Source organism: Streptomyces sp. NPDC029296 (genome assembly GCF_055569255.1).
Map to the genome: position 1 here is coordinate 1 of NZ_JBVHXT010000052.1, position 56759 is coordinate 56759.

The 56759-nt window shown below is 71.6% G+C and carries 48 protein-coding genes, 2 pseudogenes and 1 riboswitch; of the genes and pseudogenes, 21 read left to right on the top strand and 29 right to left on the bottom strand.

The features are described from left to right. Positions 1-233: 233 nt before the first annotated feature. The 5 genes from ACZ4W9_RS34535 to ACZ4W9_RS34555 all read right to left on the bottom strand — a co-directional run bounded on the left by ACZ4W9_RS34535 (position 234) and on the right by ACZ4W9_RS34555 (position 5716). A complete protein-coding gene (locus ACZ4W9_RS34535) occupies positions 234-1379 on the bottom strand; it encodes a hypothetical protein (RefSeq protein ID WP_467942426.1) in 1146 nt (381 codons plus the stop codon). After that, complete coding sequence (locus tag ACZ4W9_RS34540) at positions 1379-2041, bottom strand: RNA polymerase sigma factor (RefSeq protein WP_467942427.1); 663 nt, start codon at positions 2039-2041, stop codon at positions 1379-1381. The genes ACZ4W9_RS34535 and ACZ4W9_RS34540 overlap by 1 nt, the downstream gene beginning before the upstream one ends. Positions 2042-2411: 370 nt before the next feature. After that, on the bottom strand, positions 2412-3047 hold the full coding sequence (locus tag ACZ4W9_RS34545; protein WP_467942429.1) for an RNA polymerase sigma factor: 636 nt from the start codon (positions 3045-3047) through the stop codon (positions 2412-2414). A 150-nt stretch (positions 3048-3197) separates the two neighbouring features. Continuing rightward, positions 3198-3509 carry a hypothetical protein gene (locus tag ACZ4W9_RS34550; RefSeq protein WP_467942430.1) on the bottom strand — a complete coding sequence of 104 codons (312 nt, stop codon included), beginning with the start codon at positions 3507-3509 and terminating at the stop codon, positions 3198-3200. Between the two features lie 566 nt (positions 3510-4075). Next, positions 4076-5716 carry a beta-N-acetylhexosaminidase gene (locus ACZ4W9_RS34555; protein WP_467942431.1) on the bottom strand — a complete coding sequence of 547 codons (1641 nt, stop codon included), beginning with the start codon at positions 5714-5716 and terminating at the stop codon, positions 4076-4078. A gap of 200 nt (positions 5717-5916) precedes the next feature. Between ACZ4W9_RS34555 and ACZ4W9_RS34560 the strand changes: the two genes are divergently transcribed. From ACZ4W9_RS34560 to ACZ4W9_RS34585, 6 genes and pseudogenes are all read left to right on the top strand, one after another. Continuing rightward, positions 5917-6465, top strand: coding sequence for a 2-oxo-4-hydroxy-4-carboxy-5-ureidoimidazoline decarboxylase (locus ACZ4W9_RS34560; RefSeq protein WP_467942433.1), 549 nt, complete (start codon positions 5917-5919; stop codon positions 6463-6465). Positions 6466-6680: 215 nt separating this feature from the next. Beyond that, on the top strand, positions 6681-7061 hold the full coding sequence (sdhC, locus tag ACZ4W9_RS34565; RefSeq protein WP_467942434.1) for a succinate dehydrogenase, cytochrome b556 subunit: 381 nt from the start codon (positions 6681-6683) through the stop codon (positions 7059-7061). A 5-nt stretch (positions 7062-7066) separates the two neighbouring features. Continuing rightward, complete coding sequence (locus ACZ4W9_RS34570; RefSeq protein WP_467942435.1) at positions 7067-7549, top strand: succinate dehydrogenase hydrophobic membrane anchor subunit; 483 nt, start codon at positions 7067-7069, stop codon at positions 7547-7549. A 19-nt stretch (positions 7550-7568) separates the two neighbouring features. Beyond that, positions 7569-9323, top strand: a complete 1755-nt coding sequence (gene sdhA, locus ACZ4W9_RS34575; RefSeq protein ID WP_467942437.1) for a succinate dehydrogenase flavoprotein subunit — start codon at positions 7569-7571, stop codon at positions 9321-9323. Beyond that, positions 9323-10102 (top strand): succinate dehydrogenase iron-sulfur subunit, encoded by a 780-nt coding sequence (locus tag ACZ4W9_RS34580; protein ID WP_467942438.1) that lies wholly within the window; start codon positions 9323-9325, stop codon positions 10100-10102. The genes sdhA and ACZ4W9_RS34580 overlap by 1 nt, the downstream gene beginning before the upstream one ends. Positions 10103-10857: 755 nt before the next feature. Then, a pseudogene (locus tag ACZ4W9_RS34585) lies at positions 10858-11009 on the top strand (tyrosine-type recombinase/integrase); the annotation flags it as partial. A 103-nt stretch (positions 11010-11112) separates the two neighbouring features. Here ACZ4W9_RS34585 and ACZ4W9_RS34590 read toward each other — a convergent pair. From ACZ4W9_RS34590 to ACZ4W9_RS34600, 3 genes are all read right to left on the bottom strand, one after another. Beyond that, positions 11113-11541, bottom strand: a complete 429-nt coding sequence (locus tag ACZ4W9_RS34590) for a DUF4259 domain-containing protein (RefSeq protein WP_467942439.1) — start codon at positions 11539-11541, stop codon at positions 11113-11115. A 9-nt stretch (positions 11542-11550) separates the two neighbouring features. Then, positions 11551-18012, bottom strand: coding sequence for a polymorphic toxin-type HINT domain-containing protein (locus tag ACZ4W9_RS34595; protein WP_467942441.1), 6462 nt, complete (start codon positions 18010-18012; stop codon positions 11551-11553). A gap of 94 nt (positions 18013-18106) precedes the next feature. Further along, positions 18107-18751: a hypothetical protein gene (locus ACZ4W9_RS34600; protein ID WP_467942442.1), complete on the bottom strand. Its 645-nt coding sequence runs from the start codon at positions 18749-18751 to the stop codon at positions 18107-18109. 482 nt (positions 18752-19233) lie between these two features. Here ACZ4W9_RS34600 and ACZ4W9_RS34605 point away from each other — a divergent pair, with 482 nt between their 5' ends. From ACZ4W9_RS34605 to ACZ4W9_RS34625, 5 genes are all read left to right on the top strand, one after another. After that, the gene (locus ACZ4W9_RS34605; protein ID WP_467942443.1) at positions 19234-22707 is read left to right on the top strand and encodes a DNRLRE domain-containing protein; all 3474 of its coding nucleotides are present in this window, start codon (positions 19234-19236) and stop codon (positions 22705-22707) included. A 380-nt stretch (positions 22708-23087) separates the two neighbouring features. Further along, on the top strand, positions 23088-23498 hold the full coding sequence (locus tag ACZ4W9_RS34610; protein ID WP_467942445.1) for a VOC family protein: 411 nt from the start codon (positions 23088-23090) through the stop codon (positions 23496-23498). An 87-nt stretch (positions 23499-23585) separates the two neighbouring features. Further along, a complete protein-coding gene (locus tag ACZ4W9_RS34615) occupies positions 23586-23993 on the top strand; it encodes a hypothetical protein (RefSeq protein WP_467942446.1) in 408 nt (135 codons plus the stop codon). Then, on the top strand, positions 23990-24493 hold the full coding sequence (locus ACZ4W9_RS34620) for a thiol-disulfide oxidoreductase DCC family protein (RefSeq protein ID WP_467942447.1): 504 nt from the start codon (positions 23990-23992) through the stop codon (positions 24491-24493). The genes ACZ4W9_RS34615 and ACZ4W9_RS34620 overlap by 4 nt, the downstream gene beginning before the upstream one ends. Before the next feature lie 10 nt (positions 24494-24503). Then, a complete protein-coding gene (locus tag ACZ4W9_RS34625) occupies positions 24504-25250 on the top strand; it encodes a TetR/AcrR family transcriptional regulator (protein WP_467942449.1) in 747 nt (248 codons plus the stop codon). A gap of 142 nt (positions 25251-25392) precedes the next feature. Here the strand turns inward: ACZ4W9_RS34625 and ACZ4W9_RS34630 are convergent, their stop codons facing one another. After that, positions 25393-25632 (bottom strand): SCO4848 family membrane protein, encoded by a 240-nt coding sequence (locus ACZ4W9_RS34630; protein WP_030600834.1) that lies wholly within the window; start codon positions 25630-25632, stop codon positions 25393-25395. Between ACZ4W9_RS34630 and ACZ4W9_RS34635 the strand changes: the two genes are divergently transcribed. Next, a complete protein-coding gene (locus ACZ4W9_RS34635) occupies positions 25631-26905 on the top strand; it encodes a D-alanyl-D-alanine carboxypeptidase family protein (protein ID WP_467942450.1) in 1275 nt (424 codons plus the stop codon). The two genes, ACZ4W9_RS34630 and ACZ4W9_RS34635, sit on opposite strands and share 2 nt — an antisense overlap. On the opposite strand, the gene ACZ4W9_RS34640 is transcribed toward ACZ4W9_RS34635, so the two are convergent. Next, positions 26853-27770 (bottom strand): YihY/virulence factor BrkB family protein, encoded by a 918-nt coding sequence (locus tag ACZ4W9_RS34640; RefSeq protein WP_467942451.1) that lies wholly within the window; start codon positions 27768-27770, stop codon positions 26853-26855. The genes ACZ4W9_RS34635 and ACZ4W9_RS34640 overlap by 53 nt on opposite strands. Before the next feature lie 85 nt (positions 27771-27855). Between ACZ4W9_RS34640 and ACZ4W9_RS34645 the strand changes: the two genes are divergently transcribed. Beyond that, complete coding sequence (locus tag ACZ4W9_RS34645) at positions 27856-28611, top strand: SDR family NAD(P)-dependent oxidoreductase (RefSeq protein ID WP_467942453.1); 756 nt, start codon at positions 27856-27858, stop codon at positions 28609-28611. Positions 28612-28628: 17 nt separating this feature from the next. Here ACZ4W9_RS34645 and ACZ4W9_RS34650 read toward each other — a convergent pair whose 3' ends face one another. The 3 genes from ACZ4W9_RS34650 to ACZ4W9_RS34660 form a co-directional block, all read right to left on the bottom strand. Then, complete coding sequence (locus tag ACZ4W9_RS34650) at positions 28629-29210, bottom strand: 2'-5' RNA ligase family protein (protein ID WP_467942454.1); 582 nt, start codon at positions 29208-29210, stop codon at positions 28629-28631. Positions 29211-29358: 148 nt separating this feature from the next. Next, positions 29359-30369 carry a tryptophan--tRNA ligase gene (trpS, locus tag ACZ4W9_RS34655; protein WP_467942455.1) on the bottom strand — a complete coding sequence of 337 codons (1011 nt, stop codon included), beginning with the start codon at positions 30367-30369 and terminating at the stop codon, positions 29359-29361. Between the two features lie 125 nt (positions 30370-30494). Then, positions 30495-31949, bottom strand: a complete 1455-nt coding sequence (locus tag ACZ4W9_RS34660; protein WP_467942457.1) for a glycine hydroxymethyltransferase — start codon at positions 31947-31949, stop codon at positions 30495-30497. Between the two features lie 33 nt (positions 31950-31982). Beyond that, positions 31983-32071, bottom strand: a riboswitch (ZMP/ZTP riboswitch). 102 nt (positions 32072-32173) lie between these two features. On the opposite strand from ACZ4W9_RS34660, the gene rocD reads away from it, so the two are divergent. Continuing rightward, entirely contained in the window at positions 32174-33385 is a 1212-nt protein-coding gene (gene rocD, locus ACZ4W9_RS34665) for an ornithine--oxo-acid transaminase (protein WP_467942458.1), read from the top strand. Here the strand turns inward: rocD and ACZ4W9_RS34670 are convergent, their stop codons facing one another. Further along, on the bottom strand, positions 33386-33847 hold the full coding sequence (locus ACZ4W9_RS34670) for a nuclear transport factor 2 family protein (RefSeq protein WP_467942460.1): 462 nt from the start codon (positions 33845-33847) through the stop codon (positions 33386-33388). Between the two features lie 97 nt (positions 33848-33944). Here ACZ4W9_RS34670 and ACZ4W9_RS34675 point away from each other — a divergent pair, with 97 nt between their 5' ends. Further along, entirely contained in the window at positions 33945-34517 is a 573-nt protein-coding gene (locus tag ACZ4W9_RS34675; protein ID WP_467942461.1) for a TetR/AcrR family transcriptional regulator, read from the top strand. Here the strand turns inward: ACZ4W9_RS34675 and ACZ4W9_RS34680 are convergent. The 3 genes from ACZ4W9_RS34680 to pdxR all read right to left on the bottom strand — a co-directional run bounded on the left by ACZ4W9_RS34680 (position 34514) and on the right by pdxR (position 37642). Continuing rightward, positions 34514-35698 (bottom strand): glutathionylspermidine synthase family protein, encoded by a 1185-nt coding sequence (locus ACZ4W9_RS34680; RefSeq protein ID WP_467942462.1) that lies wholly within the window; start codon positions 35696-35698, stop codon positions 34514-34516. The two genes, ACZ4W9_RS34675 and ACZ4W9_RS34680, sit on opposite strands and share 4 nt — an antisense overlap. Positions 35699-35712: 14 nt before the next feature. Next, entirely contained in the window at positions 35713-36150 is a 438-nt protein-coding gene (locus ACZ4W9_RS34685; protein ID WP_467942463.1) for a hypothetical protein, read from the bottom strand. Positions 36151-36250: 100 nt separating this feature from the next. After that, positions 36251-37642, bottom strand: coding sequence for a MocR-like pyridoxine biosynthesis transcription factor PdxR (pdxR, locus tag ACZ4W9_RS34690; RefSeq protein WP_467942465.1), 1392 nt, complete (start codon positions 37640-37642; stop codon positions 36251-36253). Between the two features lie 47 nt (positions 37643-37689). Between pdxR and ACZ4W9_RS34695 the strand changes: the two genes are divergently transcribed. From ACZ4W9_RS34695 to ACZ4W9_RS34705, 3 genes are read left to right on the top strand one after another with little or no spacing between them, the layout of a single operon-like run. Continuing rightward, positions 37690-38190 carry a carboxymuconolactone decarboxylase family protein gene (locus ACZ4W9_RS34695; RefSeq protein WP_467942466.1) on the top strand — a complete coding sequence of 167 codons (501 nt, stop codon included), beginning with the start codon at positions 37690-37692 and terminating at the stop codon, positions 38188-38190. Beyond that, a complete protein-coding gene (locus ACZ4W9_RS34700) occupies positions 38187-38657 on the top strand; it encodes a carboxymuconolactone decarboxylase family protein (RefSeq protein WP_467942468.1) in 471 nt (156 codons plus the stop codon). The genes ACZ4W9_RS34695 and ACZ4W9_RS34700 overlap by 4 nt, the downstream gene beginning before the upstream one ends. Further along, positions 38654-39376, top strand: coding sequence for an isocitrate lyase/PEP mutase family protein (locus ACZ4W9_RS34705; protein WP_467942469.1), 723 nt, complete (start codon positions 38654-38656; stop codon positions 39374-39376). Before ACZ4W9_RS34700 ends, ACZ4W9_RS34705 begins: the two co-directional genes overlap by 4 nt. A gap of 15 nt (positions 39377-39391) precedes the next feature. Here ACZ4W9_RS34705 and ACZ4W9_RS34710 read toward each other — a convergent pair whose 3' ends face one another. The 6 genes and pseudogenes from ACZ4W9_RS34710 to ACZ4W9_RS34735 form a co-directional block, all read right to left on the bottom strand. Continuing rightward, a complete protein-coding gene (locus tag ACZ4W9_RS34710) occupies positions 39392-40342 on the bottom strand; it encodes an ABC transporter substrate-binding protein (RefSeq protein WP_467942470.1) in 951 nt (316 codons plus the stop codon). A gap of 1 nt (position 40343) precedes the next feature. Continuing rightward, complete coding sequence (locus ACZ4W9_RS34715) at positions 40344-42296, bottom strand: ABC transporter permease (protein WP_467942471.1); 1953 nt, start codon at positions 42294-42296, stop codon at positions 40344-40346. Beyond that, positions 42296-43453, bottom strand: a complete 1158-nt coding sequence (locus ACZ4W9_RS34720; protein ID WP_467942472.1) for a quaternary amine ABC transporter ATP-binding protein — start codon at positions 43451-43453, stop codon at positions 42296-42298. Before ACZ4W9_RS34720 ends, ACZ4W9_RS34715 begins: the two co-directional genes overlap by 1 nt. Continuing rightward, positions 43450-44985 (bottom strand): GMC family oxidoreductase, encoded by a 1536-nt coding sequence (locus tag ACZ4W9_RS34725; protein ID WP_467942473.1) that lies wholly within the window; start codon positions 44983-44985, stop codon positions 43450-43452. Before ACZ4W9_RS34725 ends, ACZ4W9_RS34720 begins: the two co-directional genes overlap by 4 nt. Positions 44986-45103: 118 nt before the next feature. Next, the gene (locus ACZ4W9_RS34730) at positions 45104-46624 is read right to left on the bottom strand and encodes an aldehyde dehydrogenase family protein (protein WP_467942475.1); all 1521 of its coding nucleotides are present in this window, start codon (positions 46622-46624) and stop codon (positions 45104-45106) included. 175 nt (positions 46625-46799) lie between these two features. After that, positions 46800-47198 (bottom strand): annotated as a pseudogene (locus ACZ4W9_RS34735) (LysR substrate-binding domain-containing protein); the annotation flags it as partial. 68 nt (positions 47199-47266) lie between these two features. Between ACZ4W9_RS34735 and ACZ4W9_RS34740 the strand changes: the two are divergent. Both ACZ4W9_RS34740 and ACZ4W9_RS34745 read left to right on the top strand, forming a co-directional pair. After that, entirely contained in the window at positions 47267-47560 is a 294-nt protein-coding gene (locus ACZ4W9_RS34740; protein ID WP_467942476.1) for a hypothetical protein, read from the top strand. 102 nt (positions 47561-47662) lie between these two features. After that, positions 47663-48484, top strand: coding sequence for a serine hydrolase domain-containing protein (locus ACZ4W9_RS34745; protein WP_467942477.1), 822 nt, complete (start codon positions 47663-47665; stop codon positions 48482-48484). 206 nt (positions 48485-48690) lie between these two features. On the opposite strand, the gene ACZ4W9_RS34750 is transcribed toward ACZ4W9_RS34745, so the two are convergent. The 4 genes from ACZ4W9_RS34750 to ACZ4W9_RS34765 all read right to left on the bottom strand — a co-directional run bounded on the left by ACZ4W9_RS34750 (position 48691) and on the right by ACZ4W9_RS34765 (position 53437). Beyond that, positions 48691-49680, bottom strand: a complete 990-nt coding sequence (locus ACZ4W9_RS34750; protein WP_467942479.1) for a malate dehydrogenase — start codon at positions 49678-49680, stop codon at positions 48691-48693. A gap of 323 nt (positions 49681-50003) precedes the next feature. Then, positions 50004-51917, bottom strand: a complete 1914-nt coding sequence (locus ACZ4W9_RS34755; RefSeq protein ID WP_467942481.1) for a helix-turn-helix domain-containing protein — start codon at positions 51915-51917, stop codon at positions 50004-50006. 202 nt (positions 51918-52119) lie between these two features. Further along, positions 52120-52593, bottom strand: a complete 474-nt coding sequence (locus tag ACZ4W9_RS34760; protein WP_467942482.1) for a DUF3017 domain-containing protein — start codon at positions 52591-52593, stop codon at positions 52120-52122. Then, entirely contained in the window at positions 52583-53437 is an 855-nt protein-coding gene (locus tag ACZ4W9_RS34765; RefSeq protein WP_467942483.1) for a bifunctional methylenetetrahydrofolate dehydrogenase/methenyltetrahydrofolate cyclohydrolase, read from the bottom strand. Before ACZ4W9_RS34765 ends, ACZ4W9_RS34760 begins: the two co-directional genes overlap by 11 nt. Positions 53438-53667: 230 nt before the next feature. Between ACZ4W9_RS34765 and ACZ4W9_RS34770 the strand changes: the two genes are divergently transcribed. Beyond that, the gene (locus tag ACZ4W9_RS34770; RefSeq protein ID WP_467942485.1) at positions 53668-54321 is read left to right on the top strand and encodes an RDD family protein; all 654 of its coding nucleotides are present in this window, start codon (positions 53668-53670) and stop codon (positions 54319-54321) included. 103 nt (positions 54322-54424) lie between these two features. Here the strand turns inward: ACZ4W9_RS34770 and purH are convergent, their stop codons facing one another. Beyond that, a complete protein-coding gene (gene purH / locus ACZ4W9_RS34775; RefSeq protein ID WP_467942486.1) occupies positions 54425-55987 on the bottom strand; it encodes a bifunctional phosphoribosylaminoimidazolecarboxamide formyltransferase/IMP cyclohydrolase in 1563 nt (520 codons plus the stop codon). Continuing rightward, positions 55984-56622: a phosphoribosylglycinamide formyltransferase gene (purN, locus tag ACZ4W9_RS34780; RefSeq protein WP_467942487.1), complete on the bottom strand. Its 639-nt coding sequence runs from the start codon at positions 56620-56622 to the stop codon at positions 55984-55986. Before purN ends, purH begins: the two co-directional genes overlap by 4 nt. Between the last annotated feature and the right edge of the window lie 137 nt (positions 56623-56759).

Below are 56759 nucleotides of genomic sequence, written 5' to 3' on the forward strand. Positions count from 1 at the left end.
TGGGCACGGGGGTCCGCCGGCGCTTTTTCCGTTCTTGTGTGTCGGCCCGCCCCCCCCCCCCCCCCCCCCCCCCCCCCCCCCCCCCCCCGCCAGGTGCACGAGCCTTGGGTACGGGGGGAACCCCGGCTCCGTGCGACGGCCGATGACCAGTCGGCTCACTCAGTACTGCGTCACGGACCGCGAAAACGTCACACCTGACGCGGAGATTTTTCCACGGCCCGCGAAACCGCAGGTCAGGATCGTGCGAACGGGGCCGTTCGGGACGCGGTGCCGGCCGGGCCCGGCGCGGTGCCCGGCTGCTTCCCGCGCGGTGCGCCGGGGCCCGGGGCGAAGGCGGAGGGACGGGGGGCGGGTACGGCGCCGCCGCGGTGCCGTCCGCCGTGGCCGGGACCGGAACCGGGACGGGCGGAGGCGTCGTCGCCACCCCGGCCGCTGTCCCGGCCGCCGCCCTTGCCGCCTTGGCCGCCGCCCTTGTCCTTCTTCTCCTTCTCCTGCTCCTGCTTGTCCTTGCCGGCGTCCTCGCTCCGGCCGTTCGCGGTGCCGGGCGCGTGGCCGCCGTCGGCCAGCAGGACCGCGCAGTAGCGGGTCGTCCGGCCGGGGCCGCCCGCCAGGTGCTCCAGGGCGCGTCGGCGTCCGGCGTCCAGGCCCTTGCCGTCCCGCAGCGCACGGCAGGCGTCGGCGGGGCGGAGCCATTCGGTGCCGGGGTGCGCGGAGGGGGCGCCGGAGCCGGGCGCGGTGCTCCGGCCGGGGTCGTCGTCCGGCCGGCCGGTCCCGCCGGAACCGGTACCGCCGCTCTCCTCGGGCCGTGCGCCCGGAGTGCCCGCGACACCCGGGGCGCCGGGGTCGGGCGCGGCCGGCGGGGACGCGGAGGCGAGCGGCTGTCCGGTCGTCGTACCGGTGGTGGCGGAGACGGCGGGGCGGGGCGCGGCATCGCCGAACGGCGTGGGCAGTACTCCGCTGCCCGCGGCCACGGCGACCCCGCCGAGGGTGCCGACGGCCAGCGCGGCGGCGAGCGCCAGGCGCGCCGGGCGGACCCGGCGGGGGCGCCGGGCCGGGATTCCGGTACGGGCCGGGCCGGTGACGCGGATCAGGCCGGTGTCGGCGCCGGACGCCGGCGCGCGGGCGGCGGAGGGGGCGTGCGCGGCGGCGGTGCGCTCCGCCTCGGCGGCCTCGCGGACCTTGCGGAACGCGGCCAGGGCGGCCTGCTCGCCGGGGAGTTCACCGGTGGCCGGGGCCGCCCCGGCGGACAGCGCGCCGAGCGCCCGGGAGAGGCGTTCGGCCTGGTCACGGGCAGAGGGGTCGACGGCTTCCGGTGACTCGCCGCGCAGCAGACGTTCCGCCGTCCCACGGTCCAGCCACTTGTCCTGCTCGTCGGCCATCACATGTCCTTCTGCGTCCGCGCACGCGTATGCGTCACAGTTGCGGACGTCACCGCGCCACGGCGCGGTTCTCGCTGCGGCGGGAGGGCGTCGAGGCCGCCCGCCGATTCCGGATCCGCGCCGATCAGTTCGGCGAGCCGTTTCAGCCCGCGGTGCGCCGCGGTACGGACGGCACCCGCGCGTTTGCCGAGCGTCTCGGCGGCGGTCTTGGCGTCCAGGCCGACGACCACGCGCAGGACGACCGCCTCGGCCTGGTCCTGCGGGAGCCGGGCGATCAGGGACAGGGTGCTGTCGGTGGACAGGGCCTCGATGGCCTCCCCGGCCGTGTCGGACTCCGCGGGCCGGCCGGTCAGCTCGGTCTCGTCGCCGCCTATGGCGGGGCGCCGGCCGCGCATGCGGATGTGGTCCAGGGCGCGGTTGCGGGCGATCCGGGCGGCCCAGCCGCGGAACCGGTCGGCGTCGCCGCTGAAGCGGTCCAGGTCGCGGGCGATCTGGAGCCAGGCCTCGGAGGCGACGTCCTCGGCGTCCGGGTCGCCGACGAGGGTGCGGACGTACCCCAGCAGCCGGGGATGCACCGCGCGGTACATCGTGCGGAACGCGGTCTCGTCCCCGCCCTGTGCCGCGCGCACCGCGGCGGTCAGCTCCGCGTCGTCCCCCAGCACCGTACTCCCTTTACGCCTGTCTTCGGTCGGCGCGAAAGGCACGTTACGGCGTGAAAGGGCTGCTCGTCCATGACCATGGAAGATGCAACTGACTCGTGACCGGGGGACCGTGTGCGCACGGTGAGGACGTGTTGTGGCCGGGTGTGACAGAAACGGCACGCACGGCGCTGAAGGAAGTACGGGCCGTGCTCGGCCCGTCCGCGCGACGGCCGGGGCCTCTCCTGTGGGGGGTGGCGGCCCCGGCCGTTCGCCTTCGCGGCCACGGCGGTGCGCCCGGCCTCCGGGCCGACGCCCTCACTCGTGGTACGGCGGCGAACCGCCTCTCCGGCGCGAGGACACGTACGCGCGCCCACGGCCGCCGCGTCGCCGTTCAGCCCTGCTCGTCCCCGTCCCGGACCTGGAACCCGCGTCCGGGACCGGCCTCCCGCGTGCCGTCGGCGGCCAGCCGGCGGGCCAGGCGGCGCAGGCCCCGGTAGGCGGCCGTGCGCACGGCGCCGGGGCGTTTGCCGAGGACACGGGCGGCGGCCGGACCGTCGAGGCCGACGACCACCCGCAGCAGCACGGCCTCGGCCTGGTCCCGGGGCAGCGCGCGCACCAGCTCCAGCGCCCGTGCGGTGGACAGCGCCTCCAGGGCCTGGTCGTGGGTGCTGTGCCGGCCGGGCAGGTCCAGGGCGTCCTGCTCCAGCGGCGCGGACCGGGGCCGGACCCGTTGCCGGCGCAGGTGGTCCAGGGCGCGGTGGCGGGCGATGGTCGCGGTCCAGCCGCGGAAGCCGGCCCCGTCGCCCCGGAACCGGCCGAGGTCCCGGGCGATCTCCAGCCAGGCCTCGGAGGCGACGTCCTCCGCCTCCTCGCCGACCAGGCCCCGCAGATAGCCCAGCAGCCCGGGGTGCACGATCCGGTAGGCCACCGCGAAGGCGGTCTCGTCGCCGTCCTGGGCCCGCGCGACGGCCGCGCCCAGCTCCTCGTCCCGCGGCTGCGGGCGGCGGGGTACCCCTCCCTGGCCCAAGACCGTCCTCGTTCGTGCCGAGTTCCTGGCCACTGCGTGGCGCCTGCCTCACGGCGCGACACGCTCCGGCCGTGTCGGTCGCCCTTCACGATCATCAGCGCCGGTCCCGACGGAAGTGTCACAGCCGGACGGCGTCCGGCCCGGCCGGTCTCAGGGGGGTGTGGTCGCGTCCCGGCACAGCAGCCGGAGCGAGCCGTGGCCGCCGTAGCAGCGGCGGGCCTCGTCGATGGGGTCCCACAGCCGGCCGTCCGGGGTGCGTACCCAGTGTTCGCCGCCCGTCGCCCACCACTCGGCGCCGGTCCGGCGGACGACGACCTCGCCGGCGTAGGCGCCGAAGCCGCGCAGGACGCCGCGGACGGCGGCGTACGGCGGTCGCTCCCGGCGTATCTCCTCGATCATCCGGTCCACCCGCCACAGACTCCGCGCCGAGTAGTCGAGCCACACCCGGGCGCCCTCGCGCATCGTCGCCACCGCATCCGCCGCCCACCGCGCGGGTCTCGCCGCGGCCTGCGGCCTGGTCTCCTGCCGTACCGTTTCGTACCGGGCCGTCGGATGAACTGTCGCACCGGCCGTCGCACGGCCTGTCGCGGCGGCTGTCACTTGGGCTGTCACGTGGGCTGTCACATAGGGAAGAGCGAGCGGGGGCGGGGTCGCGTCACCGGGTTCCGGCCCGTTTCGCCAAACGTTTCGCCAACCGCCGCAGGACCACCCCACCTCCACCGCACGAAGGTCACAGGCCCGCACCCGCCCGGCCGCGCGCCCGGCGCGAGACCACCGCGCGCGGCAAAGCCGCGGGGCGGTGCGGTTCGGGGTGCGTGCCGTGGTGGGCCCCACCCCGGCGCACGCGTCAGTCCCCGTCGCCGTCGGCGGCCCTCCGCCGACACCTCCAGCGCCCGGCGCAGTCCCTGCGCGCCGTACCCGGTAAGGAGTTCCAGAGCGAGCGCCGTCGGTGGCACCGGCGCATGCGTTCCTGACGTGCGCGCGGCCACCGGAACACGGGCGGACGCCGCCGGGCGTCCACCCGTATCTCAGCCGAGCCGGTCCGACAGTTCGCGGAACTCCGTCCAGGACAGCGCGGGGCTGCCCGGGTCCCACAGCTTCTGCACGGTGGCCCGCAGCGGCATCCGGATCCCGGCGGCGACCTGGGCCTCGGTCTGCGCGTGCGGGAAGTCGCACCACACCGCGAACGACCCGCCGAGGATCCGCCCGTCGTAGCGGGCGGGCACGGCGGTCGTGCCGCGCAGCACCCGCGGGGTCCACTGCTCGTAGATCCGCCGCCCGGTCGGGTAGACGAAGGTCTGCGGCTGGCCGAGGACGTAGTAGAGGAACTCGTCGTTGTAGTTGAGCACCTGGCGGCCGGCACCCAGGTACTCGGCCGGGGGCCGGGCGCCGATCTCCTTGCCGGTCCAGTAGGCGACCTGGAGCTTCGGGTCGGGCCGTACGGAGGTGTTCCGGAAGAAGCCGTCGTTCCAGGCCCGTACGGTCCTGCCGTGGGCGCGGACGGTGGCGGCGCGGTCGTCGAGCCAGCCGGTGGTGAGGTCGGCGACGGTCCCGCCGGGCCCGTACGCGCGCCGCGCGGCCGCGGCCAGCCGCGGGTACGTGGCCTGCGGGTCCCGTACGGTCAGCGCCTGGTACTCGTCCCCGCCCAGGTGCCACCGGCCGCCGGTGAACAGGCCGGCGTACTCGTTCAGCAGGTCGTCGACGAGCCGGGCCGAGGCGGGGTTGGAGATGTCGATCGCGCCGCGTGTCACCACCCCGCTCGCGTTGCGCAGCATCAGGTCGGGGTGGGCGGCGAGGGCCGCGCCGAGGTGTCCCGGGGAGTCGATCTCGGGGACGACGGTGATGTGCCGGCTGTCCGCGAGCGCCACGATCTTCTTGACCTGCGCCTTCGTCAGGTGGACGGCGGAGACGATCTCGGGGTGGCTGTCGGATGCGATCCGGAAGGCCTGGTCGTCGGAGAAGTGCAGGCCCAGCTCGTTGAACTTCAGGTCCCCCAGCTCGCGTATCCGGTCCTCGATCCAGGAGGCGGAGAACGGTTTGCGCGCGATGTCCAGCATGAATCCGCGCACCGGCTTGGCCGGCTGGTCGCGCACGACGCCCTCCGGTGCCGTGCCGCCGCCGTGGACCGCCTGCTTGAGGGTGCGGGTGCCGTAGAAGACACCGGCCTCGCCGGGCCCGCTGATGTCGACCCGGCCGTCGCGGACGGTCAGGGTGTACGACTCCTGGTTCCCGCCTCCGCCGCCGAGCGCGAGCCGGACGTCGCCCGCCCGGGCGTCGTTCCTCTCCCCCGCGTACACCAGCCCCAGCTCCCCGGCCGTCAGCCGTCCCTCGTCGGCGAGCGCCGGGTCGGCCACCACCACCCGCGCCCCGGGCCGGGGCCGCCAGCCGGGGCCGCGCGCCGGGGTGTGGGAGCGGACCGCGGGAATCGTGCGCGGCGCCCGGGAGAGGGGGTACGACCGGCTCGGACTCGGACTCGGGCTCGGTGCCGCCGAGGGGCTGTCCGGGGCCGTGGGGTCGGCCTGCGGGGCGGCCACCCTGCCGGACGAGGGCTGCCGGGCGGTGTGCGCCGCGGGCCCGCCGCCGTCGGCCGAGGCCCACACGCCGAAGCCCGCGCCGAGAGCGACCGTCCCGGCGAAGGCGACGGCCGTCACCGCCCGCTTCCGTGTCACCTGTCGCACCTGGTCCCGGCGCCTGTGCCTGTGCTGGGTCACCCTGACAACGTACGACCGTTCCCCGGTTCAGCGGTCAGCCGGACGACGCGAAACTCTGCCGTTCGAGTGAAATTCGGTTATCGCTCGGACGCCGTATGACCACTCTCGATAACCTGACGACACTCACATCCTTCACACAAACCCCTTCCGCACCCCCTGTGACGCGAGGACCCACGCTGCCCGGCCATTCCCTGCCTTCCCTCCCCAAGCCGCTCGACGCCTTCAACACCGCCGCCGCCGGCGAGGCGCGCACCCTGCTCCTGCACTGCCTGCGCAGCCCGCGCTGGTCGGACCGGCTCGCCGCGCACCGCCCCTATCCCGACCTGGACGCCCTGCTGGCCGCGGCCGACGAGGCGGCGTACGACCTCTCCCCGGCCGACCTGTCCCAGGCCCTGGCCGGCGAGTCCCTGCCCGAGCTGCCGGAGGACATCTACTCGGCCGCCCACATGGCCTGGAGCGCGGCCCACGCGGCCTACGAAGCCCGGTTCGGGCACGCGTTCGTCATCTACCTGGGCGACGTGCCCCCGGACGAGGGGCTCGACCGCATCCTCGAAGCGATCCGGTCACGATTGGCGAACGATCCCGAGGAGGAACGGGTGACGGCGGCGGAGGAGCTCCGGCGCCTGGCGCGGGGACGGCTGCGGCTCCTGCTCGGCGGCACGGGGGCCCGTACGACCAGCACAAACGCGCCCTCACCCGGCAAATGAACACATTCACACCCGGCCCACGGCGGACGGCGGCGACCCGGCGCCCGCCCCCGCTAGCCCAACCGCGTGCCAAATTGATCACACAAGGTAGGCCCCCTGTAAGCGGCACGGCGGCACGTGGATACCATGCAGAGGGCCGGTGGACCGTACCCGGCCGGGCCCGACCGACAGTGAAGCCGGCGCGGCCCTAGTCCCCGCTCCCGGAGGGTTCTTCCGTGCCGGCTGGAACGCTGTACCGCGGCCGGGAAGGAATGTGGTCCTGGGTGGCTCACCGAGTCACCGGCGTCCTCATTTTCTTCTTCCTGTTCGTTCATGTGCTGGACACCGCTCTCGTGCGTGTCTCCCCCGAGGACTACGACAAGGTCGTAGCCACGTACAAGACGCCGATCGTCGCGCTGCTGGAGTACGGCCTCGTCGCCGCCATCCTCTTCCACGCGCTCAACGGCCTGCGTGTCATCGCCGTCGACTTCTGGTCGAAGGGCCCGCGCTACCAGAAGCAGATGTTCTGGACCGTGATGGGTGTCTGGATCATCCTGATGATCGGGGCGATCTACCCGGTCCTCGGCCACGCGTACCGCGCACTCTTTGGGAGCTGACGCCGATGTCCACGACTGAAACCACGGCCTCCGGAGTGGGCCCCGTCGAGGGCGCCCCCGTCTACACCGTCGATCATCCGGCCCCGCTGATCGAGGCCCCGCGCAAGCGCACCAAGAAGTCCCCGAAGTCGACCCGGGGCAACTTCGAGCTGGCGGCGTGGCTGTTCATGCGCCTGTCCGGCATCGTGCTGGTGGTCCTCGTCCTCGGCCACCTGCTGATCCAGCTGGTGCTGGACGGCGGCGTCTCCAAGATCGGCTTCGCCTTCGTGGCCGGCCGCTGGGCGTCCCCGTTCTGGCAGGTCTGGGACCTGGTCATGCTGTGGCTGGCCATGCTGCACGGCGCCAACGGCCTGCGCACGGTCATCAACGACTACGCGGAGCGGCCGGCCGGCCGGCTGTGGCTGAAGGCTCTGCTCTACACCGCCACGGTGTTCACCATCCTGCTGGGCACGCTGGTGATCTTCACCTTCGACCCGAACATCCGCTAGGCACGGGGCTGCGAGAATCATGAAGATCCACAAGTACGACACCGTCATCGTCGGCGCCGGCGGCGCGGGCATGCGCGCCGCCATCGAGGCGACGAAGCGCAGCCGCACCGCGGTCCTGACCAAGCTCTACCCCACCCGCTCCCACACGGGCGCCGCGCAGGGCGGCATGGCCGCCGCGCTCGCCAACGTGGAGGAGGACAACTGGGAGTGGCACACCTTCGACACGGTCAAGGGCGGTGACTACCTGGTCGACCAGGACGCCGCCGAGATCCTGGCGAAGGAGGCCATCGACGCCGTCCTCGACCTGGAGAAGATGGGCCTGCCGTTCAACCGGACCCCGAACGGCACCATCGACCAGCGCCGCTTCGGCGGCCACTCCCGCAACCACGGCGAGGCCCCGGTCCGCCGGTCCTGCTACGCCGCGGACCGCACCGGCCACATGATCCTCCAGACGCTGTACCAGAACTGCGTCAAGGAGGGCGTGGAGTTCTTCAACGAGTTCTACGTCCTGGACCAGCTGATCACCGAGGTCGACGGCGTCAAGCGCTCCGCCGGTGTCGTCGCCTACGAGCTGGCGACCGGCGAGATCCACGTCTTCCAGGCGAAGTCCGTGATCTACGCCTCCGGCGGCACCGGCAAGTTCTTCAAGGTGACGTCGAACGCCCACACCCTGACCGGCGACGGCCAGGCGGCGGTCTACCGGCGCGGCCTGCCGCTGGAGGACATGGAGTTCTTCCAGTTCCACCCGACCGGCATCTGGCGCATGGGCATCCTGCTCACCGAGGGCGCCCGCGGCGAGGGCGGCATCCTGCGCAACAAGGACGGCGAGCGCTTCATGGAGAAGTACGCTCCCGTCATGAAGGACCTGGCGTCCCGTGACGTCGTGTCCCGCTCCATCTACACGGAGATCCGCGAGGGCCGCGGCTGCGGTCCCGAGGGTGACCACGTGTACCTGGACCTGACCCACCTGCCGCCAGAGCAGCTGGACGCCAAGCTCCCGGACATCACCGAGTTCGCGCGGACCTACCTCGGCATCGAGCCGTACACGGACCCGATCCCGATCCAGCCGACCGCGCACTACGCGATGGGCGGCATCCCGACGAACGTCGAGGGCGAGGTCCTGGCGGACAACACCACGGTCGTCCCGGGCCTGTACGCGGCCGGCGAGGTCGCCTGTGTCTCCGTGCACGGCGCCAACCGCCTCGGCACCAACTCGCTGCTGGACATCAACGTCTTCGGCCGCCGCGCCGGCATCGCCGCCGCCGAGTACGCGGCCAAGGCCGACTACGTCGAGCTGCCCGAGGCCCCGGAGTCCTTCGTCGTCGAGCAGATCGAGCGGCTGCGCGCCTCCACCGGCAACGAGCGGGTGGCGACCCTGCGCCGCGAGCTGCAGGAGACCATGGACGCCAACGTCATGGTGTTCCGCACCGAGCAGACGATCAAGACGGCGGTCGAGAAGATCGCCGAGCTCAAGGAGCGCTACAAGAACGTGGCGGTCCAGGACAAGGGCAAGCGTTTCAACACGGACCTCCTTGAGGCGATCGAGCTGGGCAACCTGCTCGACCTGGCCGAGGTCATGGCCGTCTCGGCCCTCGCCCGCAAGGAGTCCCGCGGTGGTCACTACCGCGAGGACTACCCGAACCGCGACGACGTCAACTTCATGCGCCACACCATGGCGTACCGCGAGGTCGGCGCCGACGGCTCGGAAACCGTCCGTCTCGACTACAAGCCGGTCGTCCAGACCCGCTACCAGCCGATGGAGCGTAAGTACTGATGGCTACCCCTGTTCTGGACAAGGCGGACGCGGCCGGCCGGCCCGAGCCCGGCTTCGCCGACTCCCCCTACATCACGGTCACCTTCCGCGTCCGCCGGTTCAACCCGGAGGTCTCGGCGGAGGCCACCTGGGAAGACTTCCAGCTGGAGATCGACCCCAAGGAGCGGGTCCTCGACGGTCTGCACAAGATCAAGTGGGACATCGACGGCACCCTCACCTTCCGCCGGTCGTGCGCGCACGGCATCTGCGGCTCGGACGCGATGCGGATCAACGGCAAGAACCGCCTTGCCTGCAAGACGCTGATCAAGGACATCAACCCCGAGAAGCCGATCACGGTCGAGCCCATCAAGGGCCTGACGGTCCTGAAGGACCTGGTCGTGGACATGGAGCCGTTCTTCCAGGCGTACCGGGACGTCATGCCGTTCCTGGTCACCAAGGACACGAACGAGCCGACCCGTGAGCGGCTGCAGTCCGCCGAGGACCGCGAGCGCTTCGACGACACCACGAAGTGCATCCTCTGCGCGGCCTGCACCTCCTCCTGCCCGGTGTTCTGGAACGACGGCCAGTACTTCGGTCCGGCCGCCATCGTGAACGCCCACCGCTTCATCTTCGACAGCCGTGACGAGGCGGGCGAGCAGCGCCTGGAGATCCTGAACGACCGCGACGGCGTGTGGCGCTGCCGCACGACCTTCAACTGCACGGACGCCTGCCCGCGCGGCATCGAGGTCACGAAGGCCATCCAGGAAGTGAAGCGCGCCCTGATCACGCGCCGCTACTGACCCGCGAAGGCACCCCCGAGGGCCCCGCTCCGACCAGGAGCGGGGCCCTCGTCATGTGCGGCGCCTTTTGCCGTAACAAGCACTCCACCTCCAGCGCGACGCCACCGATGCCCGGGGCCAGGACCCACCTACCGCCGGCATTCCTCGCACCGCCGAGCAAGTAATTGACGCAGGTGCAGTAGTCATTCGCACGAATTCGAGAATGGATCGATGCGCCAGTCGGGTTCACCGACGCAGAGCCTCGCGGCAAGAAGGCACCATTACTCGCGTCGTTGATGTCGCTTCCACACTTGGCAGGTTCCTGCCGCGCCGCTGCGGCCTTGGCAGGCACTAGCCACGATATGGTGCGCCGCGGTATCCGCGGGTCGAGTAATCCCGGCGGCCACGAGATTATCGCCGAGATTTCTGGCACGCGGGCGAGGGGTTCGGATACTTGTCCCGACTGGCGGACAACATGGAGGCCGCCCAGATCGGTCTGGCCGGTGAACTCCTTTAGGAAGCAAGACATGTCCCGGCCGGACATCTGTCGCGCCCTAGCCGGAGCGGATCACGCTCTATGAGTCCCGGAGGCTGCGGCCATTCCGGGGGTTTACGATAATTCAGGGAGCGTACCTCAGCCGTTGTGGCACGCTTGGCCGCCGTGTTCCAGGCGTTCGACGCGCTCTTCCCTTCTTCGTAGGTCTGCATGAACTGGCTCTGAGTCGGCAGCAGTTGGCCCGGACGCAATTCGCCGTCCCGGATCTGCTGACGCAGGTCTCGTGATCAAGGAGCTGTTGGGTCACGCCCCCATCGGCGTCTACGCCCATGTACGACTCCGACTCCAACGCCAAGCCATAGACACCCTCGGCAACACGGCCCGACCGACGACGAACCTGACGCCCAGCCGACTGTAGCCGTGGTCCGCTGACGCTGCTCAGACGCGCCAGAAGCCCCACCGGATTCTCCTATGGGGCTTCTGAGTTTCTACGCCAATCATGATGATATGAGGCAGTAGAAAGACCCATACGACGTCAGCCTGATGCGCCTTGGGCAACCTCCCTGGCTTCATTCAGGAGGCGTTCCACTTCAGCTTTCCACTCATCTCCGCGGCCTTCATCGACCCACAGGCCATAAGCCTCGGAATCCTCTTGCAGAACCCTGGAAAGAGCCGAAACGACCAGCGAGAAGAAGGGGGACGGAATGTCGGGAACCGAATCCAACAGCTCTACCGACTCGAGGACACTGTCCCTTCCTTTGACCTTCGCCAAAGCAACAGCCGAAGCAGCTACCGCCGGCTCACCCAAGTCGCGATCAAGGTAGTCTCCGGGCTCGACCTCAGTCGCGGACGACAACGCCTCACGCAGCGCGTCGATCACCTCGCCCCCATCAAGTCCTCGCAGCTCATCGAGCAGATCCATCGCCGAGTCGTTCTCGAATGGCCCTACACCTGAAGCGCTCATACCGTCCACTCACCTCCATTCATCCAGAAAATCACGTGCGGCTTGCAGGTATTGTTGGCGTCGCGGATTGCTGAGTCGGATCGCCCTTTGATTGGCCAAGATTGGCGTGTACCAGTTTTCGGCCATCTCCTCCAGCCCTCGCCTCGCAGCCCGATTATCTGTCCTGTAGAGAACCACGCCCGTCAGACCGGGATAGTCCCGTCGGTGCGTGGCAAGACGGGACTGCAGGTCCGTGGCCATCCCCGTTCGCATCACCGTTCCGTTCTTCGACACCAATGCGTAGATGCCACCCCTGGCATTGGGGTCACCTATGGCCTGGTGCGATGGGCTGAGGAGGCCCACCGTCGGACATCCGTCGGAATTGTGGACGAGGACCGGAGTCCGCCCCGCCAGCACATAGTACGTGTGCAGGTCGTCGACAGTGAGGTTGTACGTCCGGGACCGCTGGGTGAAGGCGTGGTTGCCTGTGACGATGACCGTGTCGCCCTTTTCGGTGCGCAGGGTCATGCCCGGCGTGAGGTCGCCGGCCGGGATCCAGTCGTTTCGTGACGGGGACCAGAAGGGGTGCTCGTGGGTGGCGGTGAGCTTCTCGATGCCGTCCTTGGTGGCGATGGACAGCTCGTTGAAGTACTTGTCTCCCTCGGTCCGGATCAGACGAGTGACCTTCCGGGAAGCCGTTTCGCCGGTCTTCGGATCGGTCGCCAGGACCTTGTCACCGAGCTCGACGTCCTCGATGTCCTTGGTCGAGCCGTTCGCCATGAGAACGTCCGTGCCGGCCAGGAAACATTTGCAGCCGGGCAGCTTGCGGGCCTTGGCGACGTCATCCGCTTGCTTGCCGAGCTTGACCAACTTGAACGGCTTGCCCCACGGCACATCGGCCAGGAGCGGAGCGCAGTTGCCGATCGAGACGTCGTCCGCGCATTCACCAGCCTGGTCGGCGTCGAAGACGAAGAAGTTGAACAGGTCCTTCGCCTGTTGCTTGCGGCGGTTTCCTCCCAGTGGCGCGACGCCCTTGTAGATACCGCCACCGACACCGACCGTGACGTAGGACTTGGTCTTGTAGCGTCCATCGGTGTGCGTGTAGGTGTACAGCGTCGAGCCGTCGTCACGGGACTCCGTCTCGTACTGGGTCATGTGCTGGGTCCAGCGGCCGTCGTCGTCCTGGGTGAACCACTCCTTGGTGCGCGGCTCGCAATCACCCAGATCACAAAGGCCCACGGGGCGCAGGCCGTCGGGGTCGGAGGTGGACACCGGGCTGTTGCGGGCGTAGGTGTATCCGTTGATCTGAAGCGGGTCGGTTACGTCCATGACCGGGTCGGCGGACAGGAAACGGCCGGCGCTCTGGTCGTACTCACGGGCCCCTATGTGGGTCAGGCCGGTGGCCGTGTCGTCGATGCCGGTACCGAGGTAACCCCGCTTGTTCGGCCAGGAGGACGGCTTGGTGCCGCGGACCTCGCCGTACGGCTTGAAGGCGCGGCGTGTGACAGCCTGTCCGGATGCCGCATCGACAGACGTGTTGGCCGTGCCCAAGTGGTCGGCGACCAGGATGCTGAGCTTGTGGCCGCTGGTCGAGCCGTTGCTCGTGGTCCGCACGACCGTGGGCGCACCGGACTGGGTGTAGGAGCGCGAGGCGCGGGTGATGGTGCCCGTCGCGCTCGTCGTCAGTTCCGTCTCGCCCAGGTACAGGGTCGAACCGGAGGCCGAGTTCTCCAGGATGCGGTTGCCGTCGGCATCGTAGACGTAGGTCGTCTTCTTGCCGCCCTCGGTGATCGACTCCAATTTGTTCTCGGGCGACCACGCCAGATTCTGCGTGCGGTCGGCCAGGTCCCGCACTTCCGTGTTGCCGGTCGCGTCGTAGGTGTAGACGCCGTCATTGCCGGTCGAGGTGGAGCTGATTGACGTGGCGGTGTGGGGTTGTGTTCTGGCACCGCCCGTGCCTGCCTTGCCGTAGCCGTAAGTAAACGTGGTGTTCTTCGTCGCGTCGGCCGTGTCGTGCTCGGTCAAGGTGGCTCGGTTGCCGAGCCAGTCGAAGGTGTACGACTGGCGGTAGGCCGTACCGCCGGTGGAAACGGTGGCCGCATCGGGTGCCGCGGCGGCGTGTGTCGAGGTCAGCGTCGAGTCGGGACTGCCGGCGTCCGTGGCCTCGTCGGGGGCGTCAGCGACCGGGCCCGAGGCGGGCGCGTAGTCGGTGCGAGGCCCCCAGGTGCCCCCGTTGGCCGCCTTGCAGCCGGTGCCGTTGCCGGCCGGTGTGACCTTCGAGGTCCAGGCGTGCACCAACTCGCCGAGGGCGTCGTAGGTGAAGCACTGGGTGTCCCAGGACTCCCCGGCCGCATCGGAAAGCTTGCGGGCATTGGCGGTGATGATGCCGGAGGCGTCGTAGGAGTAGTAGCCGTCGGTGATGCGGTGGGGTCCGCTGGTCTCTCGGTCGGTGACCGTGCGCTGGAGCCGGCCTGTGTGCGGGTCGACAAAGTTCGTCGTCCACACCCGGTAGGGCTGGGCGGCGGAGACTGTGCGCAGTACCTCGCCGTAGGGCGAGTAGGTCGCGTCGGACGTGTACCAGGACAGGCCGGAGGTCGACTCGGGAAGCCCGTCCGCGTTGTAACGGGTGACGACCTTCTCGTTCGCCAGACCACCCTTGGCCGGCAGAGTCACCGTCAGCGGCTTGCCCGTCGGCGTGTACGTGTAGGTGTACGGGTACGTTCCGGACAGCCCTGCGGTCATCGAGTTCGCCGGGATGACGGTCTCTGTACCCGTGACGTGGTACTCGGTGTCATACCCGGTGACCCGGTTGACGTAGTCGCCGTCGGTCGTGTGCCGGATGGAGACGCTCGGCTTACCGAGCCCGCCGGGGGTCTCGTCGTAGGTGTACTCACGGACCGGACTGCCGGTCGCGGAGCCCTGTCGCACAAAGCGGACTCTTCCGAGCAGGTCGTACTCGGTGAAGACCTCCTGCTTGCGCGCGTTGCGGGCACGGCTGGGCCGGTCGGCGTCGTCGTACCAGGTCTCCGTGGTGCCGGTGTCCGGGTCGGTGGCCGAGGTGGGACGACCGCGGGCGTCGAAGGCGTACGACCAGACGTTGCCGGCGGAGTCGGTGACCTTGCTGCGGTTGCCGCGTGCGTCGTACTCGTAGGTGGTGCTGCGGCCGGCGGTCGAGCTCGACTCCGGTTTGCTGTAGTGCTTGACGGAACTGATCCGGCCGAGCGCGTCGTAGTAGGTCCGGATCCTGGGGGCAGTGGAGCCCGCCGGGTCCACATAGGTGCTGGTGTCGCTGTAGGTGGTGTACGTGGCGTATTTGTAGTCACCGCCGTGGTACGTGGCCGAGCGGACCTCACGCTCCAGACCGTCATAGCGGTGCTTGACCCAGTTGGGTATCAGCGTTTTGGACTTGGGAGCGAACAACTCGGTGGCGGGGTCGCCCTTCGCCAGGTAGCCGCCGGTCTTTTCGCTGATGAGGCCGTGGTCGTCGTAAGAGGTGTCGATGATGATCCGACCAGGGCCGTGGGCCTCACTCTGTTTCTGCACCTCTCGTTGGAGGCCGTCGTAGAGAGTTACCTCACGGGAATAGGTGCCGTCGTCCTTGAGCGCCCGCACGGTGATCGCGGCCGGACGGTTCTCCTCAGGGGTCGCGATGGCCATCTGATAGGAGATCTGCACGGTCGGCGACTGGCCGACGGACGAGCGGGACGGTGACCAGCCCTTCACCAGACGGCCCAGTGCGTCGTACTCGTCGCGGGTGACACGGCCATTGGGATCCGTGACGGTCAGGGCGAGGCCGCGTCCGGGGTCGTAGGTCGTGGTGGTGGTGTGGCCCTTCGCGTTGATGGACTTGACCTCGGTGACCGGGCCTCCCTCGTCGCCGGGGGTGTACTTGGTCTCGGTCGTACCGGTGCCGGGGGCGGTGACCGTGCGAACCCTGCCCAGAGGGTCGTAGGTGGTCTTGACGACGAAGGAGTACGCGGTTCCGGCGCCGTCGATCTCGGCCTTGGACGTGACCAGACCCCTGACCGGCGCGGCCCCGTAGGCCAGGTCGTCGTAGGTGTTCCGGACCGCCGACTTGAGTTTGGTGGCAGGGTCGGCCGTGGCCTGGACGGCACAGTCGGTACCGGTGACACGCTGTTCCTGGGGCAGGCCGATGAGCCAGGCCGAGGTGTTGTGCAGGTATGTCGTGGTGGTGCACGTCTGGTCGGAAAGGGACTCACCGGTGCCGTCGGGCTTTACGACAGACGTCTCCACCTGGAGCGGCAAACCGTAGGCGTCGTCGTACGTGGTCAGCGTGCGCACGGCGCGCCAGCTGGAGTCGACGGTCTGGATCTGGTCCGTACGCCTGGTGCCGACGCGGTGTGCGAGCAGCGGCTCGCCGGCCGTGCCGTCCTCGTTCTCCCTGGCCCGGGAGGCCGTCTGCCGGGACTCGGGGAAGGCCAGGTTCCGCTTCGAGATCTTGCCGTCGGAGTCGAGGTAGGTGATGATCTCGGCGGTCATGCCCGCGTACTGCGGGGCGTCGTCCGCGAGCAGGGTATAGGTCCCGGTGGAATCCTTCACCGCGCCGCCCAGGCCCTGGAAATAGCGGGTGACCGTGTACGACTGGGGGTTGACCTGGCCCGCCTCGGAGACGGTCTTGCTGCCCTTGCGGACCGAGACCTGCCGGTAGCCCTTCCAGTCGCTGTAGGTGCGCAGGGACGGGCGGGTGAACTCGTCGTCGCTCTTGGCCCAGGCCGGGCCGGAGTAGGAGTAGGTGGTGACGACCGGTTTTCCGTGTGAGGTGACCTTGTCGGTCTCGGTGACGGAGGCGACTACGTACTTGTTGAACCAGGACTTCTTCGGGGTGCGTTCGTCGCCGTCGGGCGACCAGCGGACCGGGTAACAGGTGCCGTTGGCCTTGCCCTTGTCCTCGGCGGGCTGGCTCGCACAGCCGCCGGTGTACTCGACCTCGGTGTCGCCGCCGTACTCGGTGGAGACGGTGCCGATGCGGGGCCGGGTGAAGCCGGGGCGCTGGTCGCTCTTACCGGCCGGGACCAGGTTGGGCAGCTGGCGGTCCTTGAGGCGCGCACGCAGCGGCGACGTCGCGCCCACGGTGTAGGCCGAGAAGCTGACGCCGTCCTTGGACTGGAGGGTGCCGGTGCTGTCACCGGGAGCGTACCCGGTGCGGCTGAGGGAGTTCAGCCACAGGCCTGGCGCGCTGTCGTACCAGTCCTCCGGGAAGGACTGGTGCAACGTGTACTTGTCGACCGGGCCGAGGCCCGTCTGGCCGGCGCGGGCCGCCTTGGTGGTGACGGTGTCCAGGCGCAGTTGGGTCCAGAAGGAGGGGAACGGCGGGCAGAGCTTCGAGGTCGACTTGCAGTTGAGGTTGCCGGGGGTGTCCCACCAGGGGCGGTAGGCACCGGGGTCGTCGGTCTTGGCGAACTTGGCGGGGTCGCAGGCCGTGACCGATACCAGGCAGCGCTGCTCGACGCCGAACTCCACCTTCGCGGATGGCTTGGTCAGATCACTGCGCATCCCGTATTCGATGACCGTCGGGTAGGCGTAGCGGTCGTACTGCTCCGGCGACTTGAACTTCTTGCGCACGGCGTAGTAGTTGGTCTCCTGCTTCCAGGAGACGACCATCGTGTTGCCGTGCACGTCGACGACTTTGTCCAGGCCCCACCGCCAGGCCTGCTGCTTTCCGGCGCCGCAGCGGGAGTCGGCGAAGGCGTCGGCGTGGCAGGGCTCCTTGGGGTGATTACCGAAGACGGGCACGGTCGAGACGGAACCGGTGTCGGCGTGGCCGCCTCCGACCTTGTTGAGGCCGTAGTAGTGCTTCGTGCCATCCCGCGTGGTGACGATCCAGTACTCGCCGTTGTTGTCGTCGTTGTCGCCGCCGACCTTGTGCTCGATGCGTGTGCCGTCGTCCTGCTGGGGGCGGTAGATCTCGGTATCAGTCTCCGGGTCACTGCCGGAGGTGGCGGCACGGACCAGCTCGGTGGTCCGGCCGTTGAGGGACATCACCGCGTTGTACGACACCCAGCAGAGGTCGGACGTCTTGTCCTTCTTGGCCGTGTTGTTGGGAGCACCGGTGTCAAGGGTCTTCCGGTCGTCCTTGCAACTGCGGTAGCGACGCTCGATGTACCCCGGGTCGTAGTTCCAGCCCTCACCGATCCACGAGGCCTGGGGCGAGGAAACAGTGGTACGGCCGTCCACGGCTTGGGAGCTGTACTCGAAGGAGACCTTGGGGGCGGGCCCCGCAGGAGGTGCCGGGATGTTCAGCGGGTAGGACCAGGTGAAGGCGCCCGAGGAACCGGTCACCTCCCACTTGCCGTCGGAGGCGAGCGGGGTCGCCGCGAAGGAACCGCCGTCGCCGGTGCCGGAGTCGACTGCACCGATGACCGCGGTGTCCCCTCCAGTGGCGGCCGGCGCCACAGACGTGGAGGCGCGATAAGCGGTCTGGAACACCCCGTCGCCCTTGGCGGAGGGGACGGAGACGGAGGCGGTGGTCACCGTACCGTCGGCGGCCGGATCGACGGTGGCGGTCAGGGACTTGGTGTCCGTGTCGTTCCTGGTCTCCAGCTCCTCATAGGCCTGGCACGCCTCGTCATCGGGGCGTCGTCAGATAGCACTCGGGGAACTGCACGAAACGCAACCGGGACGCCCAGTCGGCACCGTAGAGGTTCTCGAACCGGGAGTAGTCGAGCCTGACGGAGACGGGAACGGCGCCGGCGGTCGGGGCCTGCACCTTCAGGACGGCACCCTCGACGCCTTGGCCAACGGCGGAGGTACGGTCCGGGATGGTGACCTGCCAGTCTCCCGTGGGCGCCGGTTGGTCGGGAGCCTGGCCGAGGCTGACCGGCAGGGTGCCGACCGGGGTCATGGCGGCAGACTCGGCCGAGGGAGCAGAGCGCAGGGAAGCCTGCGTGGTGCCGGTGGCACCGAAGGACACCGAACCCGTCATGCCCGACGGCGGCGTCAAAGTCCCGGCCGGAGCCTGAAGTTGGTCCTTGGGTATGTCACCCAGCAGACTCTGCAGATGCCGGGAGAAAACCTTGCCCGGGACGGGCTCCTCGTTCTCCAAATGCTCCAGCTCGACCGTTTCCCGAGCTGGAACCTCCTGGGCCGGATTGGGATCGGGCGGCAGAGCCAGTGACTGACCGGGCAAGAGCCCCACCAGCATGGCTGCTGCCGCGATGGAAAGCGCCGCGCGGGTGAGATGGCGACGGGCATGCGCAGGGTGGCCGAACACGACGAGGTCCCCCCGGACCGCTTCCAGGCGGGCCGGTGACGGACCACGCACGACGACTTAAAGACAGCGTGAATTCTGTGGTCATGTCGTGAAGAAAGACCAGGCTGTCGGCGCTCATGTGAAAACGATCACAGTGCGTAACGGCTTATCACCCTATGAAGGTATCGCAGTAGGAGCTTTGCGCTCCGGGGCATGCCTTACCGACCCCTTGGTGATTCCCTACCGCAAATTCACACCAAGGGGCGGAAAACGTTCGATCATTGGTCCGACTTTGCCTGACTTTGCTCCTTGTCAGCTCACACCTGCCACCGTCGCGATCGCCATCCACTCGTCACAACCTGACGGGTCACCGACAGCACTCGGCCACACGCGCAGGATGACGACGCCAACGCGATGGGTCATCATCGGCTGCCTGGCGGGGGCGTATCCGTCCCGCTCGTCGGCTCCGATGAGCCAGCCTTGAGGGGAAGGGAACTCGCCCAATGACGCGTACCTGGCGTCGAAGGCCCGGTCATCGGGCCACCGCAGCTTTGCTCGCGACGGCGGTCGTCGCGACCGGCATCGTCTACTCCGGCCTGGCACTTGACGGTGGTGACGTGCCGGATCCGTCCGATCGGCGCCTGGCCACCCAGCCGGTAACCGAGTCCGCAGCTGTCGCGCAGGCCACCAGAACCAAGCGAAATGTCGAGGTCACCGCGGCACGCACCGCCCGCTCCACGACCTGGGCGCAACCCGACGGCCGGATGACGAAGCGGCTGTACTCCTCTCCGATCCGCGCCAAGGTGGACGGCGAGTGGCGGCCCATCGACTCGAGTCTGCGTCGCACCAGTGAGGGCTGGGAGCCGAAGGCCACCAATACCCGGATCGTGTTCTCGGCGGGCTCGGGCGAACCCGAACGGAGTGGACGGGCGTCCAGGGCCCAGATGCGGCGAGTCTCCCTGCTGAAGTCCGCCGCCGATACCGGCACCCCTCTGGTCACGCTGTACGTCGGCGAGGGCGGCGACGCGATCCAGCTGACCTGGCCGGGCGCGGTTCCGGCGCCGGTCGTCGACGGCAATCGCATCCTGTACCCGGAAATCTTCCCCGGCGGCGACTTGGTGCTGACCGCGGACGACGACGGCTTCAGCCAGATCCTCGTACTGAAGAACCGCCAGGCAGCGGCCGACCCGCATGCGCGGCAGCTCGCTTACGGTCTGCACTCGGCCAGCCTCACCTTCCGGCTCGACCCCGCCTCCGGCATGATCAGTGCCGAAGACGGTCATGGCGACGAGGTCGCCGTCTCGCCGACCCCGCTGATGTGGGACAGCAGCGGGCAGCCCGCCGTCACCGACGGTGGCGTCGGCACCAGCGCACAGCCCACCGTTCCGGAAACACCCGACCCGGCCGGATCGGAGAGCGAGTCCCCCGCGGAGACGCCGAGCCCGACCGAGGGTTCCGTCGAAGCGGACGAGCAGGGCGACACGGACATCGAGGTGCTTCCCACCGCCAGCGATGGCATCGGGCCGACTGTGTCGGAGTCCCCGCTGCCCACCGCACCCGCCGAGCCGACCCCGGCCCCTTCTCAGGCAGGTTCCGCAGCGACCTTGAGTCTGCCTTCACTGGACGGTCCTTCTCCCGATTCGCGCGGCGACCTCGTCGAGGCCGACCTCGACGGTGGCAGGTGGACGCTCACCCCTTCACCGGACTTCCTCGTCGACCCGGCCACCACCTACCCGGTTTTCATCGATCCGGCGGTCAAGAAGCACGTCCAGAACTGGACCACTGCCTACGACCGACACCCCAATGCCACCTTTTACAACGGCAAGGGCTTCAACAAGGGCGGTACGCACGAGGCCCGGGTCGGCTTCGAGTCCGACACGTGGGGCACCTCACGGTCCTACTTCAACATCGGCTTCGACGAGGACCTCAAGGACACGAAGATCACCAGTGCCAAGCTGCGGATACTGGAGACGTACTCCTGGTCGTGCCAGGACCGCTCGATGAGCATCCACCTCACCGGAGAGATCAACGCGCACACCAACTGGAAGAACGCCCCCAAACTGCATGACGGCAACAAGCTGACGACCAGGAGTTTCGCCCACGGCTTCAAGTCCGGCTGCCGGGACGCCTACGAGGTCTTCGACGTGCGGAAGGGCGCCCAGAAGGCCGCCGACAAAGGCGAGGAAACGATCACCTTCGGGCTGCGCGCCCGTGACGAGAACGCCCAGTACGCGTGGAAGAAGTTCCAGGCCGATGGCGATTACCCGCCCGTGCTCGAACTGGTTTACAACCGCAAGCCGACCGTCGTGTCCAGCTCCCTCGATCTTGGGCCCGACGGGAAGTGCACCACCACCAAGCCGTATGTCCGCATGGGCTCCGGTGATCTGACTTTCACAGCGAAGGCCACCGACAAGGACAGCAACCTCGATTACTTCGACTTCGACCTGTGGGAGACCGGTCGCTGGGACGCCACCGGCGACCTGCTGAAGTCGACCGGCAAGGTCTCCGTCGGCTCCGACACCGGAACCGCCCTGCGGACCACTCCGAAGTTCTCGACCAGCGGCCTGAAGAGCGGTGCCACCTACTCCTGGCGGGTGCAGGCCCGGGACGACGCGGACTCCACGACCGGCTGGTATCCGAAGACTCCGTGCCGGTTCGTCCTCGACACCACCGCGCCGCGTCCGCCGAAGATCAGTTCGGGTGACTTCCCGAACGCCGACGGCAGCGAGAACGGCTTCGGCAACGACGCCGAGGACGCCAACTGGTCGACCAAGAAGTTCGGCACACCCGGATCGTTCACCGTGCGGGCCCTGAACAGCGATGTCGTCCGGTACGAGTACGGGTTCAACTCGGCCACCTACGCCGGCAGCCTGGCCCGGGCGGCCGGCACAGTCACCAGTGTGAGCGCCACCTTGTCGAATGCCAAGCCGCCGACTGCCGGGCCGAACGTGCTGTACGTCCGAGCCGTCGACGGCGCGGGCAACGTATCGGAACCCACCAAATACTTCTTCTACGTAAGCCCGCGGGACCAGGCCGACAAGCCCGGCGACTTCACCGGCGACGGGCTGCCCGACCTGATGACCGTCACCGAATCCGGCAACCTCGCGCTCTATCCCTCTCAGGCCGACAAGGATCTGCTCAAGGGCACCGGTGATCTGGACTACTCCATGTCCGGCGCCTACCGCGACAACCCCGATAAAGATCCCAACGGCGACGACCAGCCTCTGTACGTGGCCGCTCCCAGCGGCCATTTCAAGGGTGCTCTGATCACACACAACGGCGACATCTACGGCGGTGACGGCCTTCAGGACCTGGTCGTGCGGGTCGCCGGCAAACTCTGGGTGTATCCCGGTGACGGCTACGGAGCGGTCAACACCGACAAGCGGCGGGAAATCCTGTTGCCCGCCGGGTCGCCTGATCCGGGTGCCTTCACCCAGATCGTGGCCGCCGGTGACATCACTGCCGACGGGCGCACCGACTTCCTCGCCACCGTCCGCAGGAGCGACGGCACCGACGAGGAACTCTGGGTGCTCACCGGATATCACGGAGCCACGGTCGACCAGGCGATCCGGCTGTCCGGCTCGGCCTGGAAGGAGCGTGACATCGTCCTCGTCCAGGACGTCTCCGGCGACAAGGTGGCCGATCTCGTGTATCGCAGCGACGCATCGGGCAGGCTGCTGCTCCGCAGCGGGGTCGCCGAGCCCGGTGGTGGTGTCGACGTCACCTCTCTCGCATCGGCCGCCGGTTCCTCCGGAGGCGCCGACACCTATTGGACCGGCGGGGGCTGGACCACCGCGTCCATACCGCAGATCCTGGGCACGCCGGACACCAACGGCGACGGCATCCCCGACGTGTGGACGGTCCGCTCGGACGGCTCCGTGCGGTTCTATGCCGGTGGCCGCGCCAGCATGCCCGGTTCAGGGACCGAGGTCGTCAGCGCGGCACCCTGGTGGCAGACACGCATCGCCGTCGGGTGACCGCTTCGGCCGCGTCGCCGGTCTGTATCGGCGACGGGGCCGAGCCCAACTTTGCCACGGGGTCGGGGCAGACCCCGGTGCCGCGTACGTCGGGCACCCTTGAGGCGAGCACTCTCCACCAGTGAACGAAAGCTGCGTGACCGTAGTCGGCCGGCTTTCCGCAGATGCGCGAAGCGTGGGCGTTGTTCTGCCCAGCAGCGCGGACCAGCCGGCCTCGCGCGACCTGCTGCGTGCGACCGCCGATGGGGATCACCACCGGCGGTGCGTCGGAGATCGAGCCGGACCCGGCTCCCCCACCGTAGACACGCTGCCGAGCCCCACCGGAGTCCCTTCCGGTGGGGCTCCTCGATTCGCGGGGTCCGGGATCCTAATGTGACGACATGTCAGACGAAGAGTCGTACGAACTGCTCGGGTTCGACAACGTGCTGCTTCCCGTCGGCGACCTCGGCGAGGCCGTCGCGTTCTACGAGCGGGCCGGGTTCGCCGTGGGCTTCCGGCTCGACGAGGCCGGGATCGCGCTGCTGAAGGTCGGCGCGGAGACGCCCGGCATCCTGCTGCGCGCCGAGGAGGGGCTGGGGCACCGGTCGCCACACTGGCCCTCGCCGCGGGTCTGGCTGGAGGTGCCGGACGCGCGGACGGCGGCGCGGGAGCTGGCCGCCGCCGGGATCCCGCCGCTGGACGAGATCGGACAGGGCGCCACCGGCTGGACCGTGGAGATCGCCGACCCCTGGGGCAACGTCCTGGGCTTCACGGACTACACCAAGCGCCCCTCCCTGGCCCGCCGGAACTGAGCATCCGACCTTTGGTTGAACGCGTTCAAAAACAGGTCTACAGTCATCCCTGTCAGCGTTTTGAACGCGTTCAAGAAGGGGTGGGGCATGGACCGCACCGTCATCGCCTACGTCATCTACCTGGTCGTCAGCATCGCGCTGACCGTCTGGGTGGCCCGCACGCTCAGCCGCAACGGCCGGATCTTCCTGGCCGACGTCCTGCACGGCGACGAGAAGCTCGCGGACGCCGTCAACCACCTCCTGGTGGTCGGCTTCTACCTCGTCAACCTCGGCTTCGTGGCGCTGTACCTGAGCGGTGACGAGACGATCGAGGACACCCGCGGCGTCTTCGAGGCCCTGTCGACCAAGCTGGGCGTGGTCCTGCTCGTCCTCGGCGCGATGCACCTCGGCAACGTCTACGTCCTGAACCGGATCCGCCGCCGCGGGATCATGGAGCGCGGGCAGCTGCCCCCGGTCGCCCCGCAGGAGTGGGTCGCGCCGACGGTCGGAAGGTGACCGGCGTGTCCCGCGCGGCCACCGCGCCGGGCCGGGACGCCGCCGGCGTCCCGGTCCGCGGGCTGACCGTCCTGTACGACGAGCGGACCGCCGTGGGCGCCCACCTGTGCGGCTGGCTGGCGCGGCAGCCCCGGCTGGTGCCGCTGGAGTCGCTGCCGGCCGGTTCGGCCGCCGCCCGCTCCCGGTTCCCCGGGCTCGACCTCTCCGTCAGCCGCGACGAGATCACCGTGGTCGGTGACGCCGGGCAGGTCTACCGGGGCCCGCGCGCCTGGATCGTCGTCCTGTGGGCCCTGCGCGAGCACCGCCCGCTCGCCCACCGGCTCGCCACCCCGGCCGGTGCGAAGGCGGCCCGCGGCGCCGTGCTCCGCGCGGCGAAGTGGCGGGGCCCGCAGGGGGGCGGGCGGGTCTGCCGGCGGGCCGACGGCTGGTCGTATCACCCGCGCACGGGCTGGACCTACACGCCGCCGTCCCGCGCGGGGACCGCCCCGGCCAGTCGTTAGGCTCTTGACCGTGCCCGCGAAGAACGACGGCCCCGAGGCGGCCGGCCCCCAGAGCAGCAAGTCCGAGCAGACCCGCGCGCTGATCCTGGAGACCGCGATGCGGTTGTTCCAGGAGCGGGGGTACGACAAGACGACCATGCGGGCCATCGCCAAGGAGGCGGGGGTCTCCGTCGGCAACGCCTACTACTACTTCGAGGGCAAGGAACACCTGATCCAGGGCTTCTACGACCGGATCGCCGCCGAGCACCAGGCGGCGGTCCGGTCGGTGCTGGAGCGGGAGACCGACCTGGAGGCGCGGCTCGCGGGGGTGCTGACCGCGTGGCTGGACATCGCCCGGCCGTACCACGAGTTCGCGGTCCAGTTCTTCAAGAACGCCGCCGACCCCGACAGCCCGCTCAGCCCCTTCTCGCCGGAGAGCGAGCACGCGCGCGAGCAGGCCATCAGCGTGCACCGGCAGGTGCTGGCCGGCTCCAAGTCCAAGGTGGCCCCGGAACTGCGGGACGTCCTGCCGGAGTTGATGTGGCTCTCGCAGATGGGCCTGGTGCTGTACTGGATCTTCGATCGCACGGAGAACCGCGAGCGCAGCTACCGGCTGGCGCGGCGCGGGGCCCGGCTGACCGCGCGCGGGGTGGCCCTGGCCCGCTTCCGGGTGCTGCGACCGCTGGTCATGGAGGTCCACGAACTGTTCACGGACTTCCTGCCAGGCATGACGAGGGTCCTGCCGGACCCGGGGCGCGGGGGCGGGGAGAACGGGTGATCACCCTCGGGTGAAGGCGCGGGCAAGGGACACGAGTATACCGCGGATCACCAGGGCCGGCCGGAAGGAGCCCGACCGAGCGGATCAGCCGCGGCCCGGCCACCCCCGCGCCCTCCCGGACGCGGGGGTGGCCGTGTGCCCGCTATGAGTTTCGGCGCAGTGCGCGCACTCCGCGCAACCCGATGACCCCGATGACCGTCCCCAATACGAAGGAAACGACCGCCAGCAGCAGGTGCACCCAGAAGTACGCGGTCGGGTGACCGTCGTCGAAGGCCAGACCGCTGCCGTCCTTGACGAGATTCTTGACGAAAGTGACCCAGATGACCCAGCTCCACACCCCGAAGGCGAGCAGGAACCAGGAGACAGGGCGGCTGAGCTTCATGAGTCCAGTATCGCCGTCCGGGGTCCGGGTCCGTGCCGGGGGTGGGCGGCGGTCCCTGCTGGTCGCCTCCGCCACCGTGCTGTCCCTGTCCGTCACCGCGCCCGCCGCCCTGGCCGCGCCGGCCCCCACGACGAGCCCGACGGCCACGCCCCCGGCGCGGATGTCCACCCTGGGCGGCGCCCGGCTCGGGATGCCCGGCACGCAGGTCAACCTCGCCCCCGGTGTCCCGGTGCTGCCCAAGGGCCTGACCGGCCGCTCCTGGATCGTCTCCGACGCCGAGTCCGGCCAGGTCCTGGCCGCGCACAACGCGCACTGGGCGCTGCCCCCCGCCAGCACGCTGAAGATGCTGTTCGCGGACACCGTGCTGCCCCGGTTCTCCCAGGACACCCGGCACAAGGTGGCACCGGCGGATCTCGAGGGGGTGGGCGCCGGCTCCAGCGTGGCCGGGATCAAGGAGGGCTCCACCTACTCCGTGCGCGACCTGTGGCTCGGGGTGTTCCTGAAGTCCGGCAACGACGCGGTGCACGTGCTGTCCGCGATGAACGGCGGGGTGGAACAGACCGTCGAGGACATGCAGGAGCACGCCGGGGAACTCCAGGCACTGGACACCCGGGTGGTCTCGCCCGACGGCTACGACGCGCCGGGCCAGGTGTCCTCGGCGTACGACCTGACGCTGTTCGCCCGCTCGGGCTTGCAGAAGAAGGACTTCCGCGACTACTGCTCGACGGTCAGCGCCAGGATCGGCTCGACCGAGATCCGCAACACCAACCGGCTGCTGAGCGGCGACAGCGACGTTCCGGTCTACCAGGGCATCGCGGGCGTGAAGAACGGCAACACCACCCACGCGGGTGCCACCTTCACCGGGGTCGCCGAGCGCGGCGGCAAGGTGCTGCTGGTCACCGTGATGAACCCGGAGAAGCACGAGCACAACGAGGTCTACAAGGAGACCGCGAAGCTGTTCGACTGGGGCTTCCAGGCGGTGGGCAAGGTGGACCCGGTGGGCGAGCTGGTGCCGCCGAGGAGCGCCGGGTCCGCCTCCGCCGGACCGGACGCCGGCACCTCCCCCGGGGCGGGCCCGCAGCAGTCGTCCGGCACGGCCGGCGCACCGGGGGCGAAGGCGGCGGCCAGCGCCCCCACCGGTTCCGGCTCCAGCGGCGTCACCACCGCGCTGGCCATCGCGGGCGGGCTGCTGGCGCTGCTCGGCGGCGGGGTGTTCCTGGTCAACCGCCGGTGGCCGCTGCCGGACCTGATGCGCCGCCGGTCCCGTCCCTGACGTCCCCGACCTCGGTCTCCTTGCTTCCCGTCGCCGTCCAGGAGGCGCAGAACAGCACGATCTTCGCGGTGAAGTTGATCCACAGCAGCAGGGCCACGGGGACCCCGAACGCGCCGTACATGCTCTTCGCGGCCACGCCCTGGACATAGCCGCTGAGCAGCAGCTTCAGCAGTTCGAAGCCGACCGAGCCGAGGAGGCCGGCGACCAGCAGACGGCGGCGCGGCGGCTCGGCCCCGGGCAGCAGGGTCAGGACGTAGAGCAGGACCAGGAAGTCGGCGAGCACGGCGACGACGAAGGCGGCGAGCTGGAGCAGCGCGCTCCCCCAGCCGTGCTCGTCCAGGCCGAACTGCCGCGACACCAGGCCGACGGCGGCCGAGGCGAGGGTGGACGCGGCGAGCGTGACCAGCAGGGCGCCGCCGAGGCCGAGCAGGATGACGGTGTCCTTGGCCTTGGCCAGGACCGGGTTCTCGTCCTGGTCCGGCAGCTCCCAGACCGCGCGCAGGCAGTCCCGCACCTGGCCGACCCAGCCGATGCCCGTGAACAGCAGCGCCGCGCCCGCGATGACCCCGACGGTGCCCGCGTTCTCCACCAGGGAGCTGAGGTCCAACTGGTCGGACAGCCCCGGGAACTGGTCGGCGATCCGCTGCTCCACGGTCTTCTGGCGGGCCGGGCTGAGCGTGCCGGCGGTGATCGCGGCGGCCACGGTCAGCAGCGGGAACAGCGCCACGAAGCTGACGAACGTCATGGCGGCGGCCAGCCGGGTCCACTTCACCCGGTCCAGTCGCTCGTAGCACCGCCACGCGTGGGTGATCGTCAGGCGGGTGACGACCGGCCCGATTCCGGGCAGCTTCTTCAGCCAGTCCATGATCCGACTCTGCCCGCTGCGCCGGGATGCCAACACCGCGTTTCTTCGCCAGAACGGTCATATGGGAGCGATACGGTCATCTGTCATGAAGGATGCCACCGAACTGCCCCGGTCCCTGCTCGTCCTCGGCGGCACGTCCGAGATCGCGCTGGCCACCGCGCGCCGTCTGATCGCCCGCCGCACCCGCACCGTGTGGCTGGCGGGGCACCCCTCCCTCGCGCTGGAGAACGCGGCCGGGAGCCTGCGGGCGCTCGGCGCGGACGTCCACACCGTCGCCTTCGACGCGCTCGCCCCCGAGACCCACGAGGGCGTCCTCGGCAAGGTGTTCGCCGACGGCCCGGTCGACATGGTGCTGCTCGCCTTCGGCATCCTCGGCGACCAGGCGCACGACGAACGCGACCCGGTCCGCGCGGTGCGGGTCGCCCAGACCAACTACACGGGAGCCGTCTCGGCGGGGCTGGTCGCCGGCCGCGCGCTCCAGGCCCAGGGCCACGGGTGGCTCGTCGTGCTGTCCTCCGCCGCCGCGGAACGCGCCCGCCGCGCCGACTTCATCTACGGCTCCAGCAAGGCCGGCCTCGACGTGTTCGCCCAGGGTCTCGGCGACGCCCTGTACGGGACGGGCGCGCGGGTCATGGTCGTGCGCCCCGGTTTCGTCCGCACCCAGGGCACGGCGGGCCGCTCGCGCTCCCCGCTGGCGACCAGCCCGGAGGCGGTGGCCACGGCCATCGAACTGGGCCTGCGCCGCGAGGCGGAGACGGTCTGGGTCCCGGGCTCCCTCCGCTTGCTGACGACGGTGCTACGGCACGCGCCCCGGGCGCTGTTCCGGCGCCTGCCGCTGTAGCGCCCCCCGGGCGCGCGTCACGGCGCGACGCGCGGGGCCCACGCGTCCGCGTGGCCCGGCTGGGTCGGTACGACCGGCCCGCCGAACGTGTACTCGCGCAGCTTGCGCCAGACGCCGTCGGCGCCCTGTTCGTACAGCGCGAAGCCGGTGCACGGCCACGCGGCCTCGTAGTCCGCCAGCTCCTCGAAGGCGCGGTCCATCGCCGACTCCTCGATGCCGTGCGCGACGGTGACGTGCGGGTGGTACGGGAAGAGCAGTTCGCGCGCCACCGGCCCGGACGCGTCCCGGATCCGCTGCTGGAGCCGGGCGCACGCCTCGGCGCCCTCGGCGACGCGGACGTAGACCACCGGCGACAGGGGCCGGAAGGTGCCGGTGCCGGACAGCCGCATCGGGAACGGGCGGCCCGCCGCGGCGACCTCGGACAGGTGCGCGTCGACCGCGGGCAGGTCGGCCTCGTCCACCTCGGTCGGCGGCAGCAGCGTGACGTGGGTGGGGATGCCGTGAGCCGCGGCGTCGCCGAAGCCCGCGCGCCGCTCCTGGAGCAGGCTGCCGTGAGGCTCCGGGACCGCGATCGACACGCCGATCGTTACGGTCCCCACGTCGTCTCCTGTCGTCGCGTCTGTCGTCGTCTCGGCCGTCTAGCCCCGGCCGTTGGCATCGACTTTACGGCCACGGGTGTCCCGTGGGCAGGCGCGGCGGAAGTGATGTGCAGCGCTCTGCCCGCGCGGACCTGTGCGGTCGTACGCCTCAGTGCTTGGCGGGGAGGAAGCCCACGCGGTCGTACGCCTGCGCGAGGGTCTCGGCGGCGACGGCACGCGCCTTCTCGGCGCCCTTGGCGAGGATCGAGTCCAGCGTCTCGGCGTCGTCCAGGTACTGGTGGGTGCGCTCGCGGAACGGCGTGACGAACTCGACCATGATCTCGGCGAGGTCGGTCTTGAGGGCGCCGTACATCTTGCCCTCGTACTCCTGCTCCAGCTCGGCGATGCTCTTGCCGGTGAGCGTGGAGTGGATGGTCAGGAGGTTGGAGACGCCCGGCTTGTCCCGGGTGTCGTAGCGGATCACCGTGTCGGTGTCGGTGACCGCGCTCTTCACCTTCTTGGCCGTGGTCTTCGGCTCGTCCAGGAGGTTGATCAGGCCCTTCGGCGTGGACGCCGACTTGCTCATCTTGATCGTCGGGTCCTGGAGGTCGTAGATCTTCGCCGTCTCCTTGAGGATGTACGGCTTGGGGATCGTGAAGGTGTCGCCGAAGCGGCCGTTGAAGCGCTCGGCGAGGTCGCGGGTCAGCTCGATGTGCTGGCGCTGGTCCTCGCCGACGGGCACCTCGTGGGCCTGGTACAGCAGGATGTCCGCGACCTGGAGGATCGGGTAGGTGAACAGGCCGACGGAGGCCCGGTCGGCGCCCTGCTTGGCGGACTTGTCCTTGAACTGGGTCATGCGGGACGCCTCGCCGAAGCCGGTGAGGCAGTTCATGACCCAGGCCAGCTGGGCGTGCTCGGGGACGTGGCTCTGCACGAAGAGGGTGCAGCGGTCGGGGTCCAGACCGGCGGCCAGCAGCTGGGCCGCGGCCAGGCGGGTGTTGGCGCGCAGCTCCTTCGGGTCCTGCGGGACCGTGATCGCGTGCAGGTCGACGACCATGTAGAAGGCGTCGTGGGACTCCTGCAGGGCCACCCACTGGCGGACGGCGCCGAGGTAGTTGCCGAGGTGGAACGAGCCAGCCGTGGGCTGGATGCCGGAGAGCACGCGAGGTCGGTCAGCCATGCCTTTATTGTCGCAGAGGCACGGGGCGGGTTCGGCGGGTGGGGAACCGGGGGCCGGTGGGGGCCGGTCGCGCCCGGGCGGCGGAGCCGCGTGCCGCATGCGGCCCCGCGCCCTCGCGGGGTGATTCAGCCGAGGTCGACTTCCGGGTAGAGGGGGAAGCCCGCGACCAGGTCCGTGGCGCGCCCGGCGATCTCCTGGGCGACCTTCTCGTCCAGGACGTGGCTCGCCTTGGAGGGGGCGCCGGACTTGGTGGTGCCCGCCTCGGTGGTGGTCAGGACGCGGTCGATGAGGGCCGCCACCTCGTCCATCTCCGCCGTGCCGAGGCCGCGGGTGGTCAGCGCGGGGGTGCCGACGCGGATGCCGGAGGTGTACCAGGCGCCGTTCGGGTCGGCCGGGATGGCGTTGCGGTTGGTGACGATGCCCGAGTCGAGCAGGGCCGCCTCGGCCTGGCGGCCGGTGAGGCCGTAGGACGTGGCGACGTCGATCAGGTTGAGGTGGTTGTCCGTGCCGCCGGTGACGAGGGTGGCGCCCCGGCGCATCAGGCCCTCGGCGAGAGCGCGGGAGTTGTCGACGATGCGCTGGGCGTAGTCCTGGAAGGCGGGCTGCCGGGCCTCGGCGAGGGCGACGGCCTTGGCGGCCATGACGTGCGGGAGCGGGCCGCCGAGGACCATCGGGCAGCCGCGGTCCACCTGGTCCTTGAGGGAGTCGTCGCACAGCACCATGCCGCCGCGCGGGCCGCGCAGGGACTTGTGGGTGGTGGTGGTGACGATCTGGGCGTGCGGGACCGGGTCGAAGTCGCCGGTGAGGACCTTGCCGGCGACCAGGCCGGCGAAGTGGGCCATGTCGACCATGAGGGTGGCGCCGACCTCGTCGGCGATCTCGCGCATGATCCGGAAGTTCACCAGACGGGGGTACGCGGAGTAGCCCGCGACGATGATCAGCGGCTTGAACTCGCGGGCCTGGGCGCGCAGCGCGTCGTAGTCGATCAGGCCGGTGGCGGGGTCGGTGCCGTAGGAGCGCTGGTCGAACATCTTGCCGGAGATGTTCGGGCGGAAGCCGTGGGTGAGGTGGCCGCCGGCGTCCAGGGACATGCCGAGCATGCGCTGGTTGCCGAAGGCCTGGCGCAGCTCGGCCCAGTCGGCGTCGGTGAGGTCGTTGACCTGGCGGGCGCCGGCCTTCTCCAGGAAGGGGACCTCGACGCGGTCGGCGAGGACGGCCCAGAAGGCGACGAGGTTGGCGTCGATGCCGGAGTGCGGCTGGACGTAGGCGTGGCGGGCGCCGAAGAGTTCGCGGGCGTGTTCGGCGGCGAGGGCCTCGACGGTGTCGACGTTGCGGCAGCCGGCGTAGAAGCGGCGGCCGATGGTGCCCTCGGCGTACTTGTCGCTGAACCAGTTGCCCATCGCGAGCAGGGTCGCCGGGGAGGCGTAGTTCTCCGAGGCGATCAGTTTGAGCATTCCGCGCTGGTCGGCGACCTCCTGGCCGATGGCGTCGGCGACGCGCGGCTCCACGGCGCGGACGACGTCGAGGGCGGCGCGGAAGGCGGTGGACTCGGTGGAGAGGGGGGCGGCGTTCTCGGGCATCGGGGACCTCCGGACGATGTGCGTACAGCGTTCACGTTCGGCCCAGGCGCACGGCACTCTTACCGCTCGGGCCGCTCCCTGATGGTCCGTCCCATCCCAGCGCGCCAGTCACGGCCCGGCTCTCAGCCTACCGGGCGCGCCGGGCGGGGAAGATCCCGCGTCCACCATGCGAGCGGGGTTAAGAAGGAGGTCATCGTCGTATCCGGACCGATCCGGGAGAGTCCGTGACCACTGCCGAAGAAGACCTCATCGCCCTCGCCGACGCGCACTGCGCGCCCACCTACGATCCGCTGCCGGTGGTGCTCGCCACGGGTGAGGGGGCGTGGGTGACGGACGTGGCGGGGCGGCGGTACCTGGACCTGCTGGCCGGTTACTCGGCGCTCAACTTCGGGCACGGCCATCCGCGGCTGGTCGAGGCGGCCCGGCGGCAGCTGGAGCGGCTGACGCTGACCTCCCGCGCCTTCCACCACGACCGGTTCGGGGCGTTCTGCGCCCGGCTGGCCGAGCTGTGCGGGATGGAGATGGTGCTGCCGGTGAACACGGGCGCCGAGGCGGTGGAGAGCGCGGTCAAGGCGGCCCGGAAGTGGGGGTACCGGGTGAAGGGGGTGCCCGCGGAGATGGCGAAGGTCGTCGTGGCGGGCGGCAACTTCCACGGCCGTACGACGACCATCATCAGCTTCTCCACGGACTCCGAGGCGCGGGCGGACTTCGGGCCGTACACCCCGGGGTTCGAGATCGTGCCGTACGGGGATCTGACCGCGATGCGGGCGGCGCTGACGGAGAACACGGTGGCGGTGCTGCTGGAGCCGGTGCAGGGCGAGGCGGGGGTGATCGTGCCGCCGGCCGGCTATCTGGCGGGGGTGCGGGAGCTGACCCGGGAGCGGAACGTCCTCTTCGTCGCCGACGAGGTCCAGTCCGGGCTGGGCCGGACCGGGCGGACCTTCGCGTGCGAGCACGAGGGGGTCGTGCCGGACGCGTATGTGCTGGGCAAGGCGCTGGGCGGCGGGATCGTGCCGGTGTCGGCGGTGGTGTCGAGCGCGGCGGTGCTCGGGGTGTTCCGGCCGGGCGAGCACGGGTCGACGTTCGGCGGGAATCCGCTGGCCTGCGCGGTGGCGCTGGAGGTGATCGCGTTGCTGCGGACCGGGGAGTACCAGGAGCGGGCGGCCCGGCTGGGCGAGCGGCTGCACCGGCTGCTGGGCGAGCTGCCGGGCACGGGCCGCGTGACGGCGGTGCGGGGGCGGGGGCTGTGGGCCGGGGTGGACGTCTCCCCCACGGTGGGCACCGGGCGCCGGATCGCCGAGCGGCTGCTGGCCCGTGGGGTCCTGGTCAAGGAGACCCACGGGTCGACGGTCCGTCTCGCGCCTCCGCTGGTGATCGGCGAGGAGGACCTGGAGTGGGGGGTGGAGCAGCTGCGGGCGGTGCTGTCCGGGGCGTGATCAGCGCAGGGGGAGGTCGATGCCATGCTCGGCGGCGGGCCGGGGCCCGAGGATGCGGCGGTCGGATTCCCCGATGGCCACGTCGTTGATACTGGCCTCACGGCGGCGCATCAGGCCGTGCTCGTCGAACTCCCACAGTTCGTTGCCGTAGGAGCGCCACCACTGGCCGTCGCTGTCGCGGCACTCGTACTGGAAGCGGACGGCGATGCGGTCGTCGTGGAAGCTCCACAGGCTCTTGCGCAGCGCGTAGTCCAGCTCGCGGCGCCATTTCCCGGTCAGGAAGGCGACGATCTCCTCCCGGCCGGTGAGGAAGTGGTCCCGGTTCCGCCAGACGCAGTCCTCGGTGTAGGCGAGGGCCACCCGGTGGGGGTCGCGAGTGTTCCAGGCGTCCTCGGCGGCCTGGACCTTCTGCCGGGCGGTTTCCGGGGTGAACGGCGGGCAGGGCGGGCGGCCTTCGGGCACGGCGGTCTCCTCAGCGGTCGAGAACGGTCGTTCTCCATCGGTGCGGCTAAGGTAGAGAACGACCGTTCTCGACGTCAAGGAGACACGAGGAGCCCGGATGCCCGCCCCCGCCACCGCGGAACGCGACCGCACGGACCGCGCGACCCTGCTGGACACCGCCGAGACGCTCTTCTACGCGCACGGCGTCCAGGCGGTCGGCATGGACCGGGTCCGGGAGGTCTCCGGGCTGCCCCTGAAGCGGATCTACCGGCTCTTCGCGACCAAGGAGGACCTGGTCGTCGCCATGCTCCGGCGGCGCGACCGGCGCTGGCGGGAGAGCCTGGCCGCGCACGTGGAGCGCGTGCCGGACCCGCGCGGACGGGTGCTGGCGGTCTTCGACTGGCTCGCCGCGTGGTTCGCCGAGCCCGGCTTCCGCGGCTGCGCCTGGATCAACGCCCACGGCGAACTCGGCACCGCCTCCGAGGCGGTCCTGCGGGAGGTCCGCGCCCACAAGCGCGCCTTCCACGACCAACTGGCCGCCTGGGTCCACGCCACCGGCCTCCCCCTCACCGAACCGGTCTACCTCCTCGCCGAGGGAGCGATGGTCACGGCGGGCATCACGGGCGACCCGTCCCCGGCACGGCACGCCCGGGGAGCGGTGGAGGCGCTGCTCGGGGGCGCGGCGGTTTAGAGGATCACGTGGGGCAGGAAGCGGGCGTACTCGTCGGTGATCAGGCCGGTGGACTCGCGGATGCCGAGGCCCGCCGGTTCGTCGCCGACGATCCAGGTGCCGAGGACCACGTGGTTGCCGTCGAAGACGGGGAGGGGGGCCAGCTGCTGGTAGCAGCAGGGGTCCTCGCGGGGGGCCGACGGGGTGCCGGGCCCGTGGACGGTGATGCCCGCGCCCTCGCGGCCCAGCAGGGGCTTGGCGACGTACCCGGTGGTGGCGGCGAGGTCGCGGGGGCCGTCGAGATAGGCGGGGAGCAGGTGGGGGTGGCCGGGGTACAGCTCCCACAGGATCGCCAGCAGCGCCTTGTTGCTCAGCAGCATCTTCCAGGCCGGTTCGATCCACAGGGTGCTGCCGGTGCCGCCGCCGTTGTCCAGGGTGTCCAGGACGTGGCCGCCGAAGGCGTCGGTGGTGAGCCACTCCCAGGGGTAGAGCTTGAAGATGCCCCGGATGAAGCGGAGCCGGTTGTCGACGAAGCGGCCGGAGAGGGAGTCCCAGCCGATCTCCTCCATCGCGAGCCAGTCCGTGGTGAGGCCGGCCTGCTCCGCCGTCTCCTTCAGATAGGCGACCGTCATCAGGTCCTCGCCGAGTTCGTCGGCGGCGGAGTGCGCGAAGTGCAGGGGGGCACCGGGCGGCAGCAGCGCGGCCTGGGCGCGCCAGGCCTCCACCAGGCGTTCGTGCAGGGAGTTCCACTGGTCCGCGCCGGGAAAACGTTCCTCCATCCAGAACCACTGCGGGGAGGCCGCCTCCACCAGCGAGGTGGGCGTGTCGGCGTTGTACTCCAGCAGCTTCGCCGGGCCCGTGCCGTCGTAGCGCAGGTCGAACCGGCCGTACACGGTCGGCAGTTCGGCCCGGCGGTGCCAGGACTCGGTGACCGCGGCGGCCACCCGGGGGTCGGTGATGCCGAGGTCGGCGAGCCGGTCCTCGGCCACGATGTGGGCCGCCGCCGCAAGGCACATGCGGTGCAGTTCCGCGACGGTCTCCTCCAGCGCCTCGACCTCCTCCAGGGAGAAGACGTAGCAGGCGCTCTCGTCCCAGTACGGGCGCAGGGAGTCGTCGGGGTGGCGGGTGAGGGGGTAGACGAGGCCCTGCGCCTCGACGGTCTGCTGCCAGCCGGGGCGGGGGGTGAGGGTACGGCGTTCCATGTCGTCGGCTCCGGTCAGCCGCCGGAGCTGCCGTGGCCGCCGCCGAAGCCGCCGCGGCTAACCCCGCCGCCGTTGTCGTACGACGAACCGCCCGACGAACCGCCCGAGCTGCCGCTTCCCGAACCGCCGCCCGAGCCGCTCGACTTGGTGAAGGAGCCGCCGTCGACCCAGCCGTTCTTCTCCTTGCCGTCGTAGTACCAGTCGGCGTTGACCGGCCGCTTGGCGCCCTTCTTGACGGACTTCTTCCGGCCCGAGGAGGAGCCGCCGGTGCCGGTGCCCGTCTTGCAGTTCTTGTCGGAGACGACCTTGAAGCCCTTGGAGACGTGGTAACTGTCGCGGTCCACACAGCGCTTGTCCGGGTCGGACGAGCAGGCGGTGAGGGCGGCGGCCAGCAGGCCCACACCGCCCAGGACGACCGTGCCGGACCGGAGTTGCCGTTTGGTGTGCGCCATGGTGTGTCTCCCCCGTCGAGTTGATGTCCGGCGGACAGCCTAGAGCGGCGGGTGCCCGCGCCCGGCCGGGGGGTGGCTCCCGGCCGTCCGGCGCCCCTTCTCAGGGCAGTACCCGGCACAGGGCCTCCAACGCGCCCGTCCACGCGCTGTCGGAAGGCGTGCCGTAGCCGACCACCAGGGCGTCCAGGGGATCGGCGACCGCCTCGGTGTGGCGGTAGTAGGACAGGCCGTGCAGGGCCAGGCCCTGGAGGCCGGCGGCCTGGACGACCGGCTGTTCCAGGCCCGGCGGGAGCCGCAGCACCGCGTGCAGTCCGGCCGCGATGCCCGTCACCCGCACCGCCGGCGCCCGGCCGGCCACGGCCGCGGCGAGGGCGTCTCGGCGGCGCCGGTAGCGCAGGCGGGCGGAGCGGACGTGCCGGTCGTAGGCGCCGGACGCGAGGAACTCGGCCAGCGTGAGCTGGTCCGGCGACCCGAGCGTGTCCACATGGCCCTTGGCCGCCACCGCCTCCTGGACCAGGGCCGGCGGCAGCACCATCCAGCCCAGCCGCAGCCCCGGCGCGAGGGACTTGCTGGCGGTGCCCAGATAGACCACCCGGTCGGGGTCGAGGCCCTGGAGGGCGCCGACGGGCTGGCGGTCGTAGCGGAACTCGCCGTCGTAGTCGTCCTCCAGGACCAGGGCGCCGGTACGCCGCGCCCAGTCGACGACGGCGGCCCGCCGGTCGGGGTGCAGCGGGGTGCCCGTCGGGAACTGGTGGGCCGGGGTGAGCAGCACCGCACCGGCGTGGTCCGGCGGGCGGGGATCGGTGCCGAGCGCGTCGTAGGGCAGGGCGGGGGTGGCCAGGCCCGCCGCGCGCAGCAGCCGCCAGTGGACGTCGAGGCCGTAGGACTCCACCGCGACCGTGTCCGCCCCGCGCGAGCGCAGCACCGTGCCGAGGACGCGCAGGGCGTGCGAGAAGCCGGCGGTGATCACGACGCTGTCCGGGGTGGCGCGCACGCCCCGGACCCGGGCGAGGTACCCGGCGAGGGCGGTGCGCAGCTCGCGCCGGCCGCGCGGGTCGCCGTAGCCGAGCGCGTCGAAGGGGGCCGTGGCCAGTGCCCGGCGGGCGGCCTTCAGCCACGCGGTGCGCGGGAAGGCGGCGAGGTCGGGGGTGCCGGGCACGAGGCTGTGGGCGGGGCGGCCGGGCTCCCGGCGGCCCGGGCCGGACACGGCGGACGGCGGGGCGACCACCCGGTCCGCGACCCGGGTGCCGGAGCCCTGCCGGGCGGTGAGCCAGCCCTCCGCGACCAGGTCGGCGTAGGCCTCGGCGACGGTGTTGCGGGCGATGCCGAGGTCGGCGGCGAGGGTCCGGGAGGACGGCAGCCGGGTGCCGGGAGCGAGCCGGCCGGTGCGCACCGCGTCCCGCAGCGCGTCGGTCAGGCCCCGGCGCAGCCCGCCCGCGAGGGCCGGTTCGAGATGCAGGTCGACGCCCAAAGTGGCCCAGGATTCCGCCATGGGAATGGACCATACCCCTGGGCTGCCTCGGTTCTAGGGTCGAGGACATGAACACGCACGAGGAACCCGTCACCTACGCCCACGAGGAGCCGCCGCGCCTGCGCTGGGCCCAGCACGCGCCCGAGGTGTACAAGGCGATGATCCAGCTGGACGCCGTCGCCAACCAGGGCCTGGACCCCCGGCTGCGCGAGCTGGTCAAGATCCGCGCCTCCCAGGTCAACCACTGCGCGTTCTGCCTCGACATGCACTCCAAGGACGCCCTCGCGGCCGGCGAGAGCGTGGAGCGGATCATCCAGCTCGGCGCGTGGGAGGAGTCGCGGCACTTCTACACCGAGAAGGAGCTGGCGGCGCTGGAGCTGACCGACGCGATCACCGTCCTCACGGAGGGGTTCGTGCCGGACGAGGTGTACGAGCGGGCCGCCAAGCACTTCGAGGAGGCCGAACTCTCCCAGCTGATCGCCGCCATCGCCGTGATCAACGCCTGGAACCGGTTCGGCGTGTCCACCCGGACCCCTCCGGGCCACTACCACCCGGGGCAGCACAAGTGAACCGTACCCAGCTGCTGGATCCGAAGGTCTTCCAGGCGATGGCCGCCGTCAGCGCGGCGGCGAAGAAGGGGCTCGGCGACCCGGCCCTGGCCGAACTGGTGATGATCCGCGCCTCGCAGATCAACCACTGCGCGTTCTGCCTCGACATGCACCTGGGCCTGGCCCGGAAGAACGGGGAGTCGGAGGACCGCATCCACTTCCTCAGCGCGTGGGAGGAGACCGAGGAGCTGTACAGCGAGCGGGAGCGGGCCGCGCTGGCGCTGACCGAGGCGGTCACCGTGCTGACCGGGGGCGCCTCCCGGACGAAGACCGGGGGAGGGTTTGTTCCCGACGAGGTGTACGAGGCCGCCGCCAAGCACTTCGACGAGGCCGCGCTCGCCCATCTCATCGCCCTGGTCACCGTCATCAACGGCTGGAACCGCCTGATGGTCAGCCGCCGGGTGCCCCCGGGAGGCCGGCGGCCGTGACCAGGACCGAGGAGTTCCGCGCCCTGCACCAAGGGCGTGCGCCGGGCGATCCGCTGGTGCTGCCCGGGCCGTGGGACGCGGCCGCCGCGCGGGTCTTCGCGGAGGCCGGGTTCCCGGCGCTGGCCACGCCCAGCGCCGGGGTGGCCGCCTCGCTCGGCTACGCGGACGGGGCCACCCCGGCCGACGAGATGTTCGCGGCCGTTGCCCGGATCACCCGGACGGTGGACGTACCGGTGTCGGCGGACGTCGAGGACGGTTACGGGCTCGCGCCCGGGGAGCTGGTCGAGCGGCTGCTGGAGGCGGGGGCCGTGGGCTGCAACATCGAGGACTCGCACGGGGGTGTCCTCGGGGATCCGCACGCGCACGCCGAGTTCCTCGCCGGGGTGCGGGAGGCCGCCGCCGGCCGGCTGTTCGTCAACGCCCGCGTCGACGTCTTCATCCACGGCGACGGCGATCCGGAACGGGCCGTCGAGCGGGCCGCGCTGTACCGCGCGGCGGGCGCCGACTGCGTGTACCCGATCTTCGCCCCGGCGGACGTGGTGCCGCTGCTGCGGTCGGGCATCGAGGGTCCGCTGAACCTGCTGGCCCGGCTGGAGGGGGACGGCCCCTCGCCCGCCGCGCTCGGCGAACTCGGGGCCACCCGGGTCACGTTCGGGCCGGGCCTCCAGCGGCGGGCCACGGCGGCGCTGCGGGAGATCGCCGCCGGGCTGCTGCCGTAGACCCGGGGTGTCCGGTCAGGACAGCCACTTCTTCCACACGGACGGGTGGCTGTCCACCCACTTCTTCGCCGCCTCGGCCGGGGACAGCCTCTGCTCGGCGATCATCAGCGACACCTCGTTCTGGTCCTCGGTGGTCCACCGGAACTTCTTCAGGAAGGCCGCCACCTCGCCGCCGGACTTCGCGAAGTCCGCGTTGAGGTACTTCTTCAGCGGGGTGTGCGGGTAGGCGCAGGCGACCTTCGCGGCGTCCGCGTCGCAGCCCTCCTTGTACGGCGGCAGCCTCACCTCCGTCATCGGCACCTTCTCGAACAGCCACTGGGGGGAGTACCAGTACGTCAGGAAGGGCTTCTTCTCCTTGGCGAACCGTTTGATCTGGGTGATCTGCGCGGCCTCGGAGCCGGCGAAGACGACCTCGTAGTCCAGCCTCAGGTTCTTCACCAGGGCCTTGTCGTGGGTGACGTAGGACGGGGAGCCGTCCATCAGCTGGCCCTTGCCGCCGCTCTCCGCGGTGCGGAAGAGGTGGGCGTACTTGTCCAGGTTCCGCCAGTCGGTGACGTCCGGGTGCCGCTCGGCGAAGTAGGTGGGCACGAACCAGCCGATGTGTCCGGTCACCCCGAGCCCGCCGCCGGGTGTGATCGTCTTCTTGTCCTCGACGTAGCGCTTCACCTGCTCGGGGTGGCCCCAGTCCTCCAGGAGGACGTCCACCCGGCCCTGGCTGAGCGCGTCCCAGGCCGGGACCTCGTCGACCTGGACGGTGTCGACGCGGTAGCCGAGCTTGTGCTCCAGGATGTACCGGGCGACGGCCGCGTCGGCCTGCGCGCCCACCCAGGACTGCACGGACAGGGTGACCGTCTTCGCGCCCCGGGCGTTGGCGAACGGGCTGGCCTGCCTGGTCATGTCGGCGGCGCCGCAGCCGGTGGCGAGGGTCAGGACGGCCGCGGCGGCGGTGATCGCGGTACGGCGCATGTCAGGCTCCCTTCCCCGGGCGGCGCCCGGTCGGCTGTGTCACCCGGTCGAGCATCAGGCCCAGGCAGACGATGGCGGCGCCGGCCACCAGGCCGGTGGCCAGGTCGCCCTGGGCGAGGCCGAAGGCGACGTCGTAGCCGAGGGCGCCGCCGCCGACCAGGCCGCCGATGATGACGACGGCGAGGACCAGGACCACGCCCTGGTTGACGGCGAGCAGCAGTGCGCGCCGGGCGAGCGGGAGCTGCACCTGCCACAGCTGCTGCCGTCCGGTCGCGCCGAGCGAGCGCGCGGACTCCAGGGCGGCCGGGTCGACCTGGCGCAGGCCCTGCGCGGTGATCCGGACGACGGCCGGGAGGGCGTAGACGACGGCCGCGGCGACGGCGGGGGCGCGGCCGACGCCGAACAGGGCGACGACCGGGATCAGGTACACGAACTGCGGCATCGTCTGGAGGACGTCCAGGACCGGGCGCAGGGCGCGGTCGACGCGGTCGCTGCGGGCCGCGGCGATGCCGGTGGCGAGGCCCAGTACGAGGGTGACGGCGACGGCGGCCAGCACCTGGGAGAGGGTGTCGAGCGACGGCTCCCACACGCCGAGCACGCCGATCGCGGCCATGGCGAGGACGGCGGTGAGCGCGGTGCGCCAGGTGCCGATCAGCCAGGACAGGGCGGCGACCACGAGCAGCACCGACCACCAGGGCATGCCCTGGAGTCCGGCGCGGACGGGGTCCAGGACCCAGGTGGTGAAGCGGCCCGCCCAGTCGGCGGTGCCGCCGACGACCGGGATGCCGGAGTAGAGGTGGTCGGTCATCCAGTCGACGGCCCGGTTGACCCCTTGGGCGATGTCCAGGGTCCGGCCGGCGGGCCAGTCGGAGGCGCCGAGCAGCCGGGCGGCGAGGGCGGCGGCGACGGTGCCGGCCAGGGTGGCGGCCCAGCCGGTGATCCCCGGGCGGCCGGTGGCCCGCGGACGGGCGGTGTCGTCGCCCGCCGCTCCGGTGAGCCGGTCCAGCACGATCGCGAGCAGCACGAGCGGGATGCCGGCGGCGAGGGCGGCGCCCACGTCGACCGAGGCGAGCGCCTGGTAGACGCGGTCGCCGAGGCCGCCGGCGCCGATGACGGCCGCGATGACGGCCATGGACAGCGCCATCATGATCGTCTGGTTGAGGCCGAGCAGCAGCTCCTCACGGGCCAGCGGGATACGGGCGGTCAGCAGCCGCTGGCGGCGGGTGGCGCCGAGCGACTCCACGGCCTCCAGGACTTCGGGGTCGGCCCCGCGCAGCCCGAGCGCGGTGAGGCGGGCCATCGGCGGGGCGGCGTAGACGACGGTGGCGAGGACGGCCGCGGGCACGCCGATGCCGAAGACCAGGACGACGGGGAGGAGATAGGCGAAGGCCGGGAGCACCTGCATGGTGTCCAGGACCGGGCGCAGGGCGCGGTCGAGCCGGTCGGAGAGGCCGGCGGCGACGCCGAGGAGCGCGCCGACGGCGACGGAGGCGAGGACCGCCACGACCATCAGGGCGAGGGTCTGCATGGTCGGCACCCACATGCCGAGCGCGCCGCAGGCCAGGAGGGCGAGGGCCGTGCCGGCGGCCAGGCGCGGGCCGGCCAGCCGCCAGGCGAGCAGGGCGCCGAAGGCGGTGACACCGGCCCAGCCCGCGGCGAGGAGGGTGAGGTAGACGGCGCGTACGGCGATGACGACCGCGTTGCTGAGGTGGCCGAGGAAGTACAGGAACAGGGGGTGGCTGTCCCGGTTGTCGATGACCCAGTCGCTGGCGGAGGCGAGCGGCTTGTCGAGGCTGACGGTCAGCGAGTGGGGCCAGGTTCCGTTGCCCCAGCGGTGCAGGACGGGCAGGAGGACGGCGGTGAGGAGGGCGAGCAGGAGGAGCTTGGCCGCGGCCCGGTTCTTCAGGAGGCGGGGGGCCTTGGTTCTGGCGGTCGGGAGACTGAGCGTTGCCATCAGACGGCCTCCGGGGTGGCGCCGGCCGCGGTGGCGCCGTCGGTCGTCGCGGGGGTGGCGGACGTCGTCGCGGTGGGGGCCGCGGGCCGGGTGCCGGGGGTGACGCCCGCCACGACGCCGAGCAGCCGGTCGTGGTCGACCACGCCCAGGCAGCGGCCCTGGTCCATCACCCGCGCCGGGGTGCCCGCCCGGGCCACCGCCTCGATGGCCTCGGCGACCGTGGCCTCGGGGCGCAGGGCCGGGCCGCCCGCGGCGTCCCCGGGGGACGCGGGGCGCATGGCCGTACGGCAGGTCAGGACCTGTTCGCGGGGGACGTCGCGGACGAACTCGCGGACGTAGTCGTCGGCCGGGGAGCCGACGATCTCCTCGGGGGTACCGAGCTGGACCACACGGCCGTCGCGCATCAGGGCGATGCGGTCGCCGAGCTTCAGGGCCTCGCTCAAGTCGTGGGTGATGAAGACCATCGTGCGGCCCTCCTCCCGGTGCAGGCGGGTGACCTCGTCCTGCATGTCCCGGCGGATGAGCGGGTCCAGCGCGCTGAAGGGCTCGTCGAAGAGCAGCACCTCGGGGTCCACGGCCAGCGCCCGGGCCAGCCCCACCCGCTGCCGCTGACCGCCGGACAGCTGGCCGGGGCGGCGCCTCTCCATGCCGGCCAGGCCGACCTTGGCGACGAACTCGGCGGCGCGTTCCCGGCGTTCGGACCGGCCGACGCCCTGGATCTCCAGTCCGTAGGCGACGTTGTCGAGGACCGTGCGGTGCGGGAGCAGCCCGAAGTGCTGGAAGACCATCGCGGCCCGGTGCCGGCGCAGCTCGCGCAGCCGGGAGGTGTCCATCGCGCGGACGTCCTCGCCGTCGATGGCGATGGTGCCGGCCGTCGGCTCGATCAGCCGGGTCAGACAGCGGACCAGGGTGGACTTGCCGGAGCCGGACAGGCCCATGACGACGAAGACCTCGCCCTTGCGGACGTCGAAGGAGACGTCCCGGACGGCGGCGGTGCAGCCGGTGCGGGCACGGAGTTCGGCGGCGGGCAGGGCGCTGAGTTCCGGGTCGGCCGGGACACGCTCGGGCCTGGGTCCGAAGACCTTCCACAGGTGCGACACCGAGAAGACGGGGTCGCCCGTGGTGGGCGGCTTGCGGGTGGGGACGGTGAGGGTCATCGCAGGTCACCTCCGATCAGGTCGACGGCCTTCTCCCCGACCATGAGCACCGCGATCATCGGGTTGACTGCGGTCATGGCCGGGAAGACGGACGCGTCGGCGATGCGGATGCCGTCGAGACCGCGGATGCGCAGCTCGGGGTCCACGACGGCGAGTTCGTCGTCGGCGGCGCCCATCTTGCAGGTGCCCGCCGGGTGGTAGACGGTGTGGGCGGCCTTGCGGGCGTACTCGCTCAGCTCGGCGTCGCCGGTGATCTCCGGGCCGGGGCACACCTCGCGCTTGAGCCAGCCGGCCAGCGGCTCGGCCTTGGCGATCTCGCGGGCGATGCGGATGCCGTCGACCAGGGTCCGGGCGTCGTAGTCGTCCTCGTCGGTGAAGTAGCGGAAGTCGAGGGCCGGCTTGACGTCGGGGTCCGCGCTGGTCAGGTACAGGCGGCCGCGGCTCTTGGGCTTGGGGATGTTCGGGGTCATGGAGACGCCGGACTCGGGCCGCCGGTAGCCGAGGCGCTCCGGGTTGTCGGTGAACGGGATCTGGTAGAAGTGGAACATCAGGTCCGGGCCGGCGTGCTCCGGGTCGCGGCGCACGAACAGGCCCGCGTCGGAGTCCATCGCCGAGTTCTCCGGGATCGGGCCGTGGGTCTCCCAGACGATGACCGACTCGGGGTGGTCGAGCAGGTTCTCGCCGACGCCCGGCAGGTCGTGCACGACGGGGATGCCGAGCGCTTCCAGGTCGGCCCGGGGGCCGATGCCGGAGTGGAGCAGCAGGCGCGGGGAGTCGACGGCGCCCGCGCACAGCACGACTTCCTCGCGGGCGCGGATCAGCAGCTCCGTGCCGTCCTTGGTGCGCACCCGCACGCCCTCGGCGCGGGTGCCGTCCAGCTCCAGCCGGTACGCCCAGGTCTCCAGCAGGATCGTCAGGTTGGGGCGCTCGTCCATCACCGGGTGGAGGTAGGCGACGGAGGCGGAGGAGCGCTTGTTGTCCTCGGGGTGGTAGGCGAGGTCGAAGAAGCCGGCGCCCTCGGTGAACGGCGCCCGGTTGAAGCCCTCGATGCGGGGTACCCCGAGTGCCGCCCGGGCCGCGTCGACGAAGTCGCGGGCGATGGCGTTCCGGTCCTTCTCGTCGACGGTGACGATGTTGTTCTTCAGGCGGGCGAAGTAGGCCTCCATGGGGACGGCGCCCCAGCCCTTGGCGCCGGCGGCCTCCCACTCGTCCCAGTCGGACGGCAGGGGCTTGAAGGAGATCAGGGTGTTGTGCGAGGAGCAGCCGCCGAGGACGCGGGCGCGGCTGTGCCGGATGTGGGAGTTGCCGCGCGGCTGCTCCACCGTCGGGTAGTCGTAGTCGAGTTCGCCGCCGAGCAGGCCCATCCAGCGGCGCAGGGTGAGGACGTCGTCGCGGCCGACGTCGCTCGGGCCGCCCTCGATGACGGCGACGGTGACGTCGGGGTTCTCGGTGAGGCGGGAGGCGATGACGGAGCCCGCCGTGCCGCCGCCGATGACGACGTAGTCGTAGACGTGGGGGGTGGTGTCGGACATGGGGGTACTACTCCAGGGACTCGGACTCGGTCTCGGTGCGGAGAGCTGAAGAAGGGCCGGCCGGCGGGCCGAGGGGGCAGCCCGTGGGCCGGAGGGGGCAGCCGGTGGGCCGAGGGCGTCAGCCGGCGAACCAGCGCACGGGCTTCGGCGCGAGGTTCTCGTAGACGTGCTTGGTCTCGCGGTACTCGGCGAGTCCGGCGGGGCCCAGCTCGCGGCCGGTGCCGCTCCTGCCGAAGCCGCCCCACTCCGCCTGCGGCAGATAGGGGTGGAAGTCGTTGATCCAGACGGTGCCGTGGCGCAGCCGGGACGCCACCCTGCGGGCCTTCGCGGTGTCCGCGCTCCAGACCGCGCCGGCCAGGCCGTACTCGGTGTCGTTGGCGAGCCGGACGGCCTCCTCCTCGGTGCGGAACGTCTCGACGGTGAGGACCGGGCCGAACACCTCCTCGCGGACGACGCGCATCTCGCGGTGGCAGTGGTCGAGGACGGTCGGCTCGTAGAACCAGCCGGACGCGGGGCGGTCGGGGGACGGCTCGGGCCGCTTGCCGCCGCAGCGCAGGACGGCACCCTCTTCGAGGGCGGAGGCGACGTACGCCTCGACCTTGGCGCGCTGCCGCTCGGAGACGAGCGGGCCGCACTCGACGCCGTCGACGGTGCCGCGGCCGAGCCTGATCTTCCGGGCGCGGCGGGCCAGTTCGGTGACGAAGCGGTCCCGGACGGACTCCTCGACGATGAGCCGGGCGCCGGCCGAGCAGACCTGGCCGCTGTGGATGAAGGCCGCGTTGAGGGCCTGGTCCACGGCGGTGTCGAAGCCCTCCTCGGTGGCGCAGGCGTCGGCGAAGACGACGTTCGGGTTCTTGCCGCCGAGTTCGAGGGCGACCTTCTTGACGGTGGGCGCGGCGGCCTGGGCGACCTTGACGCCGCTGGCCAGGCCGCCGGTGAAGGAGACCAGGTCGACGTCGGGGTGTTCGGCGAGCCGGGCGCCGACGGTTGGGCCGGGGCCGGTGACGAGGTTCGCCACGCCCGCGGGCAGGCCCGCCTCGGCCAGCAGGCCGATCAGCGCGATGGTGGTCATCGGGGTGATCTCGCTCGGCTTGACCACGAAGGTGTTGCCGGCCGCGAGCGCCGGGGCGATCTTCCAGCTGGCCTGGAGCAGCGGGTAGTTCCAGGGGGTGATCAGCGCGCAGACGCCGACCGGCTCGTGGACGACCACGCTGTGGATGCCGGGCGAACCCGCGTCGACCACCCGGCCGGGAGCCTCGGCGGCGACCAGGTCGGCGAAGTAGCGGAAGGCGTCGGCGACGCAGTCGATGTCGACGCGGCCCTCCTCGACGGTCTTGCCGGCGTCCCGGCTCTCCAGCAGGCCGAGTTCCTCGCGGTCGCGCTGGAGGAGGGCGGCGACGCGGCGCAGCAGCGCGGCGCGTTCGGCGACCGGGGTGCGGGGCCAGGGGCCGCGGTCGAAGGCGCGCCGGGCGGCGGCCACCGCGCGGTCGGCGTCCTTCTCGTCCCCCTCGGCGACCACGGCGAACGGCCGGGCGTCCGCCGGGTCGAGGACCTCCCGGGTCGCGCCGGAGGCCGCCGCGAGCCACGCGCCGTCCGCGTGGATGGTCGCCCGGGGCTGTCGTTCCGTTCTGTCCGCCATGTTCGGTGTCGCCTTCCGTTCCTGTTCCGTGCCCCTGTGTCACACGCGGGTCACTCTCGGGGACCGTCGCCGCCTTCCCAGGGCCCCGGCGGGGCATGCGGAATCCGTGGCCGAACGTGCGCGGGGTCACGGAAAACGGTGGGCATAACGGAGGGAAACGGAAGGCCGGCGCAGGTCAGCCGGTCACCGGCCGCGCCGCCAGCAGCTCCCGTACGCAGTCGCGCAGCCAGGCGTGGGCCGGGTCGGCGTCGTGGCGCGGGTGCCAGGCGAAGCCCACCCGCATCGCCGGCAGCGCGAGCGGGATCTCGAAGACGACCAGCCCGAGGGCGTCGGCCAGCGGGCGGCCCCACTCGGTGATCAGACCGACGAGGTCGGTCTCGCGCAGCACGAACAGCGAGGCCGGGTAGCTGCCGACGCTGCCCACCACCCGGCGCCGCAGACCGAGCGCGGCGAGGGCGTCGTCGATCGGGCCGTGCTGCCGGCCGCGCCGGGAGACGCTGATGCGCCCCGCCGCCCCGGCGAACCGCTCGGGCGTCAGCGCGCCGTCCAGCAACGGGTGGCCGGACCGTACGACGCGCGCACACGCCCTACCCGCTGTACGCCTGCTGGCTGCTGGTCATCTCGGCGGGCACGGGCCTGGCCATGCCCGCGCTCACCCTGGGCGTCGTGGTGTCCCTGCCCGCGCACCGGGCGGGTCTCGGCTCCGGTCTCGGCACCTCGGCCCGCGAGATCGGCGCCGCCCTCGGGGTCGCCGTCGCCGGCACCGCGCTGGCGTCCCACTCCGACTTCGCGGCCGGCATGGGCCCGGCGCTGCGGATGGTGGGCCTGACGGCCCTGGTGGCCACGGCCGCGGTCGTCACCGGCTACCGCGACCCCGGCCGCCCGTCCCCGACGGCCCCGGCAGCCCCGACGGCGACGCGGGAGCCGGTCGCCTGAAGCGTCCAGCGGGCCGCGCGCGTCGCGTCCCCCGGTCGTCCGAACCGTTCGGCCGGCACCGGGCGTCGTACCCGGTACGAGCCCCGATCGAGAGGACCCGCCGTGCGCCGTATCCCCGCCTGCGTGCTGACCGACGCGGCCCCGCCCCGGGTGACCGGCGGGCACGCGCCGGACCGCTATGTGGAGATCGGCTCCCTCACGAAGGCGTTGACCGGCACGTTGCTCGCCCGGCTGGCGGAGGCGGGCGTGGCCGGGCTCGACGACCCCGTCGAACGGTGGCTGCCGGCGCCTTTGGGCACCGGCATCACCCTGCTGCACCTGGCCCGGCACACCTCGGGTCTCCCCCGGCTGCCGCCCGGCCTCGCGGGCCGGGACCCGTACGCGGGTTTCGGCCCGGCGGAGCTGGCGCGGCTGGTCCGCGGCCTGGACACCGTCGCCGTACGCCCGCCGGGGGACGAGGAGTACTCCAACCTCGGCTACGCCGTCCTCGGCGCCGCCCTGGCCGCCGCGGGCGGGGCCGGCTACGAAGAACTGCTGGAGGCGTACGTCCTGCGGCCGGCGGGCGTCACCGAGGTGACCGCCCGCCCGGCGCCCGGGCGACGGCTGACGGCGCCCGGGCTGTGGCCGGGAACGCGGCGCAGGCCCTGGACGATGGACGGGGCGATCCTCCCGGCGGGCGGCCTGTGGGCGACTCCGCGCGCGGTCGCCGCGCTCGTCGTGGCGCTGCTGGTGGACCGGCGGCTGGGCGAACCGGCCGTGGGCTGGCAGTCGGCGGGAGCACTGACCTGGCACAACGGCGCCACCCGGGACGCGTCCGTGTTCGCCGGGGCGATGGCGGACGGGCGGTGGGCCGTGGTGCACCGGCTGGGCGGGCGGGCGGAGGACACCGACCGGGCCGGGATCGCACCGCTGCGGCGGGCGTAGGGCCGCATACGACGAGGTCCCCTCCCGCGGAAGCGGGAGGGGACCTCGTGTGTGGAGCGCCGGGCAGGCCTTGCACCTGCATCTCCCCGCAGGAAGCGGGGCGTCTTTCCTTGGACCACCAACGCACAGTCGGCTTCCGGGAGTTCCGGTGGCCGGTGTGTGATCGACTATAGCCCACACCGGCCGCCGGAGTCACATCCGGACGCTCAGATGAGGCCGAGGCCGCGGACCGCGTCGCGCTCCTCCGCCAGCTCCTTGACGGAGGCGTCGATGCGGGCGCGGGAGAACTCGTTGATGTCCAGGCCCTGGACGATCTCGTACTTGCCGTCCTTGCAGGTGACCGGGAAGGAGGAGATCAGGCCCTCCGGGACGCCGTAGGAGCCGTCCGACGGGATGCCCATGGAGGTCCAGTCGCCCTCGGCGGTGCCGTTGACCCAGGTGTGGACGTGGTCGATCGCGGCGTTGGCGGCGGAGGCGGCCGACGAGGCGCCACGGGCCTCGATGATCGCGGCACCGCGCTTGGCGACGGTCGGGATGAAGTCCTCGGCCAGCCACTTCTCGTCGTTCACGACCTCGGCGGCGTTCTTGCCGGCGACGGTGGCGTGGAAGATGTCCGGGTACTGGGTGGCGGAGTGGTTGCCCCAGATGGTCAGGCGCTTGATGTCGGAGACCGAGCTGCCCGTCTTCTTCGCGAGCTGGGTCAGCGCGCGGTTGTGGTCCAGGCGGGTCATCGCGGTGAAGCGCTCGGCCGGGACGTCCGGCGCGGCGGCCTGCGCGATGAGCGCGTTGGTGTTGGCCGGGTTGCCGACGACGAGCACCTTGATGTCGTCCGCCGCGTGGTCGTTGATGGCCTTGCCCTGGGGCTTGAAGATGCCGCCGTTGGCCTCCAGCAGGTCACCGCGCTCCATGCCCTTGGTACGCGGGCGGGCGCCCACCAGCAGGGCCACGTTGGCACCGTCGAACGCCACGTTCGGGTCGTCGGTGATGTCGATGCCCTTGAGCAGCGGGAAGGCGCAGTCGTCCAGCTCCATCGCCGTGCCCTCGGCGGCCTTGAGCGCCGGCGTGATCTCCAGGAGGCGCAGCCGGACCGGCACGTCCGCGCCGAGCAGCTGGCCGGAGGCGATGCGGAAGAGCAGGGCGTAACCGATCTGGCCGGCCGCGCCGGTGACGGTGACGTTCACGGGAGTGCGGGTCATGGCGTTCTCCGTATGACAGCTGGCGGTGGGGCGTCCCTGCCCCGGGCGGATGATCGATCTCTTGGTATCAAGAGAGATCAGCGGACAGGCTATCGCTCATCCGGCATGCGAGACGTCCGGGGCCGTGTGGCTCACCCCACAAGGGGACCAGTGGGGACGTAACGCCTGGCCGGCGGGGCGGGGGAACGCGAACGGCGGCCGTCCGCCGTCCGGGAGAGGTGGGACGGCGGCGGCCGCCGGTGGGGGCCGGAGTTCCGGACTCCCGTGGGGGTACGGTTCGCGTGCCCAGGATCCGGCGCCCTATGCGCGTCTACCGGAATTCTTCACTCCGTGCAGCCGGTCTGGCCCGAGGCGAGGGTGGCGCAGGCCCTGGCCTGGGCCGGGTTCCGTACGGCGACCATCGGGGTGTACCCGATGGTGTCCCCCACGGCGGTGATGTCACCCGTCTGCCGTTCCTTGCCCGCGCTGACCCGCACGGTGTCACCGGGCACGCCGCTGGTGATCCGGCCCCAGACGGTCCCGCAGACCTTGCTGTAGCGGACCTCCAGGGTGGTGGTGCCCACGGTGGCGGTCTTTGCGGTGGTCACCAGGTCGCCGCCGCAGCCCATGGCCTCGGCGTCCTTGCCGGTGCAGTCGGAGCCGGCGCACTTGACGCCGGGGGGCGGGCTGGGGTGGGCGGAGGCCGACGGGGAGGGCTTGGCCTCGTTCCCGGCCTTGCCGTCGCCGTCGCGGTGGGTGAAGTAGAAGACCCCGGCGATGAGGGCGAGCACGCCGATCAGTCCCGCGAAGAACATCACCACCTGCTGCCGCCGCGCGGACCACCCCTGCCCCGGCCCGGTCTGCCCCCCTCCGGGAGTACGGGCCGGACCGGACGGCGTACCCAGGGGGCGGGTCGCGTCGGGGGCGGGCGGGGTGCCGAGGGCGCCGACGGGCATGCCGGGGGTTCCGGCGGGGATGTTGAGGAAGTTGGCGGGAGTGCCGAACGGGCCCGCCGAGGTACCCGAAGGGCCGCCGGGGGCGGCCGGCGGACCGGCGGGCTTGCCGAGGGGGCCGGAGGGGGCGGCCGCCGGGGTTCCGTCGGGCCGGGCGCCCGGACGCGCGCTCGCCTGCGACGGGCCCCGGTAGCCGGCCAGGCCCCAGGAGTTCTTGACGGGCGTACCGGTGTCGCCGGCCACCGCGCCGGAACCACCACCGGCCGCACCCGCGCCCCCGCGACTCGCCGAGCCCTCACCGCCGTCACCCGTCGCGCCGGTACCGGAACCGCCCCGGCCGTCCGAGGCCACGCCACCCGCCGGACGCGTACCGGCACGGCCACCGGCCGCCGCGCCACCGGCGACCGTGCCGCCGTCACTCACCGCCCCGGAACCGGAACCACCCCGGCCGTCCGAGGCCACGCCACCCACCGGACGCGTACCGGCACGGCCACCGGCCGCCGCGCCACCGGCGACCGTGCCGCCGTCGCCCGCCGCACCGGAACCGGAACCACCCCGGCCGTCCGAGGCCGCGCCCCTGCCGCTCGTCGAACCGTCCGCCGCCGTACGGTCGCGGGGGTCGGTGTCCGGGTCCGTCGGCTGGGAGGGGATGGCCGGCGAGACCCAGCCGGGACCGGAACTTCCCGGCACGTCGGCGGTACCGGTGCCAGGGCCCTGTCCGGGTCCCTTGCCCGTGCCGGTCCCCTTGCCGAACCCCTTTCCGCCGCCCTGCCCGGCACCTTCGCCGAACCCCTTTCCGCCGCCCTGCCCGGCACCTTCGCCGGGCCCCTTGCCGACGCCGAGCCCGGCGTCCTCGCCCACGCCCTGCCCGGTGCTCGCGCCGAGCCCCTTGCCCGCGGTCTTTCCGACGGTCTTCCCGGCGGTCGTCCCGGCGGTCGTCCCGGCAGCAGGCCCGGTGTCCTCGTCGGCGGGCTTCCGGTTGTTCCGCCCCTCCGCTATCCGCAGCGCCTGCATCGTGCTGCCGTCCCGCAGTTCCGCCCGGCTCCAGGCGCGTTCGGCCCGCTCCCACAGGGTGGTCAGCGGGCCCGGGTCGGTGCCGGTGGCCTCCGCGAGGGCGATGACCGCACCCTTGGGCGCCAGCAGCCGGCCGCCCAGGTACCGGTCCCAGGACGTCGCGCCGTAGCCCGTCCGGTCGGCCAGTGCCGCGACGCTCAGACCACCACGGTCCACCAGTTGCCGCAACCCGACGGTGAACTCCGTGATCTGCGGGTCCAGATCGTCCGGCAAGGCTGTCCATCGAGGCATGGGTTCCCCCTCTTCCCCCGGTCGTGCTGTCGATCTCAAGCGTCCCCGCCACCCACAGGGATGCGTTGCCCAAGGATTCCAGTTCCCGGGGCCGGACGCACACGACGGGTGGCCGGCGTCGGGCCACCACCTCGGCGAGGCCGGGACGGCAGGTGGCCCGCGTCCCCGGGGGGAAGGCGGGCCACCTGCCGTACGGCGCACGCTACTTGGTGAGCGTGAAGTGCAGGATGTCCTTCAGGAAGGGCAGCTTCAGCAGCGGGTCGGGCTGGATCATCAGCGCCAGCAGGAAGATCGCCAGGCCCAGGACGCCGTAGGTGGCGATGTCCGTGAAGCGGGAGCGTACGGCGAGCATGCCGACGTCGGGCAGCATCCACCGCAGCACCGCGCCGCCCAGCAGGGCGAGACCGATGATCAGCGTCCCCGCGCGGAACGCGTCCAGCGCGGTCACCAGCAGACCGAGCGCGACCAGGCCGACGACGGTGAGCAGCGGCCACTGCCGGGCGGGCGCCGGAGCGCCGCCGGGCGCCGCCCGGCCGCCGCCCTCGGGGCGGGCGGTGTCCCGGGTGAAGAGCGGGAAGCGGCGGGTGACGCGGCGCGGGCGCCCCGTGGCGTCCGGGGCGCTGATCGCGTCGCGCACCGTGGGTTCCGCGTGCCCGCGGGCGTCCTCAGCCGGCACTGCGCTCCGCCGCCTCGACCACGTTGACCAGCAGCTGGGCCCGGGTCATCGGGCCGACGCCGCCGGGGTTCGGGGAGATCCAGCCGGCCACCTCGGTGACGTCCGGGTGCACGTCACCGACGATCTTGCCCTCTGCGTTGCGGGAGACGCCGACGTCCAGGACGGCCGCGCCCGGCTTGACGTCCTCGGCGCGGATCAGGTGCGGGGAGCCGGCCGCCGCGACGATGATGTCGGCGCGCTTGAGGTGGGCGGACAGGTCACGGGTGCCCGTGTGGCACTGGGTGACGGTGGCGTTCTCGCTGCGCCGGCTGAGCAGCAGCGGCATCGGGCGGCCGATGGTGACACCGCGGCCGACGACCACGACCTCGGCGCCCTTGATCTCCACGCCGTGGCGGCGCAGCAGGGTGAGGATGCCGTTGGGGGTGCAGGGCAGCGGGGCGGGCTCGTTCAGGACCAGCCGGCCGAGGTTCATCGGGTGCAGGCCGTCGGCGTCCTTGGCCGGGTCCATCAGTTCCAGGATGCGGTTCTCGTCGATGCCCCGGGGCAGCGGGAGCTGGACGATGTAGCCCGTGCAGGCCGGGTCCTCGTTCAGCTCGCGGACGACCGCCTCGATCTCCTCCTGGGTGGCGGTGGCGGGCAGTTCGCGCTGGATGGAGGCGATGCCCACCTGGGCACAGTCGCGGTGCTTGCCGGCGACGTACTTCTGGCTGCCGGGGTCGTCCCCGACCAGGATCGTGCCGAGGCCGGGCGTGACGCCCTTCTCCTTCAGCGCCGCCACGCGGGCGGTCAGATCGGACTTGATCGCGGCTGCGGTGGCCTTGCCATCGAGAATCTGGGCGGTCATGTCCCCATCCTCGCGGATGACCCGCTCCCGGTTCCAATCCGGGTGTCACGGCTTGATCGTTGATGTTGCACTTGCACAACACATGAGGTCACCGGCTGGACAAATTTCGCCCCTTGCCATGACGATGATCGGCGCAATACCGCGGTCTGGTGGGGGGCAAACCGCTCAGTTCCTGACGTTCCTCCGTGCCTTCCGCGCCGTCCCCGAAGTGTTAACAGAGGAATTCGGTCATGAGTTACGGCTCGCCCAACCCCGGCTACGGCCCGCCCCAGGAGCCCCAGCAGCCCTACGGCTACCCGCAGCAGGGGCAGCCCGGTTACGGCTACCCGCAGGCGCCCGGCATGCCCCAGGGCGGTTACGGCTACCCGCAGGCCCCGGGCTTTCCGGGCGGCCCGGCTCCGCGCGTGGCCTCGATGGGCCGCCGCTGCGGTGCCCGTCTGATCGACGCCGTCGTCTTCGGCGTGATCTACGGCATCCTGACCGTGGCCGGTGTCGCCGGCCTCGTCGGCGAGGCCAAGAAGTGCGACACGTCGGCGGCCGACTACCAGAGCTGCATCGACAACGCCAGCTCGAACTTCGCCAGCGGGATAGCCGCGGCCATCGGCGTCATGGCGGTGATCGGCCTGGTCTACGAGTGGCTGATGACCGGCCTGGTCGGCGCGACCCTCGGCAAGCTGGCCGTCGGCATCCGGGTGGTCAAGGTCGAGGACGGCCAGAAGCCGGGCCTCGGCAAGTCGTTCATCCGCTGGATCATCCCCATCGTGGGCAGCTTCGCCTGCGGAATCGGCCAGTTGGTCGTCTACCTGTCCCCGTTCTGGGACAAGTCCGGCCGCCAGCAGGGCTGGCACGACAAGGCCGCGAGCACCATGGTCGTCCAGAACTGACCGTACGCACCGCGAAGAAGCCGTGCGCCCGTGCGGGCGCACGGCTTCACGCGTCTTCCCGCCCGCCGGCCGCGACGGGCGGGAACACGCCGAGGCGCGGGGCTCAGTGGAAGAAGTGGCGCGTGCCCGTGAAGTACATGGTCACGCCCGCCTGCTTGGCGGCCTCCACGACCTGCTCGTCCCGGATCGAGCCGCCCGGCTGGACGATCGCCCGGACGCCGGCGTCGATCAGGATCTGCGGGCCGTCGGGGAAGGGGAAGAAGGCGTCGGAGGCCGCGTAGGCGCCCCGGGCCCGCTCCTCGCCCGCCCGCTCGACGGCCAGCTTGCAGGAGTCGACGCGGTTGACCTGGCCCATGCCGACGCCGACCGACGCGCCGTCCTTGGCGAGCAGGATCGCGTTGGACTTCACCGCGCGGCAGGCCTTCCAGGCGAAGGCCAGCTCCTTCAGCTCCGCCTCGGAGAGCGCCTCGCCACTGGCCAGCGTCCAGTGGGCGGGGTCGTCGCCGTCGGCCTGGAGCCGGTCGGTGACCTGGAGCAGCACACCACCGTCGATGTGCTTGGCCTCGCCCGCGTTCGCGGGCGCGCCCGGGGCCTTCAGCACGCGGATGTTCTTCTTCTTGGCGAGGGCCTCCAGCGCGCCCTCCTCGTAGTCCGGCGCGACGATGACCTCGGTGAAGATCTCGGCGACCTGCTCGGCCATCTCCTTGCTGACCGGCCGGTTCACGGCGATCACACCGCCGTACGCGGAGACCGGGTCGCAGGCGTGCGCCTTGCGGTGCGCCTCGGCGACGTCCGCGCCGACCGCGATGCCGCAGGGGTTGGCGTGCTTGATGATCGCGACGCAGGGCTCGTCGTGGTCGTACGCGGCACGGCGGGCGGCGTCCGTGTCCGTGTAGTTGTTGTACGACATCTCCTTGCCGTGCAGCTGCTCGGCCTCGGCGAGACCGCCGGTGCCGTCCACGTACAGGGCGGCGTCCTGGTGCGGGTTCTCGCCGTAGCGCAGGGTGGCCTTGCGCGTGTAGGTGGTGCCCGTGAAGTCCGGGAAGCGGGAGTCGTCGAGGGGGGCGTAGGCCGCGGCGAACCAGGAGGAGACCGCGAGGTCGTACTCCGCGGTGTGCCGGAACGCCTCGGCGGCCAGCCGCTTGCGGGCGGCGAGGTCGAAGCCGCCGTCCTTGACCGCGGCGAGGACGTCGGCGTACCGCTCCGGGCTGGTCACCACGGCCACGGACGGGTGGTTCTTGGCGGCGGCGCGCACCATCGAGGGGCCGCCGATGTCGATCTGCTCCACGCACTCGTCGGGCGAGGCACCGGAGTCGACGGTCTCGCGGAACGGGTAGAGGTTGACGACCACCAGGTCGAACGGCTCCACGCCCAGCTCGGCAAGCTGCGTGCGGTGGCTGTCCAGGCGCAGGTCGGCGAGGATGCCCGCGTGCACCTTCGGGTGCAGGGTCTTCACCCGGCCGTTCAGGCACTCGGGGAAGCCGGTCAGCTCCTCGACCTTGGTGACGGGGACGCCGGCGGCGGCGATCCGGCCTGCCGTGGAGCCGGTGGAGACCAGTTCCACACCGGCCTCGTGCAGCCCGCGGGCCAGCTCCTCCAGGCCGGTCTTGTCGTAGACGCTGACGAGCGCGCGTCGGATCGCCCGCTTGTTGCTCTCGGCGGTCACTGGATAACTACCTTTCGTCCCTCAATGCGATAGCCGTGGCGGGCGAGCCGCCCCACGACCTCGACGAGCAGCCTTCGCTCGACTTCCTTGATGCGCTCGTGCAGCGCGCTCTCGTCGTCCTCGTCCCGGATCTCGACCACGCCCTGGGCGATGATCGGGCCGGTGTCGACACCGTCGTCGACGAAGTGGACGGTGCAGCCGGTCACCTTGGCGCCGTACGCGAGCGCGTCACGGACGCCGTGGGCGCCGGGAAAACTGGGGAGCAGGGCGGGGTGGGTGTTGACGAAGCGTCCGCCGAACCGGGCCAGGAACTCCTTGCCGACGATCTTCATGAACCCGGCGGAGACCACGAGGTCGGGCTCGTACGCGGCGACGGCCTCGGCGAGGGCGGCGTCCCACTCCTCGCGGGTGCCGTGGTCCTTGACCTTTCGCACGAAGGTGGCGATGCCGGCGCGCTCGGCCCGGGCCAGCCCTTCGATGCCCTCGCGGTCGGCGCCCACGGCCACGACCCGGGCGCCGTACGCCTCGGGGCCGGCGGCGGCGATCCCGTCCAGCAGCGCCTGCAGATTGGTGCCGGAGCCGGAGACCAGCACGACGAGGCGCTTGACTGCCGGGCCGGCGGAGGTGGCGGCCACGATGGGGCCCTTTCTCGGGTTGCGATCCGTGTTCGGCCGGTTTGTACGGTCGTACGAATGCTTCGCGCTCCCGGATACGGGGAAGTCTACGAAGCGGCCGGCCGTCAGCAACGATACCGGCACTCCGGACGGGCCCC

Coding starts and splice junctions, on each gene's coding strand:
- ACZ4W9_RS34535 (WP_467942426.1), bottom strand. CDS start 1,379: ATGGCCGACGAGCAGGACAAGTGGCTGGACCGTGGGACGGCGGAACGT.
- ACZ4W9_RS34550 (WP_467942430.1), bottom strand. CDS start 3,509: ATGCGCGAGGGCGCCCGGGTGTGGCTCGACTACTCGGCGCGGAGTCTG.
- ACZ4W9_RS34570 (WP_467942435.1), top strand. CDS start 7,067: ATGTCCACGACTGAAACCACGGCCTCCGGAGTGGGCCCCGTCGAGGGC.
- sdhA (WP_467942437.1), top strand. CDS start 7,569: ATGAAGATCCACAAGTACGACACCGTCATCGTCGGCGCCGGCGGCGCG.
- ACZ4W9_RS34580 (WP_467942438.1), top strand. CDS start 9,323: ATGGCTACCCCTGTTCTGGACAAGGCGGACGCGGCCGGCCGGCCCGAG.
- ACZ4W9_RS34590 (WP_467942439.1), bottom strand. CDS start 11,541: ATGAGCGCTTCAGGTGTAGGGCCATTCGAGAACGACTCGGCGATGGAT.
- ACZ4W9_RS34605 (WP_467942443.1), top strand. CDS start 19,234: ATGACGCGTACCTGGCGTCGAAGGCCCGGTCATCGGGCCACCGCAGCT.
- ACZ4W9_RS34610 (WP_467942445.1), top strand. CDS start 23,088: ATGTCAGACGAAGAGTCGTACGAACTGCTCGGGTTCGACAACGTGCTG.
- ACZ4W9_RS34615 (WP_467942446.1), top strand. CDS start 23,586: ATGGACCGCACCGTCATCGCCTACGTCATCTACCTGGTCGTCAGCATC.
- ACZ4W9_RS34635 (WP_467942450.1), top strand. CDS start 25,631: ATGAGTCCAGTATCGCCGTCCGGGGTCCGGGTCCGTGCCGGGGGTGGG.
- ACZ4W9_RS34630 (WP_030600834.1), bottom strand. CDS start 25,632: ATGAAGCTCAGCCGCCCTGTCTCCTGGTTCCTGCTCGCCTTCGGGGTG.
- ACZ4W9_RS34640 (WP_467942451.1), bottom strand. CDS start 27,770: ATGGACTGGCTGAAGAAGCTGCCCGGAATCGGGCCGGTCGTCACCCGC.
- ACZ4W9_RS34645 (WP_467942453.1), top strand. CDS start 27,856: ATGAAGGATGCCACCGAACTGCCCCGGTCCCTGCTCGTCCTCGGCGGC.
- trpS (WP_467942455.1), bottom strand. CDS start 30,369: ATGGCTGACCGACCTCGCGTGCTCTCCGGCATCCAGCCCACGGCTGGC.
- ACZ4W9_RS34660 (WP_467942457.1), bottom strand. CDS start 31,949: ATGCCCGAGAACGCCGCCCCCCTCTCCACCGAGTCCACCGCCTTCCGC.
- ACZ4W9_RS34675 (WP_467942461.1), top strand. CDS start 33,945: ATGCCCGCCCCCGCCACCGCGGAACGCGACCGCACGGACCGCGCGACC.
- ACZ4W9_RS34680 (WP_467942462.1), bottom strand. CDS start 35,698: ATGGAACGCCGTACCCTCACCCCCCGCCCCGGCTGGCAGCAGACCGTC.
- ACZ4W9_RS34685 (WP_467942463.1), bottom strand. CDS start 36,150: ATGGCGCACACCAAACGGCAACTCCGGTCCGGCACGGTCGTCCTGGGC.
- pdxR (WP_467942465.1), bottom strand. CDS start 37,642: ATGGCGGAATCCTGGGCCACTTTGGGCGTCGACCTGCATCTCGAACCG.
- ACZ4W9_RS34695 (WP_467942466.1), top strand. CDS start 37,690: ATGAACACGCACGAGGAACCCGTCACCTACGCCCACGAGGAGCCGCCG.
- ACZ4W9_RS34710 (WP_467942470.1), bottom strand. CDS start 40,342: ATGCGCCGTACCGCGATCACCGCCGCCGCGGCCGTCCTGACCCTCGCC.
- ACZ4W9_RS34715 (WP_467942471.1), bottom strand. CDS start 42,296: ATGGCAACGCTCAGTCTCCCGACCGCCAGAACCAAGGCCCCCCGCCTC.
- ACZ4W9_RS34720 (WP_467942472.1), bottom strand. CDS start 43,453: ATGACCCTCACCGTCCCCACCCGCAAGCCGCCCACCACGGGCGACCCC.
- ACZ4W9_RS34725 (WP_467942473.1), bottom strand. CDS start 44,985: ATGTCCGACACCACCCCCCACGTCTACGACTACGTCGTCATCGGCGGC.
- ACZ4W9_RS34730 (WP_467942475.1), bottom strand. CDS start 46,624: ATGGCGGACAGAACGGAACGACAGCCCCGGGCGACCATCCACGCGGAC.
- ACZ4W9_RS34740 (WP_467942476.1), top strand. CDS start 47,267: ATGCCCGCGCTCACCCTGGGCGTCGTGGTGTCCCTGCCCGCGCACCGG.
- ACZ4W9_RS34750 (WP_467942479.1), bottom strand. CDS start 49,680: ATGACCCGCACTCCCGTGAACGTCACCGTCACCGGCGCGGCCGGCCAG.
- ACZ4W9_RS34755 (WP_467942481.1), bottom strand. CDS start 51,917: ATGCCTCGATGGACAGCCTTGCCGGACGATCTGGACCCGCAGATCACG.
- ACZ4W9_RS34765 (WP_467942483.1), bottom strand. CDS start 53,437: ATGACCGCCCAGATTCTCGATGGCAAGGCCACCGCAGCCGCGATCAAG.
- ACZ4W9_RS34770 (WP_467942485.1), top strand. CDS start 53,668: ATGAGTTACGGCTCGCCCAACCCCGGCTACGGCCCGCCCCAGGAGCCC.